Below are 56,777 nucleotides of genomic sequence, written 5' to 3'. Positions count from 1 at the left end.
TGCGGCTTGCTGAGTCGTCCTTAGCGATTGCAGCGCGGGGGGCAAGAGGCTCTGAACTGCCCGTTGGTAGAGGTGCGGCGCTTCATGGATGTGAAGAGGGGTTTACGGGGTTTACACGGTCCAGGGAAATTCGGGCTGGGCCAGTTCCGGGCGCTTCCGGGGGATTCCTGACGCAGTGTTCAGGTTTTGTTCGCATATGTGAAGTGGAGTTTGGGGCGGTGCCCCCCCCGTCAGTCGCCCGGGCGACTGCCACCGCCCCATTTGTCCTTCGGAAGAAAGGGGGGGATCCTTGCGAGAGGTTTCGGGCCGGAAGGCAGGCGAAGAGGGTTGGGCGCTCATATCGTCACCATGCCATTTCGCCGTCGTGTAGGACAGCAAAGAGTGGTCGGCTGTCTCCACTTGCAAAGGCGCCGACCTGTTGTTCGAGGAATGTCCTTGTAGGATTGCAAGGCTCTCCACTATGAAATAGAATTTGCATCCTAATTTCTGGGAGTGGGTCGTGGAATCGCGCAGAACGTTGATAAAGCTTGCCGCAGCAGGTGCCTTGGGATCAATTGCAGGCTTGCCCGGGTCTCGCGCCAGCGCTTCCGCCAAGTCCGCGGGGGCATGTTCCGTTGGCAAATCCAAGCCTGCAGCCACACCCGTATGGCGAACTGGTATCGAAGGCCAGCGCATCGCGGACCTTGGTGACGGGCGCTATCTGAACCCGATCCTTTCAGGTGACTATGCCGATCCGTCCGTGCTCAAGGACGGCGACGACTATTACATGACGCACTCCTCGTTCGATTCTGCGCCCGGGCTGTTGATCTGGCATTCGCGCGATGTGGTGAACTGGCGTCCGGTCGGCCCGGCTCTGGCCAAGCCACTGGGGACGGTGTTCGCGGTCGACATCGCGAAGCATGACGGGCGCTATTTCATCTACATCCCTTTCATGAAAGCGCCATGGTCGCCCGATCTCCCAAGTTTCGCAAACACTTACGTGATTCATGCGCCTTCGATGGCCGGCCCTTGGAGCGATCCGATCGACCTCAAGGTTGGCGGACTGATCGACCCGGGCCACGTCGTCGGCGAGGACGGCCACCGCTACCTATTCTTCAACGATGGCAAGCGCGTTCGCCTCACCGCCGATGGCCTTGCCACGGCCGGCCCGATCGAGACCGTCTACGAGGCCTGGCGATATCCCGATGACTGGATCACCGAGGCGTGGTCTCCTGAAGGCCCGAAGCTGTTCCGCAAGGGCGGCTATTTCTATCTGGTCAATGCGGTCGGCGGCACCAGCGGCCCGGCCACCGGTCACATGATCGTCGCGGCGCGGTCGCGTTCGATCAACGGACCGTGGGAGCATTGCCCGCACAATCCGATCCAGCGCACGCTTTCGAAGGATGAAATGTGGTGGTCACGCGGGCACGCCACGTGCGTCGAAGGGCCGGGCGGCAAGTGGTACATGATCTACCACGGCTATGAGAACGGCTATCACACGCTCGGCCGCCAGACCCTGCTCGAACCGATCGAATGGACTGCCGACGGATGGTTCCGCGCGACGGGCGGGGACCTTTCGAAGCCGCTGCCCAAGCCTGCGGCTGCGGCAGAAGTGCATGGGATGCCGCATTCCGACGCCTTCGAGAGCGACCGTTTCGGCACGCTGTGGAGCCTTTACGGTAGCACGCCTGCCGAGAAAGCCCGCATCGCCGTTGCCGATCGCACACTTTCGCTGAAGGCCAAGGGCACCGGTCCGTCGAACGGCGTGGTCGTCACCCAGCAGGTCGGTGACCGCGCCTACGAGGTGACCGTGGATGTCGAACTTCAAGGCCAGGTCACCGGCGGCCTTCTGCTGTTCTTTGACGACCGGCTTTACCTCGGCATGGGCATCGATGGCACGCGGATGACCAGCTATCGCGGTGGCAAGGCGTCCTATTGGCCGGAGCCTGCACCACCGGCCCGCCGCATGTTCATGCGCATCACCAACCGCGATCAGGTGGTGACATTCTACTATAGTCTCGATGGCAAGAACTGGACCCGCCACGGGGTACGCTCGGAAGTGACCGGTTATAACGCCAACACTGTCGACAACCTGCTGAGCCTGCGGCCTGCGCTTTTCGCTTCGGGCGATGGCCGAGTCCTGTTCCGCAATTTCCAATACCGCGCGTTGGAGTGACGGACGTGCCATCCTGTTGCGAGTTACGGGCTGGCGCGCCCTAGCTGTGCAGGAAATCTTCCGTCTAACAGACGTCGCATGATCCTGCGATAGGCGAAGGATTAGCGGGACGCGACGTGCGGGTGTGTGGTCTTGCGGGTGCCCCTCCACCACCTGCGGTGGTCCCCCTCCCCGGGGCGGGGAGGAATTGAAGCGGGGTTGCCCCTCTACCATCTTCGATGGTCCCTCTTCCTCCCGGCCTCCGCAGGGACAGGCGCACCGGGGAGGAATGGGGTCAGCGCAGTTTGGTGGCGGCGCCCCATTCCATCCACGCGGCCCACTTCGGCATGCCGGGCATGTACTGGTGGCCCGGGTGTTCGAGCTGGAAGCCGGCACCGAGGACCGGGGCGGTGACGGCGCGGGAAAGATGGCAGCCGCCCATCAGGGGTTTCCAGACAGGCTCGATCCGGCGCTGCCATTTCGCCACGTCGGCATCGGGGCTGAGGCCGTGTTCGAGGAACAGCAGGGTGCCGCCGGGCTTAAGGATGCGGCGCAGTTCGGACAGGACCTTGGCCGGATCATCGACCGAACAGAGCGTGTAAGTGCAGACGGCGGTGTCGAAGGTCTCGTCACAGAAGGGAATGTCCTCGCCCACGCCTTTGCGGATGTCGGCCTGCCAGCCCTTGCGGGCGGCGGCCTCGCGCGCATAGTCGAGCAGCTTGCCGGAAGGGTCAATGCCGGCGAACCCGGTGACGCGGGCGGGATCATAGAACTGCTGGTTTAGCCCACCACCGCAGCCGATCTCGAACACGCGGCCCTGCGCGCGGGGCACGACGCCGGCGCGAAGCTCCATGATGTTCGGCGACGCGCAGGCACATTTGATCATGCGCGGAACGACGTGTGCGTCCCAAACGGCTTTCAGTCCCATCCCGTTTCCCCGTCTGTTATCCGGGCAGACTGGCAAAGAGAGCGGCGCGGCGCAATTGGCCGCGCCGTGGGATTTCACTTCGCGGCGCAGCTTTCGGGGCTGAGGCCCATGGCCCAGAGGATGCCCTGATCGAGCAGTTGCAGGCTTTCGGGCTGGCTGTAGTTCTCGGGCCGGTGGCCGATGGCGGTGTAGAAGCTGCGGCCCTTGCCGAGGCAGCGGGTCCACGCGATCGGGTGATCGCCCATCGCCATCTTGCGACCGAAGCCTTCGCCGGGCTTGTAGGTGGTTTCATCGAGCGAAGCGAGGACGCGGGTGCGGGGCAGCGGGCGGACGCTGCGATCGAAGGAGTACCATTCTTCGGTCATGCGCCATTCGCCGGGCAGGCCATGGGTTGCCGGGTGGGCGCGGTCTTCCATCACGACGCGGGCTTCCTGGAACTGCGGGGCCATCGGGTGGCCGATGAAGCGCGCGCCGATCAGGGTATCGGCGTACCAGTTCCAGAAGAACTGCGGATCGCCGCCCGAGCCGTGGATGCCGGCATAGCCGCCGCCGCTTTCGACATATTTGCGGAACGCGGCGCGCTGTGGGATCGTCAGCGCATCGCCGCTGACATTGTTCCACACCACAGCGTCGAACCGGGAAAGGTCCGCTGCGTTGAAGACGCCGCCCCTGTCAGTGAAGACGATGCCCCAGCCATGGCGGGCCGCGATGCCCTTGAGCGCGGTTTCGGCGGCATTGACCGAGGGGCTGTCGCGAAAGCCGGTGATCTTGCCGAAGACGAGGATGGCCGGGCGCGGAAGATCGGCGGGGATCGCGGGGCGGTCATTGTCGTAGGTGCGGCAGCGGATGGCGACGTCGGCATTGGTGAGGCGCACCTTGGCCAAGTCCTTGTCGAGCCGGGCGCTGAGGGCGGGGTCGGTCTTGCCGAGCATGGCGAGGACCGAGCGCGGGGTGACGATGCGATCGAAGCCGGGAGGCAGGGCGCCGCCGCCGAAGGGGTGCATCATGGCATCGGCAAGGCCGGGCGAGGCGGCTTCGACCACCGCCTTGCCGGCGGGAACAGAGAGCACGTCGGCCAGGGGGGATTGGGTGGAGAGCGGCTGGCGGCCGAGGGGGCAATCAAGCACCGGCGCGGCAGGGGCCGTCGCAGCATGGGCCATCGCGCCCAAGCCAAGTCCGAGGGCTGCCGCCGTGGTCAGGAATTCTTTGCGCATGTCCATCTCCCAGATGCTGTTTGCGTTACCATGGCGGGGCCGACAGCGCCGGTCAACCAGAGCAGCATGGGTGCTGAGCGGATAGCAAAAGGCCCCGCCATTGCTGGCGGGGCCTTTCTGTCTGGGGCCGGAGCCTGTGGTCAGGCGCCGAAGGTGCGCTGCCACCAGCCGCGACGGGGTGCAGACTGTTCGCCGGCTTCTGCTTCTGCCGCGACGTCTTCGGCGACCGGCGCTTCTGCGCTGACCGTTTCTGCCGGAGCAGCTTCGGAAGCCACGGCATCGGCCTTCTTGCGGCGCGTGCGCTTGGGCTTTTCCGCCGGGGCTTCAGCTTCGGCCGCAGGAGCTTCTACTGGCGCAGCTTCGACGGGCGCAGCTTCGGTTTCAGGTGCAGGCGCTTCAGGAGCGGCTTCCACCTTCTTCTTGCGGGTGCGCTTGGGCTTGGCCGGCGCAGGCGCAGCTTCCTCGACTGCAGGGGCAGAAACCGGAGCTTCCTCGGCTACAGGGGCAGCCTCGGCTTCACCTGCGACATCAGCCTTCTTCTTGCGCGTCCGCTTGGGCTTGGCCGGTGCTGCTTCTGCAAGAGGAGCGGCTTCGGCCTCGACCGGGGCAGGCGCTTCGGCTGCGACCGGTTCGGCGACGAGCGGTTCGGCGACGACGGGTTCGGTCGGGGCGGGCTCTGCCGAGGCTTCGGCAGGTTCACCCTGCTCGGCACCAACTTCGCCCTGATCGCCTTCAGCGTGTTCGCCAGCGCCTTCGCCGTTCTCACGGCCACCGCGCCGACGACGACCGCGACGGCGGCGCTTGCGCGGACCACGGTCGTTGCCGTCATCGCCTTCGTCGGTGTGAGCGCCTTCGGTGCCTTCGGCTTCGCTGCCTTCAGCTCCTTCGCCTTCGGCCTCGTCACCTTCTTCGGCCGAGCTTTCGGTCTCGCCGTTCTCATCGCGGCGATCACGGTTGCGGCCACGGCGGCGCTTGCGGCGCTTGCGGCGACTCTCGCGGTCACCCTCGTCACCGTCGCGCGAGCGCTGCTGACGGGGCTGCTCTTCGGTTTCTTCCTCGTCGTCGAAGTCCTCTTCGACCAGATCGTCCTCTTCGGGCTCGATGATCGGTTCGAAGCGGGGGACGAATTCAGGCTTGGGCCCGCGCGAGGCGACGCGCATCTTGGCGCCTTCGTTCTCACCTTCGGGGATCACTTCGACGGTGACGCCGTAGCGCTCCTCGATCTCGGCCAGATCGCCGCGCTTGGCGTTGAGGACGTAGATTGCGGCTTCTTGGCTGGCGTAGAGCGTGACGACGTTGCCCTTGCCCTTGGCGGCTTCGTCCTCGATCAGGCGCAGCGCGGACAGGCCGGCCGACGAAGCGGTGCGGACGAGGCCCGAGCCGTCGCAGTGCGGGCAGGCGCGGGTGGTGGCTTCGAGCACGCCGGTGCGCAGGCGCTGGCGGCTCATTTCCATCAGGCCGAAGCCGGAAATGCGACCGACCTGGATGCGGGCGCGATCGTTCTTGAGCGCGTCCTTCATCGCCTTTTCGACCTTACGGATGTTCGATCCGTATTCCATGTCGATGAAGTCGATCACGACGAGGCCGGCCATGTCGCGCAGGCGGAGCTGGCGGGCAATTTCGCGCGCGGCTTCGAGGTTGGTGGCAACCGCGGTCTGCTCGATGCCGTGCTCCTTGGTGGAGCGGCCCGAGTTGATGTCGATCGAGACCAGGGCCTCGGTCGGGTTGATGACGAGGTAGCCGCCAGACTTGAGCTGCACGACCGGGTCGTACATCGCGGTGAGCTGGTCTTCGGCCCCATAGCGCTGGAACAGCGGCACCGGATCGGCATAGGCCTTCACGCGCTTGGCGTGGCTCGGCATCAGGAGCTTCATGAAGTCCTTGGCGGCGCGATAGCCATGCTCGCCCTCGACCACGACTTCCTCGATCTCGCGATTGTAGATGTCGCGGATGGCGCGCTTGATCAGGTCGGAATCCGAATGGATCAGGGCGGGCGCGACCGACTTCATGGTGCGTTCGCGGATCTCGTCCCACAGGCGGGCGAGGTAGTCGAAGTCGCGCTTGATTTCGGGCTTGGTGCGCTGGAGGCCGGCCGTGCGGACGATGCAGGACATCGAGCGCGGCAGTTCCATTTCGGAGATGATCGTCTTCAAGCGCTTGCGATCGGCCGAGGAGCTGATCTTGCGGCTGATGCCACCGCCATGGCTGCTGTTCGGCATGAGCACGCAGTAGCGGCCGGCGAGGCTGAGGTAGGTAGTGAGGGCGGCGCCCTTGTTGCCACGCTCTTCCTTGACGACCTGGACGAGCAGGACCTGGCGGCGCTGGATCACGTCCTGGATCTTGTAGCGACGGCGCAGCGCCATGCGCTTGGCGCGCAGTTCGTCGGCTTCCTTGCCCTGCGAACGACCGCCCTGACGGCGACGGCCCTGACGGCTGCGACGGCGGTTGCTGTCACCGTCTTCGCCTTCGTCCGAAGCTTGCGAGGTTTCTTCGCCTTCGTCGCCCTCTTCACCTTCGTGGTCGAAGCCGTTCTCGACGACGCCGCCTTCGATGGTGGCGACCTGGTCCTTTTCGGACGTGTCGACCTCGGTCACGCCTTCATCAGAATCGTAGCCTTCGCCATCGGCGTAGTCTTCGTCTTCCGCGTCTTCAGCGGCACGCAGGGCGGCTTCTTCTTCGGCGTGTGCGGCTTCTTCCGCCAGCAGGGCCTCGCGATCCTCCTTGGGGATCTGGTAGTAATCAGGGTGGATTTCGCTGAACGCCAGGAAACCGTGGCGATTGCCGCCGAAATCGACGAACGCCGCCTGAAGCGAGGGTTCTACACGGGTTACCTTGGCGAGGTAGATATTGCCTTTGATCTGCTTGTGATCAGCAGATTCAAAGTCGAATTCTTCAATCCGATTGCCCTTCAGCACCGCCACCCGGGTTTCTTCCTGGTGGCGCGCATCGATCAGCATGCGCGTGGTCATTACAAATACTCCAGCCGCGCTGCCGCTGGATTGCCTCTGGGGCTACCAATGCGTTTCTGGCGCGGTTCGTTTGGGATGCACGAACGGCAATTGCACGGATCACTCCGTTGCGAATACCATTCGCGAATGCGGGTTTGCCGGATCGGAGCGTTGCGGCGCGCAGCGTATCGACTGCCTTGCCCTGTCGCTCGCCGCCCGGCGGCGGTTGGTTTGTGTCTGCTGTGAAGACAACTCGCGGCGAAGTGCGCGTGCCGGCAAGCGTCCAAGCCGCGACCGCCCCGGTGGGGCAGCTAGGCAGGAACGAAACGCGGCTCATCATCACGGCATCAACCTTGTGGCGTGGAGGAGGGCGCTTGCGCTTCTTTCTCTCCACGTTGGCGGGATCTTCACCAGCGGGCTTTCCCTCGCCCACCGCGGCGCAAAGATGTGCGCTTTCCGGCGGTTTCGGCGTGGATGCGCCGGTGCTGGCTTGCCCCGGTAGATGGGTGCTAGCACCCCAATTGCAAACCGGCAATTAAAACAATGCCGGGAACGGCCCGTTAACCATGCCAACGTTTTGGGTCTGGACCGGCAGGGGTGGGGCGGGGCATAGACCGGTTCAGATGGAGAACAAGGGGGTCCTGATCGCGGTCTTTGCCGCGCCGGTTGCGGCGTCGGCACTGATGTGGGCGGCATTTTCATCGGGCCTTGCCGAAATCGAACCGCGATCCGTGCTGCGGCTGGAGATGCCGCCAAGCAGTGGGCGTGTCGGGCTTCCGCCGGTCGAAGGGCCGGCCGATGTCAGCCGGCCACTGGTGGTTATCGACGCCGGGCATGGCGGCCACGATCCCGGTGCGAGCGGTTCGGCGGGGGAGCGCGAAAAGGACCTGACCCTGTTGCTGGCGCAATCCCTGCGCGATGCGCTGCTGGCCGATGGCAAGGTGCGGGTGGCGATGACCCGGAACTCGGACCGGTTTCTGGTGCTGGAAGAGCGTGCCGACATTGCGCATCGCCTTGCCGCAGACTTGTTCATATCGGTCCATGCCGACGCTGCGCAGAATGACCTGGCGCAAGGTGCGACGGTCTACACGCTTTCCGACAAGGCGTCGGACGGTGTTGCCGAGGCGCTGGCGGCGCGGGAGAACAAGGCCGACACTGTCAATGGCGTGAACCTTGAAGGGCAGGGGGCGCAAGTGTCCTCGATCCTTGTCGATCTGGCCCGGCGAGAAATGCGGGAACGGTCGTTGCGGTTCGGGCAACTGGTCGTCCGGGAAGGGCAGGAGACGGTACGCTTTCACCAGACGCCCCAGCGCGAAGCGGCTTTTGTTGTTCTGAAGTCGCTCGATCTGCCTTCTGCCCTGATCGAAGCAGGCTATATCAGCAACGTCGACGATGCGCAGAAGATGCGCGATCCGGCGTGGCGGCGCGCGTTTTCCGGATCGGTGGCGCGGGCGATCGAGATTTTCCTTGCCGAGGGGCAGGTTGGCGCTTCGCCGAATAGTGCGATGCCCTGAGTGCATTGGCTGCAGGTTCGCTCTGGCTTGCCACGGCGCGGGCGTGCTAGAGGCCCTGCAACATGGCCGAAGAGACGTCCCAGCAATCCCGGTTCAAGCTCATCCGCGACGAAGGTCGTGCACGGTGGGGTAACCTTTCCCGGTGGTATCGCACAAAGTGGGGCGAGAGCCGCCGCTTCCGCTTCCTGAACTACGCCATTGGCGCGATTCTGGTAGGCTGGTTCGTGCTGTGGGTGGCGGTGATCCGCACGATGCCTTCGGCTGACACGCTGCTCACCTACCAGCCGCCCTTGCCGACGATGGTGCGGGGCAATGATGGCGAAATCGTTTCCAGCTATGCCCGCGAACGCCGCGTGCAGCTGCGTTTCGTCGATTTCCCCGAGCCGATGATCAATGCGTTCCTTTCGGCCGAGGACAAGACCTTCTGGAGCCATGGCGGGATCGACTACCTCGGCTTTGCCGGGGCGGTGGTCGACTATGTGACCAAGTACGGCTCGGGCGAACGTGCGCGCGGCGGTTCGACGATCACCCAGCAGGTGGCCAAGAACATCCTGATCGGCGACGAGTATTCGATCACGCGCAAGCTCAAGGAAATGGTCCTCGCGCGCAGGATCGAGGGCGTGCTGAACAAGCAGCAGATCCTTGAGCTTTATCTCAACGAGATTCCGCTGGGACGGCAGAGCTTCGGCGTGCAGGCTGCAGCGCGGGCCTACTTTGACAAGGACGTGGGCGACCTGCAGCTGCATGAGGCCGCGTTCCTTGCGATCCTGCCCAAGGCACCGGAGCGCTATGGTCGTGCGCAGTATGAAAGCATGGCGATCGAGCGTCGCAACTGGGTGCTCGACCAGATGGTCAAGAACGGCTGGGCGACGCCGCAACAAGCCGCCGCCGCGCAGGCCATGCCGCTGGGGCTCAAGCCGCGTCGCGCCGAGAACTATACGGCCGATGCGGGCTACTTCCTGGAAGAAGTGCGCCGCCAGCTGATCGAGAAATTCGGCGAGAAGGCCGAGGACGGCCCGCACAGCGTCTATGCCGGGGGGCTGTGGGTGCGCACTTCGCTCGATACGCAGTTGCAGACCGCGGCGCAGAATTCGCTGCGGGCGGCTCTGCTGCGCTACTCCGGTGGTCGCGCCTGGCATGGGCCGATCGCACGGCTGGATGTGGATAACGATCGCTGGCAGACCGAGCTGATCACCAGCAACATCTCGATCAACTACCAGAACTGGCGGATCGGCGTGCTGCTTTCGCGCAGCGGCTCTTCGGGCAAGGTGGGTTTTTCGGATGGACAGACTGCCAGTCTGATCGGGCTGCCGGACAGCATCAAGCCGGGTGACGTGACGGCGGTGGCGCCGGTCAATGGCTCGACCTACGCCGTGCGCACGGTACCCGAGGTTTCGGGCGGCATGGTGGTCGAGGACCCGCAGAACGGCCGCGTGCTGGCGATGCAGGGCGGGTTCGACGCGCGGCTGGGCTCGTTCAACCGCGCGACGCAGGCCAACCGCCAGCCGGGCTCGACGATCAAGCCGTTCGTCTATGCCACGGCGCTGGACAACGGGATGACGCCGGCCTCGATGGTCGTCGACGGGACCTTCTGCGTCTATCAGGGCGCGGCACTGGGCGAGAAATGCTTCCGCAACTTCGGCAACGAAGGCGGATCGGGCAGTCACACCATGCGCTGGGGGCTCGAGCAATCGCGCAACCTGATGACGGTGCGGGTGGCCAACGACGTGGGCATGGACAAGGTGGTGCGCACGATCAAGAACGTCGGGATCGGCGAGTACGAGCCTTACCTTTCAATGGCGCTTGGCGCCGGGGACACTACGGTGCTCAAGATGGTCAACGCCTATGCGGCGCTGGCCAACCAGGGGCGTCAGCACAACCCGAGCCTGATCGACTACGTGCAGGACCGCAACGGCAAGGTGATCTGGCGCGCCGACAACCGCCGCTGCGACAACTGCTCCATGGCGCAGTGGGACGGCAAGCCGATGCCGCGCTTCAAGCCGACCGGCAAGCAGGTCCTGGACGCGCGCACGGCCTATCAGGTGGTCCACATGCTTGAAGGCGTGGTGGTGCGCGGCACGGCGGTGACGTTGCGCGATCTCAACCTGCCGCTGTTCGGCAAGACCGGGACGACCTCCGGCCCGACCAACGTGTGGTTCGTGGGGGGCTCGCCGGACATCATCGCGGGCGTCTATATCGGTTACGACCAGCCGCGCAGCCTTGGCGGATACGCACAGGGGGGGCGCATCGCGGCGCCGGTCTTCAAGCAGCTGGTACAGGAGACCCGGGCGCGCTGGAAGGACATTCCCTTCGCAGTTCCCGAGGGCGTGCGAATGGTCAAGATCGACCGCGTTTCAGGCAAGCGCGTGTTCGGTGGGACGCCCGAGAACGACGTGGCGAAGGCGTCGGTCATCTGGGAAGCCTTCAAGCCGGACACCGAACCCCGCCGCACGGCGCGCGAAGGTGAAGTCAGTGCCAAGCAGGCGGTGATTGACGCATTGCGCAGAGCGCGTGCCGCGCGCGGCATTCCGGAAGGCGGCGCCGAGGAAGCGCCTGTGGAGCAGGACTTCCTGGAGGAGCAGGGCGGAATCTACTGATCAGCCGAAGAGCGGAGAGCTGCCCCGAAAGGCATTGGCGATGAGGGGTGAGGTCTGTTAGCGTCCTCGCATGACGATCCGCACCCTTTTTGCTGCCGCCGCAGCCTTCGCCGTTTCCGTTTCCGCTCCGGCCCTTGCCGAGCTGCCGACCGGTGCGAGAGCGCCGGATTTCGCAGCGCAAGGGGCGCTGGCTGGCAAGCCGTTCTCGTTCAAGCTGCATCAGGCGCTGAAGAAGGGACCGGTGGTGCTGTACTTCTACCCCAAGGCGTTCACGCAAGGGTGCACGCTGGAAGCGCACGCCTTTGCCGAAGCGACCGCGCAGTTCAAGGCGGCGGGCGCGACGGTCATCGGCATGTCGAACGACGACGTGGCGACGCTGCAGAAGTTCTCGACCGAGGCCTGCCGCGACAAGTTCGCTGTAGCCAGCGCCAGCCCCGCGCTGATCAAGGCCTATGATGTGGACCTGCGCAAGCCTGATGGTTCCTCGACCGGACTGACCAAGCGCACCAGCTATGTCATCGCCCGCAACGGCAAGATCGTGATGGTTCATTCCGACATGGACTATCGTGACCACGTTAAGATGACGCTTGCTGCGGTGCGCAAGCTCAAGGGCTGACAGCGCGCCCCATTACGCACTCGGCATTTCACGCTTGGGCTTTACATGCCTGCCCGCTTCGCTAAGCGGCGCAGTTCGTTCTTGTTTCGAATTGACCGGAGTTCAGCCCCATGCGTGCCGAAGGGCAGGCCCATATCGACCGCATCAATGCCGCGCTGGCGCTGGTGCGCAAGTTCCTCGACTGGGATCGCGCCGTGCGCCGTCTCGACGAGTTGAACGCCCGCGTCGAGGACCCGAAGCTGTGGGATGATCCCAAGAAGGCCGAAGAGGTGATGCGCGAGCGCAGGCGGCTCGAGGCCTCGATCGGGACGGTGAACGAGATCGGTCAGGAAATGGCCGATGCGATAGAATTCATCGAGCTTGGCGAAATGGAAGGCGACGAGGCCACGGTGAACGAAGGCCTTGCCACGCTGGCCGCGCTGGCCGACCGCGCCGACAACGACAAGGTGCAGGCCCTGCTTGCCGGGGAGGCTGACGCCAACAACTGCTTCCTTGAAGTCCATGCCGGCGCCGGCGGGACAGAAAGCCAGGACTGGGCGGAAATGCTGCAGCGCATGTATACGCGCTGGGCGGAGCGCCATGGCTACAAGGTCGATTTGGTCGATTATCACGCGGGCGAAGCCGCAGGCATCAAGTCTGCCACCCTGCTGATCAAGGGCGAGAACGCCTACGGCTATGCCAAGACCGAGAGCGGCGTGCACCGTCTGGTTCGCATCAGCCCCTATGACAGTTCGGCGCGGCGGCACACCTCGTTCAGCTCGGTCTGGGTCTATCCCGAGATCGACGACAACATCGAGGTCGAGATCAACCCGGCGGACCTCAAGATCGATACCTATCGCGCTTCGGGTGCGGGCGGGCAGCACGTCAACACCACCGATTCGGCGGTGCGCATCACGCACATTCCGACCGGGATCATCGTTGCCAGCCAGAACGACCGCAGCCAGCACAAGAACCGTGCAACCGCGATGGGCATGCTGAAGGCGCGCATCTACGAAGCAGAACTGGCCAAGCGCGAGGCTGCGGCGAGCGGCGAATATGCCGCCAAGACCGAGATCGGCTGGGGGCACCAGATCCGGTCCTACGTGCTGCAGCCTTATCAGCAGGTGAAGGACCTGCGGACCGGGGTGGTCTCCACCAACCCGACCGAAGTTCTCGATGGCGCGCTTGACCCGTTCATGGCTGCCGCACTTTCGCAGAAGGTGACGGGCGAGAAGGTGACCGTGGAGGATGACGACTGATGCGGCGGGCTTCGGCCCATCGTTCAGTCGCACTCGCCGTGTTGGCGTCGCTGGCCATTGCTGCGTGCAAGCCGCAGGTGGACGACAAGCGTCCTGAAACGTCGCGCGAGTTTCCTACCGCTGACCGCCCCGTTTCCGGCGTGGTCAGCAACGCTTTTTCCAACGAGCAGGAACGTGACCGCCTGGGCGAGGCGGACATGGTGATGAACCTGGCCGGGATACAGCCGGGCATGAGCGTTGCCGACATCGGGGCGGGCGAAGGTTACTACACCGTACGCCTTGCCGAGCGGGTCGGCACCAAGGGGCGCGTGCTGGCGCAGGACATCGATGGCGACGCCTTGCGGCGGCTTGGGTCACGTGTCGAACATGACCGGCTGGACAACGTCTCGATCAAGCCAGGCGGCGTGGACGATCCGCGCTTGCCCGAACGCAGCTTCGACCGCGTGCTGATGATCCACATGTATCACGAAGTGACTGAGCCTTATGCGTTCCTGTGGCGAATGTGGCCTTCATTGAAGGCGGGGGGCAAGATCGTGGTGGTCGATCTCGATCGTTCGACCGACCGGCACGGCATTCCTCCGGCGTTGCTGATCTGCGAACTGGAAGCCGTGGGCTTTCGCTTGGATGAATTTCACCGTAAACCAGAGATTGCGGGGTATTATGCCCAGTTCGTCGCGGCGAAGAGCCGTCCCGAACCGGGCGAGATAAAGCCGTGCCGTCTGAAGACGGCCAAGGGTGCGAGCGCGACAAGCGCGTTGAAAGGAAATTGATGTCTGCGTTCAAGGGGTTGAAGCCGATTCTCTATGGCGGCCGCGAGGTTTGGCCGCTGGTCGAGGGCGGCAAGGGTGTTGCGGCGACCAATCACATGAGCTCGGGCGCGTGGGCCGCGGCCGGGGGTATCGGCACGGTGAGCGCGGTCAATGCCGACAGCTACGATGCCGAAGGCAAGATCATTCCACAGGTTTATAATGCCCTCACGCGCAAGGAACGCCACGAGGAACTGATCAAGTACGCCATCGATGGCGCGGTCGAGCAGGTCAGGCGTGCCTATGACATTGCCGGTGGCAAGGGCGCGATCAACATCAACGTGCTGTGGGAAATGGGCGGCGCGCAGGCCGTGCTCGAAGGCGTGCTGGAAAAGACCCGCGGGCTGGTGACGGGCGTGACCTGCGGGGCGGGCATGCCTTACAAGCTTTCCGAGATCGCGGCGCGGTTCAACGTGAACTATCTGCCGATCGTGTCCTCGGGCCGTGCATTTCGTGCACTGTGGAAGCGGGCCTATCACAAGGTCTCGCACCTGCTTGCGGCGGTGGTGTACGAAGATCCGTGGCTGGCGGGCGGGCACAACGGCCTTTCCAACGCGGAAGATCCCAGGAAGCCGGAAGATCCCTATCCCCGCGTCAAGGCACTGCGCGACGTGATGCGCGCCGAGGGTGTCTCGGATGACGTGCCGATCGTTATGGCAGGTGGCGTGTGGTTCCTGCGCGAGTGGAACGACTGGATCGACAATCCGGAACTGGGCGCGATTGCCTTCCAGTTTGGCACGCGCCCGTTGCTGACCGAGGAAAGTCCGATCCCGCAGGGGTGGAAGGATCACTTGCGCACGCTTGAGCCGGGCGACGTGCTGCTGCACCGCTTCTCGCCCACGGGCTTCTATTCCTCGGCCGTGCGCAATCCTTTCCTACGCGCCCTGGAAGCACGTTCCGAGCGGCAGATCCCGTACTCGCGCGTCGAGGCCGGTGAGCATACCGCGCAGCTGGACGTTGGTGTGCGGGGCAAGAACTTCTGGGTGACGCCGAACGATCTGGCCCGGGCGCGCGAATGGCATGGCGCGGGGTTTGTGCACGCGTTGCGCACGCCGGACGACACCATGGTGTTCGTGACGCCGGAAGAGCGTGACGAGATCCAGCAGGATCAGAAGGACTGCATGGGTTGCCTGTCGCACTGCGGGTTCTCTTCATGGAAAGACCATGACGATTACACCACCGGGCGCCTCGCGGACCCGCGCAGCTTCTGCATCCAGAAGACCTTGCAGGACATCGCGCACGGCGGCGACATCGACAAGAACCTGATGTTCGCAGGCCACGCGGCCTATCGCTTCAAGCAGGATCCGTTCTATTCGAACAACTTCACCCCGACGGTGAAGCAACTCGTCGACCGGATCCTGACCGGGGACTGACCTTTGCCGGCCAACGGAGCGTCCCGCGCTTTGCCGGCGCGACGCTCCGTTCAGGCCGGAATGCTGGATCTACGTTCGGCTGGCAGGTGACCCTTGTCTGGCTTGCGGAATTCGAGATCCAGAAAGCGTTCGAGCACGAACATCTTGACCGCAAAGCGGGCTTCCATCGGCGAAAGATCGGGCTTCTTTGCGGCAATGCGCGTGAAATGATGCCGCGCTTCGACTATCGGCATGCCTGCAGGCAGCGTAGCTTTGACCTCGGTGACGAGTTGGCGAGCAGCGGCGATCTTTTCCATGGCCTGTTCCTCGGTCAATTCTCCTGCGCGCGTCCTTTGTTGGACCCTGCAGAAGAATTTTGAACAGACCGATGGGCGCCATTGTTCATAGCGGGCGCAACAGGCGCCATCGAGATAACGGCAGGCAAATACGAAAGTGGGATGGCCTTGCGCGTTGCGCGATGTCGTCAGACCGATGCTTTCGACATCGCGGACTTCGTCTTCGCGGATCTTGGCATCTTCGTAGAGCGTGCCGTCACAACACAGGCCGCATGCCAGGCAAAGCCTGCTTTCCAGCGTGAGATCAGGTGCGGGTGCCGACATCCCGGCTATCATACATTTGACAGCGGCGTGCCGCCATTTGTCGGAAGGCAAGCATGGCGGGGAAATTAGTCACCAAGCCCGGATAACTTTAGGCAAGGCCGCGACCGAGGTTCGCTATGCTGCGCCGGTGTCTTGCCGGGAGGGTGCCGGTTGTGCCGCACTGCGCAGATGAGCACGCTTCGCTCCTCTGAACGCGCTATCGAGGAAGCGTTCCAGCACGAACATCTTGACGACGAAGGTGGCTTCATCGGGCGCGATATCCGGGCGCTTCGCTGCGAGATCCTTGAAGAGCCTGCGCGCCTGCGAGATTGGCACCCCCGGTGGCAGCAAGGCCTTGATTTCCTCAGTCATCTGCCGGGCGCGGGCAATGATGCTGAAAGCTTCATCCTCGGCCAGCTCTTGCTTGCCCACGCGCTTCTGGACCTCGCAGAAGTAATCGCCACAGACCGAGGGCCTCCAATCCCGGTATCGGGTGCAGGCCGCACCATCGAGATAGTGGCAGCCAAGCAGAAATGCCGGCTCGTCATTGGTCGTGCGAATGGTCTGCAGGCCGATCCCTGCCGTGTCCTCGACCTCTTCTTCCTCGATGTGGGCAAAGCCGAACACCGTACCATCGCAGCACAGGCCGCAGGCCAGGCAAAGCCTGCTTGCCGTGGAAAGGTCGTCAGCATCGGGCATGGACGCGATGATACTGACGGCAGCGCAGGCTCGCTACTTATCGAAGGTCATGGAATCACAGAAAATTCTACAGGGTGCCGATCATAACTAAAGGAAGGTGGTGTAGGGTGGCGGGTTACGCGGCCTCCTGTCCGGAAGGCTTATGACGGAACATCGCCTTGCGGGGATCGCGAAAATAGCGGTCCAGAAGGAGGTCGAACGCGGTCAGCTTGAGCACGAAAGCCGTTTCTGATGCGGTGCGCTCGGCGCTGGCGGCGATCTGTCCGCGGCGTTCACGTGCAGCGTTGAGCGTCTCGCCTGCGATCAGGAATGGCTGCAACTGTTCGCGCGCCCTCAACATTTCGTCCACGCGTCGGAACGCCTCGGCACTCTCGATCTCGTCGGCGCGCAAGGCTTTCAGCGTCTTGCAACGGAACTTCCGGCAGGTTTCGGGGCGGATCGTATAGATCTGGCAGCTCTGGCAGACCGAATGCGGACAAGGCTGGAAGAAGATTGCATCGGTTTCGCGCGATTGCATCGCGAAACGATCGCCAAGCGCCTGCTCCTCGTCGCGGCTGACTTCGACGTACGTGAAAATCGTGCCGTCGCAGCAGGCTGCGCAGCCTGTGCACAGATCCTGTTCAAGGAGGGACGGGACTTCGGCCTCGGTTGCGGTCATGGCGACAGACTATGGCCGGGCTTTGGCCGCTGCAAGGCGCGACTTGGGCAAGCCACGCCTTGCCAGCGACCGATCAATCGAATTCCCAGGCGCGTTCGCCATGGCTGGTGATGTCGAGCCCCTCGCGCTCCTCGTCTTCGCTGACGCGCATGGGGATGACCATCGAAACCATGAGCGAACAGACGACGGTTGCTATGCCGCTCCATATCGCCACGATCCCGACGCCGGCAACCTGGGCGACGACCTGACGGCCGAGTGTCATGCCCTCGGCAAAGCCGGTGCCGCCGAAGGAAGGCGAGATGAACACCGCCAGCAGCAGGGACCCGATCATTCCGCCAACGCCGTGCACGGCGAAGACATCGAGCGAATCGTCGATCTCGAGCCGCTGCTTGACCAGCTGGATCATGGGATAGCAGACAGCCGCAGCCACCACGCCGAACAGCATGGACGAACCGGGGGCAATGAACCCGGCGGCAGGCGTCACGGTGGCGAGGCCGGCGATGGCGCCGGTGGCAAAGCCGACAGAGGTGGCCTTGCCGACGCTGAGCTTTTCGATGCCGATCCAGACCAGCGCCGCGACGCAGGCTGCGAGATGCGTGTTGATGATGGCCGAGGCGGCATCGTCATTGGCGGCGAGGGCCGAGCCCCCGTTGAAGCCGAACCAGCCGACCCAGAGGAGGGCGGCCCCCGCCATGGTGAGGGCAGGGCTGTGCGGCAGCATCAGCGTCTTGGGGAACCCGGAGCGCTTGCCCAGCAGCATCGCGACGACCAGCGCCGATACGCCGGCAGTGGTGTGGACCACGATCCCGCCCGCGAAATCGAGCGTGCCGAAGCGGCTTGCCAGCCAGCCGCCGCCCCAGACCCAGTGTGCGACCGGTGCATAGACCAGCAGGCTCCACAGTGCGGAGAAGGCGACGACCCAGCCGAAGCGCGCGCGATCGACCCAGGCACCGACCATCAGCGCGGGCGTGATGAGTGCGAAGCACATCTGGAACAGGGCGAAGGCACTTTCGGGAATGGCCGTATTGGCGCGGACGTTGCCGAGGTTCAGGAGCATCCAGGCGTTGCCAGCGCCGAGCCATCCGCCCGAGACGTCGCCGAAGGCCAGAGTATAGCCGACCATCACCCAAAGCACAGACGCGACGGCCGCGATTGCACCCACTTGCACGAGCACGGCAAGGAAGCCCTTGGCGCGGACGAGACCTCCGTAGAACAGTGTAAGCCCCGGCATCGCCATCATCAGCACGAAGGCCGAGGAAACCAGAATCCAGGCGGTGTCGCCGGTATCGGCAACGTCTTCGACGCTGACAGCGCCTTGGGCATGGGCCAATGCGGGCAGCAGGATTGCTCCTGCAGCGCAGGCCATCGCCAGTAGTTTACGCATGCGTGACTCTCCCCCTCGCGCAGCGGTGCTGCACCAGATCCTCTCCGCGCGGGGCTTTAGAGCAACATTGCGGCAGCGCACAAGCGCGCCAGCAACCGTTTGTTGTGCGAAACGCGACGAACGGTTCCAGTTTCGGACAATTGCCAATCGTCAGACGAGACCCTCGAGCACCTGGTCTGGCGGGCGATGACCATCTGCCCAGAAGCGGATGTTGGCGATGACCTTGTCACCCGAAGCGATGCGGCCCTCGAATGTGGCGCTGCCCATGTGTGGCAGGATTGCGACGTTGTGGTGGGCCAGGAGACGCGCATCGACCTGCGGTTCGTGTTCGAACACGTCCAGGCCGGCACCACCGATGCGGCCATCGACCAACGCTGCGATGAGGGCCTCCTCCTCGATCAGCTGGCCCCTTGCCGTGTTCACGATGTAGGCGTGCGGCTTCATCAGGCTGATGCGTCGCGCGTCGATCATGTGATGCGTTTCGGGCGTTGCCGGGCAGTGCAGCGTCAGAATGTCCGCCTCGGCGACCAGTCTGTCGAGGTCGGGCTCGAAACTTGCGCCGAACATCGTCTCGAGCGCTTCGGGCAGACGGTGGCGGCTGTTGTAGAGGACATTGAGGCCGAAGGCCCGGGCGCGATGCGCCACGGCCTGGCCTATGCGCCCCATGCCGATGATGCCCAGCGTCTTTCCGGCGAGCCGGTGGCCAAGCATGGTGGAAGGAGCCCAGCCTTCCCACTTGCCGGCGCGCAGCGTGCGGCCACCATAGTTCAAGCGGCGGGCGACCGAGATGATCAGGGCGATCGTCATGTCCGCGGTGTCGTCGGTAAATACGCCGGGCGTGTTCGTGACGATGATCTTGCGCGCTCGGGCGGCGGCAAGGTCGATATGTTCGGTGCCCGCACCGAAGTTGGCGATCAGGCCGAGCTGCGGACCCGCTTCGGCGATCATTGCCGCGTCGATGCGATCCGTTACGGTGGGGACGAGGACATGGGCCGATTGCATCGCCGCGACAAGCTGGTGGCGCGACATGGCGCGGTCTTCGGCATTCAGGGATACGTCGAAAAGTTCGTTCATCCGCGCTTCCGTTTCCGGGAGCAGGCGGCGGGTGACGGCGACGCGCGGGGTGCCATCGACGCGGCGGGTCGGGCGATAGTCGGCGGAACTCGGCATGGATGCAAAGCTAGGCCCGGGGTGGGGCAGCGGTCAAGCATGGTGACGGCCCGCCATCGTGGACAGAGCACGCTGTGGTGTTGCTCTTGCCGGTCATTTTTGCGACGGCTGGTACATGATCAATCGCTACAGTCGTGCCCCTGCTGCCGTTATCGCATCAGTCGCCTGCGCCCTGCTTGCGCCGACGGCTCTTGCGCAGGACGCAGAAGACGGCGTGCCGTATTGGGTATCGACCCGCAAGGACACCGCGAACATGCGCGTGGGACCGGGTCGGGAATATCGGATCAACTGGACCTACACGCGCAAGGGCGTCCCCATGAAAGTGCTGCGCGTGATGGGGGGCTGGCGCCTGGTCGAAGATCCCGATGGCGCGCGCGGCTGGATGCTCGCGCAATTCCTGAGCAGGGACCAGACCGGAATCGTCAAGGGCGCCATCACCGGCCTGCGCGAGAACAAGGACGGATCCGGGCGTCTGCTCTGGCGCGTGGCCCCGGGGGTCATGGGCAAGATCGGCGACTGCAAGGCTGGCTGGTGCAGCTTCGACGTTGACGGTCGCAAAGGCTATATCAAGGCGACCGCCGTGTGGGGCGCGGGAAAGCCCTGACGCTGCCTTGTTCCTGATGCGAAAAGACCCCGGCCTTGCGGTCGGGGTCTTTCGTTGTTCTAGGCTGGACCAAAAACCGCCATTTCGGCGTCGGCTCGTCGCGCAATATTCCCGATATTGCGCTTCCTCGCCTCCTTGAACTGGCGGTTTTTGCCTCCAGCCGTGGCGCTGTGGAATTTGTCCACGCCGCCTAGGCTCTTGCCGATCAGACGAGTTCGATGGCCAGGGCCGTTGCCTCACCACCGCCGATGCAGAGGCTGGCGACACCCTTGGTCTTGCCATGCTTCCTGAGGGCGGCGATCAGCGTGGTGACGATGCGGGTGCCCGACGCACCGATGGGATGGCCGAGCGCCGTTGCGCCGCCATGGACGTTGATCTTTTCGTGCGGGATGCCGAGGTCGTGCATCGCGAACATGGCAACGCAGGCGAAGGCTTCGTTGACTTCGAACAGGTCGACATCGGCGATCGACCATCCGGCCTTGTCGAGAACCTTCTGGATCGCACCGACGGGGGCGGTGGTGAAGTCCTTGGGTTCCTGGGCGTGGGCGGCAAGCGCGACGACCTTTGCGACCGGGGCGAGGCCCGCTGCCTTGGCAGTGCTTTCACGGGCCAGCACGACAGCGGCGGCACCGTCTGAAATCGACGAGGACGTGGCTGCGGTGATCGTGCCGTCCTTGGCAAAGGCAGGCTTCAGCGACGGAATCTTGTCCGGGCGGCCCTTGCCGGGTGCCTCGTCGGTGTCGACAGTGACTTCGCCGGCGCGCGTCTTGACGGTGACGGGGGCGATCTCGTCCTTGAAGGTGCCATCGGCAACAGCAGTCTGGGCGCGGCGCAGCGATTCGACGGTGTAGGTGTCCTGCTGTTCGCGGGTCAGCTGATAGGCGTTGGCGGTGTCCTGCGCGAAAGTGCCCATGGCGCGGCCGGCTTCATAGGCATCTTCGAGGCCATCGAGGAACATGTGGTCGTAGGCGGTGTCATGGCCGATGCGCGCGCCCGAGCGGTGCTTCTTGAGCAGGTACGGCGCGTTGGTCATCGATTCCATCCCGCCGGCAACAACGACATCGACACTGCCCGAGGCGAGGGCTTCGGCGCCCATGATGATCGTCTGCATGCCCGAGCCGCAAACCTTGTTGACCGTGGTCGCCTGAACCGACTTGGGCAGGCCAGCCTTGATAGCCGCCTGGCGAGCAGGGGCCTGACCGAGGCCTGCAGGAAGCACGCAGCCCATGTAAATGCGGTCGATGCCATCGGGCGATACGCCTGCGCGCTCGACCGCGGCCTTGACTGCGGTGGCGCCGAGATCTGTGGCAGAAACATCTGCCAAGGCTCCCTGCATCGCGCCCATGGGGGTGCGGGCATAGGACAGGATGACGACGGGATCGGCTGACGAGAACTGTGCCATGTCTTGACTGACCTTTGCATTTGGCCCTTGTGTCTGGGCGCTGATGCGCGGGCTTGTGTGCTCCCGCGTTCATCCGCGTACATAGTGCTGCACTGCAGCGAACGCAAATGGGGCATTGGTCGAACAGATGCTGGGTCCTGCATTTTCGAGCCTGCCTGCAGGCGTTCCGCTGGTCGGTTCGGCCATTCTGGGCGCAATTGTCGGGAGTTTTCTAGGCGCTGCTCTGGAGCGTTTGCCCTCGGGACGTTCGGTCGTGACCGGTCGGTCCGCCTGCGACGGGTGCGGCAAGGCTCTGACGGTGGTCGAACTGGTGCCTGTTCTGTCGTGGATGATGCAAAGGGGGAAGTGCCGCTCCTGCGGTGCGCGCATCGGCGGATGGCAGCTTGCCTGCGAACTGGGCGGCGCCGCCATTGGCGTGGCATCTCTGTTGCTGGCGCGTGAAGGCCTGGCGCTCGCCGCCATGCTGCTGGGGTGGCAGTTGCTGCTGCTGGCGTTGCTCGATCTGCGACACTTGTGGTTGCCGCGGTTGCTTGTGGGCTGGCTGGCCGCAAGCGGGCTGCTTGTGTCAATCGCCCGCGCCAGAGTGATCGATGACACAGGAGTGATCGGTATAGCCGTTGCCGGGGGCGTGGTGGGTTATGCTCTGCTGTGGCTGATCGCGAGGTTCTATCTCAAGGCTCGCGGGCGCGAGGGGATGGGCTCGGGCGATCCTCCGCTGCTCGGCGCGATCGGGCTCTGGCTGGGGCCGCTGGGTGTCGTCGAGACGATGCTTGGTGCAAGCATCATCGGCATTGCAGCGGCTATTGTCATGCTTGTCAGCAAGCGTAAGATCGACGCTGACACGGCACTGCCGCTGGGGACCTGCCTTGCCGCTACGGCATGGCTGCTCTTCCTTTTGCAGGGGCCGGGCTGAAAGCGATTCGGGGAGCGGGGCGACATGTTCAAGGAAACGGCGCGCGACGAAATGATGACTGCGCTAGGCAAGCAGCGCGAGGCCTTTATGGCAGCCCGGCCCGAGCCTCTGGCGACGCGCAACGACCGTCTGGAGCGCTGCGCCAGGATGCTGCTGGCGCATGGCGAGGATTTCGCCAGAGCGATGAGCGCCGACTTCGGCCACCGCAGCCACGAGCAGTCGATGCTGACCGATATCATGCCCTCGATCAGCCTGATCCGCTATTCGCAGAAGCGGATGAAGGCATGGAGCAAGCCGGAGAAGCGCCACGTCAACTTCCCGCTGAACCTGCTCGGGGCGCGGGCCGAGGTGCGGTACGAGCCCAAGGGCGTGATCGGCATCGTCGCGCCGTGGAACTTCCCGGTCGGGTTGACGATGGGGCCGCTGGCGCAGGCCTTTGCGGCAGGGAACCGGGCGATGCTGAAGCCCAGCGAGTTTACCGAGCGGACCTCGGAACTGATGGCCGATCTGTTCCCCAAGTTCTTCGGTGAAGAGGAGGTGGCCGTCATTCTGGGCGGGCCTCAGACGGGCCAGGACTTCTGCTCGCTGCCGTTCGATCACCTCCTGTTCACCGGGGCGACCTCGATCGGCAAACACGTGCTTCACGCGGCGGCGGACAATCTGGTGCCGGTGACGCTGGAACTGGGCGGCAAGTCGCCCACCATTCTCGGACGCAGCGCCGATGTTGCCAAGGCGGCGGAGCGGATCGCGCTGGGCAAGATGATGAACGCAGGCCAGATCTGCCTGGCGCCGGATTACATGCTGGTGCCCGAGGAACTCGAGCACAAGGCCATCGGGGCGGTGCAGGCGAGCGTGGCGCAGATGTATCCGACGCTGCTGGCGAACGACGACTACACTTCTGTGATCAACCGGCGTCACCGTGACCGGCTGGCGGGGCTGGTCGATGATGCCGTGGCAAAGGGCGCCGAGGCGATTGTCGTAAATCCGGGCAACGAGAACTTCGAAGGGTCGAACGGCAACAAGCTGCCCCTGACGATCCTGCGCAACGTCAGTGACGACATGAAGGTCATGCAGGACGAGATCTTCGGGCCGGTCCTGCCGGTGAAGACCTATTCGCGGATCGATGAAGCCATCGATTACGTCAATGCCCACGACCGGCCGCTGGGGCTCTATTACTTTGGCGAGGATCGGGCCGAGCGTGAGTCAGTGCTCAGCCGGACGATCTCGGGCGGGGTGACCGTCAATGATGTTATTTTTCATGTCTCGGCCGACGACTTGCCGTTCGGCGGAGTGGGGCCTTCCGGCATGGGGAGCTATCATGGCGTGGAAGGCTTCCGTTCGTTCAGCCATGCCCGCGCCGTCTTCAGCCAACCGAAGATCGACCTCGCCAGGATCGCGGGCCTCAAGCCGCCATATGGTGCCGCCACGGCGCGCACGCTGAAGATGCAGCTGAAGTAAGCAAGGCATACGAATGGCAGGGCGGCGGCCGTACGTCGCCCAATCACGCTGCACTGGGAAAAGGGCAGGCAATTCCGCCCTTAGTGCAATGCACCCCACTTGCGTACAGGCGCGGTCGGGACTAGGGCGCAGGCGAACCTGCAGCTTCGCGAGTCAGCCCTTTGGTCGATCTGTCTCAATACCTGCCGATCCTGATCTTTCTCGGGATCGCCTTGGCGCTTTCTTCCGCATTCGTGTTCCTGCCAATGGGCGTGTCGCGCCTGACCGGCGCACACAATCCCACCGCGGAAAAGCTCAGCGAGTATGAATGCGGCTTCCCCGCGTTCGAAGACCCGCGCAGCCAGTTCGACGTGCGGTTCTATCTCGTCGCGATCCTGTTCATCATCTTCGATCTCGAAGCCGCGTTCCTGTTTCCCTGGGCGGTCAGCCTGAAGGAAACCGGTTGGGCCGGGTGGACGACCATGATGGTCTTCCTCGGCGAACTGGTGATCGGCTTCATCTATGCCTGGAAGAAGGGCGCGCTGGACTGGGAATGAGCAACATGGCCACTAACCCGCTCGTTACTGCCAATGCCGGTGCCGTTACGGCGCCGGACCAGGCGTTTTTCGACAGCCTCAATGCCGAGGTGAACGACAAGGGCTTCCTCGTCACCAGCACCGAAGAATTGTTCCAGTGGGCCCGCACCGGCTCGCTGTGGTGGATGACCTTCGGCCTTGCCTGCTGCGCGGTCGAGATGATCCACGTCAACATGCCCCGCTATGACATGGAACGCTTTGGCGTTGCCCCGCGCGCCTCGCCGCGCCAGTCGGACGTGATGATCGTGGCCGGCACGCTGTGCAACAAGATGGCCCCGGCACTGCGCAAGGTCTACGACCAGATGTCGGACCCCAAGTACGTGATCTCGATGGGTTCGTGCGCCAATGGCGGTGGTTACTATCACTACAGCTATTCGGTGGTACGCGGCTGTGATCGCATCGTGCCCGTGGACATCTACGTACCCGGCTGCCCGCCGACTGCCGAGGCGCTGCTCTATGGCGTGATGCAGTTGCAGCGGAAGATCCGCCGCGCCGGCACGATCGAGCGCTGAGGAGCAAGGAACAATGACCGTTCTCCACTCCGCGCCGCGCTGGTCCTCGAACGAGGGCGTGAAGGATACGCTGGTGGCCGCGCTCGGCGCGATGCTGGTTTCGGCAGACGAGGAGCATGGCGAAATCCTGCTCACCGTCGCGCGTGACAGCGTCGAGGATGCCCTGCGCCGCTTGCGTGACGATCACGAATACCAGCAGCTGATGGACATCGCGGGCGTCGACTATCCGCAGCGGGCCGAGCGCTTCGACGTCTGCTACTGCCTGCTCTCGGTGACGAAGAACCATCGCGTGATCGTCAAGGTCTCGACCGACGAGGCGACGCCGGTGCCGACCGTGACGACGCTGTGGCCGAACGCCGGCTGGTACGAGCGCGAAGTCTACGACATGTTCGGCGTGCTGTTCTCAGGCAATTCGGACCTGCGCCGCATCCTGACAGACTATGGCTTCCAGGGGCACCCGTTCCGCAAGGACTTCCCGCTGACCGGCTACGTCGAGCTGCGCTATTCGGAAGAAGACAAGCGCGTGGTCTATGAGCCGGTGCAGCTGGCACAGGACCTGCGCCAGTTCGATTTCATGAGCCCGTGGGAAGGTGCCGACTACGTGCTGCCGGGCGATGAGAAGGCGGCAACGCCGCCGCCGGCGCCCGCTCCGGTGGCGACCAAGCCCGACACCAAGGGTGATCCCAAGGCCGACGTGCCCAAGACGACTGACAGCAAGGCCGATACCGGTGCTGGCGAGAAGGCCAATGCCGAAGCGGCCAAGCCGGTTTCGAACTCCAAGGCCACTGGCGGCACTGTCGCCGGGCAGGGGCAGGGTGAGCCGGTTGCGGTGAAGACCGAAATCGACGCTCCCGATGCGCCAGAGCCGACCGAGGCTCGCCCGGCGAAGAAGCCGAGCGCCAAGAAGACCGCCGACACCGAGGGCGCGACCGAAGCGGCTGACAAGCCCAAGCGGACGCGCGCGAAGAAGACCGATGGAGAAGGCGCATGAGCCTGAGCCTCGAACAGTCGCCGACCACCGGCGACGAGGTCATTTCCAACTACACGATCAACTTCGGGCCGCAGCACCCGGCGGCGCACGGCGTTCTGCGCATGGTGATGGAGCTTGACGGCGAGATCATCGAGCGGATCGATCCGCACGTCGGCCTGCTGCATCGCGGCACCGAGAAGCTGATCGAGCACAAGACCTACCTGCAGGCGCTGCCCTACTTCGACCGGCTCGACTACTGTTCGCCGCTCGGCATGGAGCACTCCTATGTGCTCGCGGTTGAGAAGCTGCTGAACATCGAGGTGCCGCTGCGGGCGCAGTACCTGCGCGTGCTGTTTGCCGAGCTGACCCGCATCTGCAACCACATGCTCAACCTCGGCAGCCACGTCATGGACGTCGGCGCGATGACGCCGAACCTGTGGCTGTTCGAAATCCGCGAGGACTGTCTCAACTTCTTCGAACGGGCTTCCGGCGCACGCATGCACTCGGCATGGTTCCGCCCCGGCGGCGTCCATCAGGACGTGCCGCTCAAGCTGCTGACCGACATGGCGGACTGGATCGACGAGCGCCTGTTCCCGCTGTTCGAGGACGCGATGAGCCTCGTCGTCGACAACCGCATCTTCAAGCAGCGCAACGTCGACATTGCCGTTGTCTCCAAGGAAGACGCGCTGCGGTGGGGCTTCTCCGGCCCGATGATCCGTGGTTCGGGCATTCCGTGGGACCTGCGCAAGAGCCAGCCCTACGACGTCTATGACCGCATGGAGTTTGACATCCCCGTCGGCACCAGCGGTGACTGCTATGACCGCTTCATGGTCCGCGTCGAGGAAGTGCGCCAGTCGGCCCGCATCATGCGTCAGTGCATCGCACAGATGCCGGAAGGCCCGATTGCCAGCACCGACCGCAAGGTGGTGCCACCCAAGCGCGCCGAGATGAAGCAGTCGATGGAAGCGCTGATCCATCACTTCAAGCTCTACACCGAAGGCTTCCACGTCCCGGCGGGCGAAGTCTACGTGGCGACCGAAAGCCCCAAGGGCGAATTCGGCGTCTATCTGGTCTCGGACGGCTCGAACAAGCCCTACCGCTGCAAGATCCGCCCGACGGCGTTCAGCCACCTCCAGGCAATGGACTTCATGTGCAAGGGCCACATGCTGCCCGACGCCACTGCCATTCTCGGCGCGATCGACGTGGTGTTCGGGGAGTGTGACCGGTGAGCAATCTCGAGACAGCCAAGGCGATGATCGCCGCCTACAACGCGCAGGACGTGGATACCTACGTCTCGTACATGACCGACGATGCCTGCGAGGCGAACTATCGCGGGGATGTGGTGCGTGAGGGCAAGGAGGGCACGCGCTCCGGCCTTGCCGCCGCGTTTGCGCGCTGGCCGCAGAACCATGCCGAAATCGTCGAGGCCCAAGCCATCGGCAACTACGTGCTGATGCGCGAGCATGTGACGCGCGGGCCCGCCACCGATGGTTCGGCACTGGTCGAGCCGTTCGACGTGATCGCAGTCTATTCTTTCGAGGGCGACAAGTGCTCTCGGGTGGAGTTTATCCGGTGAAGTCCACGTTTGACCTCATGCGCCTCTGGGCCATGCTGACGGGCCTCGCGCTCGCCGCGTGGTACTTCGGCGAATTGTACCTCGGCGCACAGGCGACCGAGACGCTGCCGATGCTGATCGCCGCGATCGGCGGGTTCGAGCTGTTCCACTATGCGCAGGACATCCTGATCAAGCGGGGGCGGAGCAATGGCTGATCGCTATATCGAACCGGACAGCCCCGAACTGCGCGCCCGCTGGGGCGACTTCGCGTGGACTTCCGAGAATGCCGAGAAGGCCAAGCAGATCGTCGCGCGCTATCCGGCGGGGCGCCAGCGCTCGGCGGTGATGCCGCTGCTCGATCTGGCACAGCGCCAGGTGGGAGCGGAGCTGAACACGCAAGGCTGGCTGCCGATCCCGGTGATGGAATACGTGGCCAAGTATCTCGACATGCCGGTGATCCGCGTGGTCGAGGTGGCGACGTTCTACACCATGTACAACATCGCCCCGATCGGGCGTTTCCACGTGCAGGTCTGCGGCACCACGCCCTGCATGCTGCGCGGGTCGGACGATGTTATGGCCGCCTGCAAGGGCAAGGGCCTGAAGAAGGGCCACACCACCTCAGACGGCATGTTCACGCTGACCGAAGTCGAGTGCATGGGCAACTGCGCGTCGGCTCCGATGGTCCAGATCAACGACGACAACTACGAAGACCTGACCGCCGCCGACATGGAGCGCATCCTTGACGAGCTGGCCGCGGGCAAGCAGCCGAAGACCGGCACGCAGCTGCCGGGCCGTCATACGGTGGAACCGGCAGGTGCCTTGAGCAACCTGACGGCGATGGTCGATGCCAACCACGACTATCGAGGGGAGTGGTAAGATGGCCCTTCAGGACAAGGACCGCATCTTCACCAACGTCTACGGTTTCCAGCCGTGGAACCTTGCCGCTGCGAGGGCGCGCGGGGACTGGGACAATACCAAGGCCCTGATGGAGCGCGGGCAGGACGCGATCATCGAGGAAATCAAGGCCTCGGGCCTGCGCGGTCGTGGCGGTGCGGGCTTCCCGACCGGCATGAAGTGGTCGTTCATGCCCAAGGAGAGCAAGGACGGCCGTCCGAGCTTCCTGGTTATCAACGCCGACGAGTCCGAGCCGGGTTCGTGCAAGGACCGCGAGATCATCCGCCACGATCCGCACAAACTGATCGAAGGCGCGCTGATCGCGGGCTATGCGATGCGTGCGCGCGCCGCCTACATCTACATTCGCGGCGAATATATCCGCGAGGCCGAGACGCTGTTCGCCGCCGTGCAGGAGGCTTATGACGCCGGCCTGATCGGCAAGAACGCCAGTGGTTCGGGCTACGATTTCGACGTCTTCGTCCATCGCGGTGCGGGCGCCTACATCTGCGGCGAAGAAACCGCGATGATCGAGAGCCTCGAAGGCAAGAAGGGCCAGCCCCGCCTCAAGCCGCCGTTCCCGGCAGGCGCGGGCCTTTATGGCTGCCCGACCACGGTCAACAACGTGGAATCGATCGCGGTTGCGCCGACGATCTTGCGTCGCGGCGCTTCGTGGTTCTCCTCGTTCGGGCGCGAGAACAACAAGGGCACCAAGCTCTTCCAGATCAGCGGCCACGTGAACCGGCCCTGCGTGGTCGAGGAAGAGATGAGCATCCCGTTCAGCGAGCTGATCGAGAAGCACTGCGGCGGCATCCGTGGCGGCAAGGACAACCTCCTCGCCGTGATCCCCGGCGGCTCATCGGTTCCGCTGGTTCCGGCGGCCGAAATCTGGGACGCGCCGATGGACTTTGATGGTCTGCGCGCGCTGGGTTCGGGCCTTGGCACCGCCGCCGTCATCGTCATGGACAAGTCCACCGACATCGTCCGCGCGATCAGCCGCCTGTCGTACTTTTACAAGCACGAAAGCTGCGGCCAGTGCACACCCTGCCGCGAAGGAACGGGGTGGATGTGGCGCGTGATGGAACGCCTGCGCACCGGCGATGCGGATGTCGAGGAAATCGACATGCTGTTCAACGTGACCAAGCAGGTCGAAGGCCACACCATCTGCGCCCTGGGTGACGCGGCCGCCTGGCCGATCCAGGGCCTGATCCGCCACTTCCGCCCTGAGATCGAGCGCCGGATTGCCGAGAACGCTCGGCCAGAACTGTCAGAGGCAGCAGAATAATGCCTAAAGTCAAAGTCGACGGCGTAGAGCTCGAAGTCCCGGCAGGCGCTACTGTCCTGCAGGCGTGCGAGCTGGCCGGCAAGGAAATCCCGCGCTTCTGCTATCACGAGCGGCTGAGCATTGCCGGCAATTGCCGCATGTGCCTGGTCGAAGTGAAGCCCGGACCGCCAAAGCCGCAGGCGTCCTGCGCGCTGCCCGCCACGGAAGGCCAAGAAATCCGCACGGATTCCGAGATGGTCAAGAAGGCGCGGGAAGGGGTGATGGAATTTCTCCTGATCAACCACCCGCTCGATTGCCCGATCTGCGATCAGGGTGGCGAGTGCGATCTGCAGGACCAGTCGGTCGCCTATGGTCGTGGTGCCTCGCGCTATCACGAGAACAAGCGCGCGGTGACCGAGAAGTACATGGGCCCGCTCATCAAGACGACGATGACGCGCTGCATCCACTGCACCCGCTGCGTGCGCTTCAGTGAAGAAGTGGCGGGCGTGGACGAGATCGGCGCGCTCTATCGCGGCGAGACGATGCAGATTTCCACCTATCTGGAAAAGGCTGCGGCGCACGAGCTTTCCGCCAACGTGATCGACCTCTGTCCGGTCGGTGCTCTGACGAGCCGCCCCTATGCGTTCGAAGCGCGTCCCTGGGAGCTGAAGAAGACGCTGTCCATCGACGTTTCGGACGCGCTGGGCTCTAACATCCGGCTCGACAGCCGTGGCCGCGAAGTGCTGCGCATCCTGCCGCGCGTCAACGACGACGTGAATGAGGAATGGCTGTCCGACCGTGGCCGCTACATGGTCGACGGACTGACCCGCCGCCGTCTCGACAAGCCATGGCTGCGCCGTGATGGCAAGCTGGTCGCGGCGACCTGGGCAGAAGCGTTCGAGGCTGTTGCAAAGATCAATCCGGGCTCGTCGGTGGCGGTGATCGCGGGCGATCTGGTTGATTGCGAGACGATGTTTGCGGCCAAGAAGTTGGCAGGGGCCTTGGGTTCCACGCTGCTTGAAGGCCGTCAGACCGGCCTTGCCTATGACACGTCGAACCTTGCGGCAGTGAACTTCAACTCAGGCCTCGCTGGCATCGAGGATGCGGACGCGGTGCTGATCGTGGGTTCGATGATCCGCGACGAGGCGCCGCTGCTCAACACCCGCCTGCGCAAGGCGGTGAAGAAGGGCGCGAAGGTGTTCGTGGTCGGTCCGCAGTGGGACCCGACCTATCCGGCGACGTTCCTGGGTGATGATCTGGCGGTGCTGGGCAACCTGCCAGCCGAAGTCAGCGATGCCTTCGGTGCCGCGCAGAAGCCCGCGATCATCATTGGCGGCGCGGCTCTGGGCAAGGGCGCGCTTGGTGCTGGTCTGGCATTTGCCGAACAGTTCAATCTGGTGCGTGAGGGCTGGAACGGCTTCAACGTCGTGCACATGGCAGCAAGCCGCATGGGTGGCTTGATGCTCGGCTACGCGCAGACGGGCGGCCTTGCCGATCTGGTTGCGGCCAAGCCGAAGATGGTCATCTCGCTGGGTGCGGATGAGGTGGACTTTACAAAGTTTGCCGACAGCATGATCGTGCATATCGGCCATCATGGTGACAAGGCGGCGCACGCTGCCGATGTGATCCTGCCTGCCGCCGCGTTCAGCGAGAAGGACGGCACTTACGTCAACACCGAAGGCCGTGTGCAGTATGCCGAAAAGGCCGTGTTCGCGCCGGGCGATGCCCGCGAGGACTGGACGATCCTGCGGGCCATGGCCGACGCGCTTGGCGTTTCGGTAGGCTTCGACAGCTTCGAGCAGCTTCGCGCCGCGATGGTGGCCGAAGTTCCGGCGCTGGGCTTGGAAGGTCTGGCTGATTACGGTGCTCTGCCCTCGGCTCCCGCTGGTGCCAGGGCTGAGGGTGTGATCGCGGGTTACCCGATCAAGGATCGCTACCTGACCAACGCCATCGCCCGTTCCAGCCCGACGCTGCAGCGCTGTTCGGCGGAACTGCTCCACGGGACAAGCTTCGCGGAGGCCGCGGAATGACCGAGTTCTTCATGGGTCTTGGCCTCTCGTACGAGTGGGCCTGGGGCATTGCCACCATCTGCGGGATCCTGCTGATCGCGTTTCCGCTGATGCTCGGCGTTGCCATGATCATCTATGCCGACCGCAAGATCTGGGCGGCGATGGCGCTGCGCAAGGGGCCGAACGTGGTCGGGCCGCTCGGCCTGCTGCAGTCGTTCGCCGACGGCCTGAAGGTGTTCCTGCAGGAAACCATCATTCCTTCGGCGGCGAACAAGGGCCTGTTCCTGATCGCGCCGATCATCACCTTCACCGTCGCGCTGATGGCTTGGGCTGTGATCCCCTTCAATTCTGGCGCGGTGCTGGCCAACATCAACGTCGGCCTGCTCTACGTGCTCGCGATTTCGTCGCTGGGCGTTTACGGCGTAGTGATCGCGGGCTGGTCGTCGAATTCTAAGTACCCGTTCTTCTCGGCGATGCGCGCCTCGGCGCAGATGATCTCCTACGAAGTCTCGATCGGCTTCATCCTGATCTGCGTGGTGCTGTGGGCGGGGACGTTCAACCTGAACGACATCGTCAAGGCGCAGCAAAGCCACGTGTGGATCATCAACGGCTTCGTCGCGAACCCGCTGCTGTTCCCGATGTGGGTGATGTTCCTGATCTCGGGCATGGCCGAAACCGCACGCGCGCCGTTCGACCTGACCGAGGCGGAATCGGAACTCGTCGCCGGTTACCAGACCGAATACTCGTCGATGGCCTTCGCGCTCTACTGGCTCGGCGAATATGCCAACGTGCTGCTGATGTGCGCGCTGAACGCCGTGCTGTTCTGGGGCGGATACCTGCCGCCCCTCGACATTCCGGTGCTTTACCTCGTGCCCGGCTTTGTGTGGCTCCTGCTCAAGATCCTGTTCTTCTTCTTCATCTTCAGCTGGGTGAAGGCGACCGTCCCGCGCTATCGCTATGACCAGCTGATGCGCCTGGGCTGGAAGATCTTCCTGCCCGTATCGCTGCTGTTCGTGTTCCTCGTCAGCGGCTACCTCATGGCTACCGGACACTTCGCATGACCGTCGGACAGCTCATCAAGAGCTTCACCCTTTGGGAGTTCGTGAAGGCGCACTGGCTGACCTTGAAGTATTTCTTCAAGCCCAAGGCGACGATCAACTACCCGTTCGAGAAGAACCCGCTTTCCCCGCGCTTCCGTGGTGAACATGCCCTGCGCCGTTATCCCAACGGCGAGGAGCGCTGCATCGCGTGCAAGCTGTGCGAGGCGGTGTGCCCGGCGCAGGCGATCACGATCGAAGCCGAACCGCGCGAGGACGGCAGCCGCCGCACCACGCGTTACGACATCGACATGACGAAGTGCATCTTCTGCGGCTTCTGCCAGGAAGCCTGCCCGGTCGATGCCATCGTCGAGGGGCCGAACTTCGAATACGCGACGGAAACGCGCGAGGAGCTGCTCTACGACAAGGCCAAGCTGCTCGCGAACGGGGACAAGTGGGAGCGGGCGATAGCCGCGAACCTTGAAGCCGATGCGCCGTATCGCTAGGGGGCCGCGCTGATGATCCAGGTATTCGCCTTCTATCTCTTCGCCACGCTCTGCATCTTCAGCGGTGCGGTGACGATTCTTGCGCGCAATCCGGTGCATTCGGTGCTCTGGCTGATCCTCGCGTTCTTCAATGCCGCCGGCCTGATGGTGCTGGTGGGCGCCGAGTTCATCGCGATGCTGCTGGTCATCGTCTATGTCGGTGCGGTTGCGGTGCTGTTCCTGTTCGTCGTGATGATGCTCGACATCGACTTTGCCGAACTGCGCGCCGGATTCATCAAGAACTTCCCGCTCGGGCTGGCGCTGGCCGTCGTGCTTTTCGTCGAGCTGTTCGTCGGCCTCATCGTGCGCGGTGCAGGGTCGGTTGCGCTGGGCAAGGCCGATGGCTCGGCCGCGCCGCTGGCCGAAGCCTCGAACATCGAGGCCATCGGTGCACTGCTCTACAGCCGTTACCTGTTCCTGTTCGAAGCGGCGGGTATCGTCCTGCTGGTTGCGATGATCGGCGCGATCGTGCTGACGCATCGCCAGCGCACCGACACGCGTGGCCAGAACGTCTCGAAGCAGAACGCACGTCGCCCGGAAGAGGCGACCGTCAATCTCCAGCCGGAAGTGGGCAAGGGGGTCCAGATCTGATGATCGGCATCGAACACTACCTCGTCGTCAGCTCGATCCTGTTCGTGCTGGGCGTGCTTGGCATCTTCCTCAACCGGAAGAATGTCATCATCATCCTGATGGCGATCGAACTGATCCTGCTTTCGGTGAACCTCAACCTCGTCGCGTTCAGCGCGTTCCTGCACGACCTTGTCGGCCAGGTCTTCGCGATGTTCGTGCTGACGGTGGCCGCGGGCGAGGCAGCAATCGGGCTTGCCATTCTCGTCATCTACTTCCGTGGCCGCGGCACCATTGCCGTCGACGATGTCAACCGGATGAAGGGCTGAACCAATGTCTTCCATCCTGATCATTGTATTCCTGCCGCTTCTGGCAGCAATCGTCGCCGGCCTCGGCAACAAGAAGCTGGGCGCAGTTCCGGCCAAGGTGGTGACCACTGGCGCGCTGTTCATCTCGTGCGCGCTGTCCTGGCCGATCTTTATCTCTTTCCTGGGTGGAACGGCCGAGGCAAGCGTCACGCCGGTGCTGCACTGGGTCAAGTCGGGCGCGCTCGACTTCGCATGGGCGCTCCGGGTCGACACGCTTACGGCAGTCATGCTGGTGGTCATCACCAGCGTCTCGGCGCTCGTCCACCTGTACTCGTGGGGCTACATGAGCGAGGAGCCGGATCAGCCGCGCTTCTTCGCCTACCTGTCGCTGTTCACCTTCGCCATGCTCATGCTGGTGACGGCGGACAACCTCGTGCAGATGTTCTTCGGTTGGGAAGGCGTGGGCCTCGCCTCCTACCTTCTGATCGGCTTCTGGTTCCGCAAGCCTTCCGCCAACGCTGCCGCTATGAAGGCCTTCGTGGTCAACCGCGTCGGCGACCTCGGCTTCATGATGGGCATCTTCGGGACGTTCCTGGTGTTCGGCACAGTGTCGATCCCGGCGATCCTCGAAGCCGCGCCCGGCATGGCCGGCTCGACCATCGGTTTCCTTGGCTACCGCTTCGACACGATGACCGTGCTGTGCCTGCTGCTGTTCATCGGCGCGATGGGCAAGTCGGCGCAGCTTGGTCTGCACACGTGGTTGCCTGACGCGATGGAAGGCCCGACTCCGGTATCGGCGCTGATCCACGCTGCCACCATGGTGACAGCGGGCGTGTTCATGGTCTGCCGTCTGTCGCCGATGTTCGAAGTCAGCCCAACGGCGCTGTCGTTCGTGACCTTCATCGGTGCGATGACGTGCATCTTTGCGGCAACCGTCGGCACGACGCAGACCGACATCAAGCGCGTGATCGCCTATTCGACCTGCTCGCAGCTGGGCTACATGTTCTTTGCGGCAGGTGTCTCGGCCTATGGCGCGGCGATGTTCCACCTGTTCACCCACGCCTTCTTCAAGGCGTTGCTGTTCCTGGGTGCCGGTTCGGTGATCCACGCGATGCACCACGAGCAGGACATGCGGTACTATGGCGGCCTGCGTAAGAGCATTCCGCTTACCTACTGGGCGATGATGATGGGCACGCTGGCGATCACCGGCGTCGGCATTGTCGATGTGTTCGGTTTTGCAGGTTTTTACTCGAAGGACGCGATCCTTGAGGCGGCCTATGCCAAGGGCACCGAACTGGGGCACTTTGCCTTCTTCATCGGTATCTTTGCAGCGCTGCTGACCAGCTTCTATTCGTGGCGTCTGGTGTTCCTGACCTTCTTCGGCAAGCCGCGCTGGGAGCAATCCGAGCATATCCAGCACGCGGTACACGATGCTCATGGGCATGACGATCATGCTCACGGGCACGATGACCACGCTCATGCGCATCATCATGACGAGTACAGTGACGGCACGGCAGGCTATCACCCGCATGAAAGCCCGCTGAACATGCTTGTGCCGCTCGGCGTCCTGGCGCTTGGCGCGGTGCTGGCAGGCTTTGTTTTCCATCACAGCTTCGTGAGCGAAGGCACCGGACATTTCTGGAAGGGCTCGCTCGTGTTCGCGGAACACACGATCCATGCAATGCACGCAGTGCCGACATGGGTTAAGTGGGCGCCGTTTGCGGTCATGGCCACCGGCCTGCTGATCGCCTGGTATGCTTACATCAAGAACACGAAGTTCCCGGCCGCGTTCGTCGAACAGTTCGGGTTCCTCTACAAGTTCCTGCTCAACAAGTGGTACTTCGACGAGCTTTACCACTACGTTTTCGTCGTTCCGGCGATGTGGCTTGGCCGCGTGTTCTGGAAGGTTGTCGACCAGGGCGTGATCGATCGCTTCGGCCCGAACGGTGCCGCTTGGGTCGTCGCTCAAGGCAGCCGCGCCGCCGCCAAGCTCCAGTCGGGGTATCTCTATAGCTATGCGCTGGTCATGCTCGTCGGCCTTGTCGGCGCGATCAGCTGGGTGATCGCACAATGACCGGTTTTCCGATCCTCTCGCTGATGCTGCTGGTGCCGCTGGTTGCGGCAGTGGCCTGCCTTGTCGTTCCTCGTGAACAGGCGCGTTCCGTTGCGCTTGTCGCCACTTTGATCGACTTCGTTCTGGGGGTGATCCTCTGGGCACAGTTCGACATCGGCGGCGCGCAGTGGCAATTCACGGAAAGCGCCGCGATCTTCTCGGGCTTCTCGTGGAAGCTCGGCATCGATGGCATCGCGCTGCTGCTGATCGCGCTGACCGTGTTCCTGATGCCGATCTGCATCGGCGCCAGCTGGACCTCGATCGACAAGCGCCAGGGCGAGTATTACGCGGCGTTCCTGCTCATGGAAACGCTGATGATCGGCGTGTTCGCGGCGCAGGACCTGTTTCTGTTCTACATCATGTTCGAGGCCGGCCTGATCCCGATGTACCTGATCATCGGCGTGTGGGGCGGGGCGGAGCGCATCTACGCCAGCTACAAGTTCTTCCTCTACACGCTGCTCGGCTCGGTGCTGATGCTGATCGCGATGTTCTGGATGGTGAACGAAGCCGGCACGACCGACATCCCGACGCTGATGGCCTACAACTTCCCGGTGCAGGCGCAGACCTGGCTGTGGCTGGCCTTCTTCGCGAGCTTTGCCGTGAAGATGCCGATGTGGCCGGTCCACACCTGGCTGCCTGACGCGCACGTGCAGGCGCCCACCGGCGGTTCGGTGATCCTTGCGGGTGTCCTGCTGAAGATGGGTGGCTATGGCTTCATCCGCTTTTCGCTGCCGATGTTCCCCGAAGCCTCGGCGCAGTTCGCGCCGCTGATCTTCGGCATGTCGATGGCGGCCGTGGTCATCACCTCGCTGATCGCGTTGGTGCAGCACGACATGAAGAAGCTGATCGCCTATTCCTCGGTCGCGCACATGGCGATCGTGACGATTGGCCTGTTTGCCTTCAATCAACAGGGTCTCGAAGGTTCGATGCTGATCATGCTGAGCCACGGCCTGGTTGCAGGCGCGCTCTTCCTCAGCGTGGGCGTGATCTATGACCGTCTGCACACGCGCGAAATTGCGCGCTATGGCGGCTTGTCGATCAACATGCCGTATTACGCGGTGTTCCTGCTGCTGTTCACGATGGCCTCGATCGGGCTTCCGGGTACGAGCGGTTTCGTTGGCGAGTTCCTGTCGCTGATGGGCGTCTACCAGATCTCGAGCTGGGTTGCCCTGATTTGCACCACCGGGATCATCCTTGGTGCGGCATACATGCTCTACCTTTATCGTCGCATTGCCTATGGCGAGCAGAAGAACGCCGATGCCGCCGCGATGCTCGATCTCGACAAGCGCGAGTGGGCGATGATGGTTCCGCTTGCTGCCGTGGTGCTGTGGATGGGCGTGTACCCTGAAAGCTTCATCGCGCCGATGCGCAAGGATATTGCCGCGCTTGATGCGCGCCTCGCGCAAGCCAAGCCCAAGGGCGATGCGCAAGTAACTGCTGGAAAGCCGATGGCTGCTGCCCATTCTGAACATGAAGCCGCGCACGGGGAGGCACACTGATGGACTTCGCCCGTTCGCTCGCTCTCACCTCACCCGAAATCCTCCTTTCGGTTTCGGGTCTGGTGCTGCTGCTGATCGCCGCCTGGGGCGGTGACAAGGCCTCGCGCCTGATCTCGATCCTTGCCGTTGCTGTCCTGACGGTTTGCGCCATTCTTACTGCGCCTGCACTGTGGGGGCAGGCAATGGGGCCGGACGTGACCGCGTTCGGTGGCCAGCATCGCGCCGATGCCTTCGCCGCGTTCGCCAAGTTGCTGATCTACGCCAGTGCTGGCGTGACGCTGATCGTTGCGCAGTCGTTCTTCGACAAGGCTCGCGCAATGCGCGCAGAATTCCCGCTGCTGGTGCTGTTCGCCTCGCTCGGCATGGGCATGATGGTGTCTGCAGGTGATCTGCTGGCGCTTTACATCGGCCTCGAGCTGAACAGCCTTGCGTCCTATGTGTTGGCTTCGTTCCTGCGCACCGACGAGCGGTCGGCGGAATCCGGCCTCAAATACTTCGTGCTTGGCTCGCTGGCTTCAGGTATACTGCTGTTCGGCATGAGCCTGACCTACGGCTTCACCGGCACGACCAGCTTTGGCGGGATCAATGCTGCGCTTGCGGGCGGCCTGTCGACCGGAGCGACGTTCGGCCTCATTTTTGTGCTCGCAGGTCTTGCCTTCAAGATCAGCGCGGCGCCGTTCCACATGTGGACGCCCGACGTTTACGAAGGCGCGCCGACGCCGGTAACGACGTTCTTCGCCACTGCGTCGAAGGTCTCGGCGCTGGGCCTGCTGGTGCGCGTCAGCTTCGAGGCTTTCGGTAGCCAGCCGCATGCCTGGCAGCAGGTCGTGATCTTCGCCTCGCTGCTGTCGATCGTTATCGGCGCGCTGGGTGCGATCGGCCAGAACAACATCAAGCGCCTGATGGCCTATTCGTCGATCAACAATGTCGGCTTCATCCTGATCGGGCTTGCGACGGCAACGCGCGCCGGTGCTTCGGCGATGCTTGTCTACATTGCGATCTACGTAGCAATGTCGGTGGCAGGCTTTGTTGCGGTGCTGCTGCTGCGCGACGAGAACGGTGAACAGGTCGAAGCGATCTCCGACCTGGCTGGCCTTTCGAAAACGCGCCCCTGGATTGCCCTTGCGATGGCGTCGGTGATGTTCAGCCTTGCCGGTATTCCGCCGCTGTTCGGCTTCTGGGGCAAGTTCGTGGTGTTCCAGGCCGCAGTGCAAGCCGACATGATCGTGCTCGCCGCGATCGGCATCGCTGCATCGGTGATCGGTGCGTTCTACTACCTCAAGGTTGTCAAGGTCATGTACTTCGACGAACCGGCGGATGTGGTGAAGGGCGCTGGCGAGACTTCGCATACCGTGCTGCTGGTGCTGTCGAGCCTTGCGATCTCGCCGCTCGGCTACCTTGGCACCAAGTGCCTCGATACACTCGCGGGATACGCTGCCGCAGCGCTGTTCCCGGTCGGCTGATCACTTGATCGAAACCGTCGCCGAAATTCCCTCGACCAATGGTGCGCTGCTCGCGCGCCTTGGCGGGGGAGAGGCGTTGGCCGAAGGTGACTGGCTGGTTGCTGACCGGCAAAGCGCTGGGCGCGGGCGCGCAGGGCGGGCGTGGAGCGACGGCTTCGGGAACTTCATGGGTTCGACGGTCGTCAACCTTCGTGGTTCCGATCCGTTGCCCCAGACGCTGGCTCTGGTTGCCGGGCTGGCTGTGCACGAGACGGTGAGCGCCATCGCTCCGACACTGGCTGATCTCTGGCTGAAGTGGCCGAACGACCTGCTTGTTGGTGATGCAAAGCTGGCGGGCATTTTGCTCGAGCGGCAGCGTGATGCGGTGGTCATCGGAATTGGCGTAAACCTCGCGCAAGCACCCCAAGTACCTGACCGGTCGACGGCGTCGCTGAGCGATTGCGGCATCGACATTTCCCGCGACCGGTTCGCCAGCGATCTGGCTGCGCGGCTTGGCGATGCAGTTGACCGGTGGCACTACGGCGAATGGCCGCTGCTGCGCCAGCAGTGGATTTCCCGCGCCTTGCCCACAGGGACGCTTGTTTCGGTCAAGGATAGCGACCACGGCACCATCATGGGTGCGCTTGCCGGCATCGATGATGACGGCGTTGCCCTTCTTCGCTTGGCGGACGGGGCGGTCCGTGCCATCCACGCTGGCGACATAGATATGGTGGGAACTCATGCTTCTGGCGGTTGACGTCGGCAATACCAACATCGTCTTCGCACTGTTCGAAGGTCGCGAGATCAAGTCACGCTGGCGTGTTGCGACTGATCCACGCCGCACGGCTGACGAGTACGCAGTGTGGCTGTTGCAACTCATGCAATTGCAGGGTTTTGACCGAAAAGCCGTGAGCAAGATCATCATCTCGACAGTTGTGCCGCGCGCGCAGCACAACCTCGAGGTGCTCTCGCAAAAGTACTTCGGGCTCGATCCGCTGATCGCAGGGCAGGCTCCCGTGGAATGGGGCTTCGAGGCAGATGTCGACGAGCCGCGCTCACTTGGCGCAGACCGTGCCGTCAATACCGTGGCGGCCCACGCCAAGTATGCTGGTGACCTGATCGTCGTCGATTTCGGCACAGCCACGACATTCGACGTGGTAGACTTCAATGGTGCCTACAAGGGCGGGATCATCGCACCCGGGATCAACCTGTCGCTCGATGCGTTGGTGACGGCAGCCGCAAAGCTGCCGCGCATTGCAATCGCGCCGCCGCGAGGCAACGACCGCCGGGTCATTGGTCGCAACACCGAAGACCAGATGCAGATCGGTGTGTTCTGGGGCTATGTCGCAATGATGGAAGGCCTGATCGCGCGGCTGCGTTCAGAGATTGGTCGCCCGGCCAAGATCATTGCTACGGGCGGCCTGGCCGTGCTGTTTGACGAACATACCGAGATTTTCGATCACGTGGATACCGATCTTACCCTCGACGGCCTCGCGATCCTTGCTGAAAGAGTGTCTGATTCGTGAAGCCTGCCAAGGAACTCCTCTTCCTCGCCCTTGGTGGCTCGGGCGAGATCGGGATGAACGTCAACCTTTATGGGTGTGACGGCAAGTGGCTGATGGTCGACCTCGGCATGACCTTCGCCGACCCGTATTACCCCGGGATCGACCTGGTTTTTGCAGACCTCGATTTCATTGAGCAGCGTCTCGATGACCTTGTCGGTATCGTCCTGACGCACGCGCACGAAGACCATATCGGTGCCGTGCCATACTTCGCGCAGGACCTTGGCGTACCGCTTTATGCGACGCCTTTCACGGCCAAGCTGGTGCATGAGAAGCTGGTCGAAGCGGGGATCGAGGAAGAGGTCGAGCTCAACGTCATCGACCACCTTGATCGCTTCGAACTGGGGCCGTTCGGCATTCGCTACGTGCCGCTGGCGCACTCGATTGCGGAAGGCAATGCGCTGCTCATCGACACCCCGCATGGTCGCATCTTCCATACCGGCGACTGGAAGCTGGACGACGAACCGCGCATCGGCACCCCGGCGACCGAGGAGGAATTGACCGCAATCGGTGACGAGGGCGTGCTGGCGCTGGTCTGCGATTCCACGAACGTGTTCAATCCCAAGCCATCGGGTTCGGAAGGCGAAGTGCGGGCGGGGTTGCTCGAGGCGGTTGGAGCGCAGAAGGGGCGTCGCGTCGTCGTCACCACATTCGCTTCCAACGTGGCGCGCCTCCAGACGCTCGGTGAGGTGGCCGAGGCTACCAATAGGAAGTTGTGCGTTGCGGGCCGCTCGCTCGACCGTATCATCCGCGTTGCGCAATCGTGCGGCTATCTCAAGAACTTCCCTGATCTGGTCCATGTCGACGATGCAATGGACGTGCCGCGCGGCGAACTGCTCGTGCTGGCGACAGGCGGGCAGGGTGAGCCGCGCGCGGCACTGGCACGCATTGCCGGCGATCAGCACCCGGTGCGGCTTGAGAAGGGCGACGTGGTCCTGTTCTCCAGCCGCCAGATCCCGGGAAATGAACTTGCCATCGGGCGCATCCAGAATGCGCTGGTAGAGAAGGGCGTGCGGATCGTGACTGACAGACAGTCAATGATCCATGTCTCGGGTCACCCCGGTCGCCCTGAACTGGTGGCGCTGTATGACTGGATCCGGCCGGAGATCCTCGTGCCCGTCCACGGCGAAATTCGTCACATGGCCGAGCAGGCGCAACTGGGCCTGGACGAAGGCATTCCCAAGGCGATCCTGCAGAAGAACGGCGATTTGATCCGGCTTGCACCCGATGGCCCGAAGAAGCTTTCGGAAGAACGCGCTGGACGTCTGGTGCTCGACGGCGACATCATAGCCCCCGCCGATGGCGAGGGCGTCGTGGCGCGGCGCAAGCTTTCGCAGAACGGCCTGATCACGGCGGCGCTTGCGGTGCGGCACGATGGGCAACTGCTTTCTGACGTGGAGATCGCCTCGATCGGCATTCCGTTGGACGAAGACATGGAGGCCTTCGTGGCCGAGGCCAAGGTCGAGGCATCGCAGGCCGTGCGGAACCTGAAGGGTGATCGCAAGCGGGATCGCGTGGCCGTGGCAGAAGCCGTCAGGCTGGCGGTCCGTCGCACCGGACAACGCTGGTCGGGCAAGAAGCCGGTCGTGCAAGTGCTGCTGCGGGAAAGCTGAACCCATGAAGATCACGTCGATCATTGCGATTTACGGGCTGTTCTGGGTGATGGCGGCGTTCGTCGTCCTCCCGTTCGGTGTGCGCACGCATGACGAGCTCGGGCAGGAGAAGGTGCTCGGGCAGGCCGACAGTGCGCCTGGCAACTTCAATCCGCGCAAGATCGCGATCCGTGCGACGATCCTTTCGGCCGCGATGTTTGCGTTCTTCTATGCGAACTATTTCAATGGCTGGATCACCGTGGCCGACCTCGATTTGACGACCTACTTCCCGCACTGACTGTGGCTGGGGGGGCTGGAACGAGTGGGGAGACAAGACAGCGTCGGATAGACCCGGCGCTGGCATGGCTGCTGGTCCTCGCGCTTTTCTTCCGAATTCCGATCTCGCTGTTCACCGTCTATCACCACGCGGACGAGATATGGCAGTATATCGAGCCGGCCTACGGCTTGATAACTGGCGACTGGATCCGCACCTGGGATATCCGCCTCGGCATTCGCAGCTGGTTGATCCCGCTGGTCATGGTCGGGCCGGTCTGGCTTGGGCATGCGCTCGATCCCGCTGGCGAGTTGCACCTGGTCCTGCCGCGCCTGTGCATGGCGGTGGCATCGTTGGGGACGGTCTGGGCCGGGTGGTCGCTTGGCGCGCGGATCAGCCGGACACATGCGATAACGGCCGGGTTCGTTGCCGCGGTCTGGGTGGACTTTGCCTACTTCGCCTCGCGCACTTCGAGCGATACTTTCTCGGTCCTCGCCATTCTGCCGGGATTGGCGCTGCTGGTTCGGTTTCGGGACCAAGGCAATCGCCGCGACGCGCTGATCGGCGGGTTCCTCCTGGGTCTTGGCTTCATCATGCGGTTTCCGCTCGGCCCGGCCCTGGCAATCCCGTTTCTGTGGGCCGGACGGTTTGAACTGCGTCGCGCATGGCTGCCGCTGCTGGTCGGCGCAACCGGCGGTGTGCTGTGCGACGTGCTGGCCAACCTTGCCATGGGCGAGATGCCGCTGGTCTGGATCTACAACAATGTCTTTGCCAATGTCGTCGCCAACCGCAGCCATGCCTATGGGGTCGAGGCACCGGAATGGTATCTGCAGGTACTGATCTGGCAGTGGCAGTGGATCGCAGTAGCGCTGGTGCCTGCCCTCCTGTTCGGGGCGAGGCGCTATCCCATGCTGGTGGCAACGGCAGCGGCAGTGATCGCCATCCATTCGGCAATCGGCCACAAGGAGTATCGCTTCATACTGCTTGCAGTGCTGCTGCTGATACAGGTGGCCGCCATCGGTTCGGTCGATCTTGCGCAGCGCCTGGCCGCCAGGCGCAAGCGGGAGCTGGGCCGGATGGGCCTTGTTCTCGTCCTTGGCCTGTGGCTGGCGGCATCGGTGCAAGTGGCGGCGACAGAGCCTTTCGTGATCAACTGGGGTGTTGGCAAGGCGCCGCTGCGGGCTATGCGGACCGTGCGCAGCCAGCCGAACTTCTGCGGACTGGCAACCTATCGCATCCGTGACGTGCCGTTCGTCTCGCGCGCGGTGCTCAACCGCAAGGGGCAGACGCTGTTGATCGAGGGGCGGCAGGCTCCCCGTATCGCGGCGCAGGCGCAGGCGCGCTACAACGTTGCCGTGGCACCGGCCGAACACATGGGGGAGTTGCCGCCAGCCTATCGCTTCGTCGGCTGCATGTCGCCGAAAAAGCCGCTGTTCGAGCAGCAGTACTGCGTATTCCGGCGGGAAGGGCCGTGCACCGAACCGGGTGGTGATCTCGATTACAACGCGGTGCTGGTCCGCATCGACAAGTAGCGGTCAAACGCCCTCCAGAGCATAGCCAGCCGAGCGTACTGTCCGTACGGGATCGGCCGCACCGGGGATGGCAATGGCCTGACGCAGGCGGCGGATGTGGACGTCGACCGTGCGCAGCTCGATGTCGCTGCCGCTTCCCCAAACCGCGTCGAGCAACTGTCCGCGCGAGAATACGCGACCGGGATGTTCCATGAAGTGCTTGAGCAGGCGAAACTCGGTCGGACCGACCTTCATCGGTGTGCCGCGACGCATGACGCGGTGTGCTGTCGGGTCGAGCGACAGATCGCCGACCGTGATCGTCTCACCAGCCAGGGCCGGGCGCACCCGGCGCAGGACTGCGCCCACGCGGGCGATCAGCTCGCGCGGGGAGAAGGGCTTGGTGACGTAATCGTCCGCGCCGATCTCAAGCCCGCGGATGCGATCGTCTTCGTCAGAGCGGGCAGTGAGCATGATGATCGGAACGTGCGCCGTCTCCTTGTTGCGACGCAGCCGGCGGCATACTTCAATACCGCTGGTGCCACCGATCATCCAGTCGAGCAGGACGAGGTCGGGGGCATCCTCGGCGGCGAGAAGCAGGGCCTCGTCACCGTCGTCGGTGGTGCGCACGTCGTAGCCTTCGCCGCGAAACCGGTATTCGACCAGTTCGGCCAGGGCGGTGTCATCTTCAACCAGCAGCAACTTCGGAGCAGGCACGCAAACCTCCTTGACGGTCAGTTTGCCAAGACACGACCAATGTTACCGCCTTGTGACGAAACCCCAAAAAGGGCCTCATGCTGGCGGCAGCACTTCCTCGCGATCCGGCAGGTTCATGCCCGTGGCGGCATAGTAGACCATTTCGGCGATGTTGGTGGCATGGTCGCCAATGCGCTCGATATTGCGTGCGACGAACAGGAGCTGGGCAGCGCTGCTGATCGTGGCGGGGTTTTCGACCATGAACGACACGAGGTTGCGGAAGATCGAATCGTAGAACGCATCGACCTTGGCATCGCGCTGGACGATCTCGGCCGCGGCAACAGGATCGCGCGCTGCGAAAGCTGTCAGCACGTCGTGAACCATCTCTGCGGCGAGGTCGTTCATCGCTGGAATCAGGGTCAGCGGTTCGAAGCGCTTGCGCCCTTCGATGATGCCGACGCGCTTGGCGATGTTCTTGGCGTAATCGCCGATCCGCTCGATCACGCCAGCGATCTTTAGTGCGGCGATGACTTCGCGCAGGTCGTCAGCCATGGGCGCGCGCAGGGCAAGGACGCGGATGGCGAGCTTGTCGACTTCGGCTTCGAGCTGGTCGATCCGCTTGTCGCGCGCGATTACGCCGGCGGCGAGGTCATGGTCGCCACGCAGCAGCGCATCCATCGCCTCGGACACGGACAGTTCAGCAAGGCCGCCCATTTCCGCGACAAGGCCGCGCAGCCGGGTGATGTCCTCGTCGAAAGCCTTGACGGTATGTTCGGCCACCATGTCTTCCCCTTACCCGTAACGTCCGGTGATGTAGTCCTTCGTCCGTTCCTCGCGCGGATTGGTGAAGATATCGGAAGTCTTGCCGTATTCGACGATCTTGCCAAGGTGGAAGAACGCCGTCCGCTGCGATACGCGCGCAGCCTGCTGCATTGAATGGGTGACGATGACGATGGCATAGCGGCCACGCAACTCGTCGATCAGCTCCTCGATCCGCGCAGTGGCGATGGGGTCCAGTGCCGAGCAAGGCTCGTCCATGAGGATGACTTCGGGATCGACGGCGATGGCGCGGGCGATGCACAGGCGCTGCTGCTGCCCCCCGGAGAGCGCGGTGCCGCTGTCGTTCAGGCGATCCTTCACCTCGTCCCACAGGCCGGCCCGGCGCAGCGACTGCTCGACGATCTCGTCAAGCTCGGCCTTGCTGCCGGTGATGCCGTGGATCTTGGGGCCGTAGGCGATGTTTTCGTAGATCGACTTGGGGAAGGGGTTCGGCTTCTGGAATACCATGCCAACGCGGGCGCGTAGCTGCACCACGTCCATGCCGGACTTGTAGATGTCCTCGCCGTCGAGCAGGATATCGCCTTCGACCCGAGCGCTGGCAATCGTGTCGTTCATGCGGTTGAGCGTGCGCAGGAACGTGGACTTGCCGCAGCCCGACGGGCCGATGAACGCGGTGACATAGCGCTGCGGAATCTCGATGGACACGTCGTCAATCGCCCGCTTCTCGCCGTAGAACACCGAGACGTTCTTCGCGCTCATCTTCGACGGCGCATCGAAGTAGGGCTTGTCGTCCTGCTTCACTGCAGTCTGGATCGCTTCAGCGTTCATTTTACCACCGCTTTTCGAAACGGTTGCGCAGGTAGATCGCAAGACCGTTCATCAGGAGAAGGAAGACGAGCAGGACGACGATCGCCGCGCTGGTGCGCTCGACGAAGCCGCGGTCGATCTCGTCGGACCACAGGAAGATCTGTACCGGCAGCACCGAGGAAGGCGCGGTGAAGCCGGAAGGCGGGCTGGCCACGAAGGCGCGCATGCCGATCATCAGCAGTGGCGCAGTTTCGCCCAGCGCACGGGCCATGCCAATGATCGTGCCGGTGAGGATCCCCGGCAGAGCGAGAGGCAGCACGTGGTTGAACACCACCTGCACCTTGCTGGCCCCAATGGCGAGCGCGGCATCCCGGATCGACGGAGGCACTGCCTTGATCGCATTGCGGCCGGAGATCACGATGACCGGCATGGTCATCAGCGCCAGCGTCATGCCGCCGATCAGCGGGGCAGAGCGATAGTGCGGGAAGATGGCCAGGAACACGGCAAGGCCAAGCAGGCCGAAGATGATCGATGGCACTGCCGCCAGGTTGTTGATCGAAATCTCGATCCATTCGGTCCAGCGGTTCTTCGGCGCATATTCTTCGAGGTAAAGAGCCGACAGCACGCCCACCGGGAAGGCCAGGACCAGCGTGATGAACATCGTCAGGATCGAGCCCTTGAGGGCGCCCCAGATGCCTACTGACTGCGGGCTGGTGGCATCCGACCGGCTCAGGAAGCCCTTGTCGAACACGCGGACCAGCTTGCCTTCGCTTGCCAGTTTCCCGGCAAGCTGCTGCATTTCCGGTTCACCTTCGCCGCGCTGTGCAGAAGCAAGGTCGTCGCTCGCAGGGAGCGAGGCGCTGTAGGTGCTGCCCAACAGCGAGGGATCCGCGATAATGGCAGTTGCGACCTCACGCCAGGCACCCTGGCCGACAAGGTCGTCGGCTTCGGGGCCGAGCGCGGTCTTCGCAGCATTGCCGACGACCTTCTCCAGCCCTGCAAGTTCCAGCCCGCCCATGGGATCGGGCTGGGCAAGGCGCTTGGCGTCGATCTGCATCGAGCCCGCCAGCGGAATGTCGAATCGCACTTCGCTGCGCTGGAAACCGGCAATGCCCGCCGAGCTCATGTTGATCAGCAGGAATGCCAGCATCAGCGCCGAAAAGGCGACAGCGACAAAACCGAGCCAGCGAAAGCGCCTGTCGGCGGCGCGGCGCTTCGCCAGCCCCTTGTCCATCAGCGCCCGCCTGCGCGCCTGCACGTCTGAAGTGGTCTCGGTCATCGCAGGCTCACTCATAAGCTTCGCGGTAGCGCTTCACCACGCGCAGGGCGATGAAGTTCAGCGTGAGGGTGACAAGGAACAGGACCATGCCGAGCGCAAACGCAGAAAGTGTTGCGGGATGGTCGAAGCTGCCTTCGCCGGTCAGCATGGCGACGATCTGGAACGTCACGGTGGTCATGCTTTCAAACGGGTTGGCGGTAAGGTTGGCTGAAGCGCCTGCAGCCATGACGACGATCATGGTTTCGCCGATGGCGCGGCTGACCGCGAGCATCACGCCGGCGACGATGCCGGGCAGGGCAGCGGGGATCAGCACCTTGCGGATCGTTTCCGAAGTGGTCGCACCCATCGCAAGACTGCCGTCGCGCATGGCCTGCGGCACGGCGGCGATGGAATCGTCGGCCATCGAGGAGACGAACGGGATGATCATCACGCCCATGACAAGGCCCGCAGCCACGGCGCTTTCGGTCGATGCGCTGGATATGCCGATGGCCTGCGCTGCGTCGCGCACCATCGGGGCAACGGTGAGAGCCGCGAAATAGCCGTAGACCACCGTGGGCACGCCAGCGAGGATTTCGAGCAGCGGCTTCAGCACCTTGCGCACGCCGCTGCTGGCATACTGCGTGAGGAAGATCGCGCTCATCAGGCCCAGCGGGATGGCGACGATCATGGCGATGATCGCGCCGATGTAGATCGTGCCCCAGAACAGCGGAATCGCGCCATAATCGGCTCCATCTGGCGTGCCTGAACTCATCGGGTCTGGCGACCAGTGCGTGCCGAACAGGAAGTCCAGCGGCGATACCATGCCGAAGAAGCGCACAGTCTCGAACACCAGACTGACGATGATCCCGATCGTTGTCAGGATCGCCACCAGCGAGGCGATCAGCAGCAGCGCCATGACCGCGCGTTCGACGCGGGTACGGGCGGTAAAATCGGGCTTGAGGCGCAGGAATGCAAATGCGCCACCGGCAAAGGCGACGAGGATCGTCACGACAAGACCGATGGAGTCATAAAGCGTGATCGCCGCGCGGAACGGAGCGACAAGCCCCTGCGCTTCCTCGTTGAACACTCCGAAAGCGCGGCCTTCGGCAACGGCCCTGGCTTCTGCCAGCATCGTCTCGCGCTCGAAGCCGAACCCGGGCAGCAACGAGGCGGCCGGGTCGGCCAGGACCTGCCCGGTGATCAGCGTCGGGCTGATCGCGTTCCACAGCACGGCAAAGAGCAGGGCTGGTACGCCGATCCACAGGGCGACGTACCAGCCGTGGAAGTTCGGCAGCGAGTGGAGGCGCACCCCGGGCGCCGCCTTGCGGAAAGCCCAGGCGCGCGAGCGTGCCGCCAGCCAACCGAACAGGCTCAACCCGAAGGCGAGCAAAAGCAGGATGGATGACGACATGGCCCCCGACTTACTCCAATTCTTACTTCAGCTGCGAACCATCAAGGACCGGCAGGTCGGCAACAGCCTTCGCGCTCCCCGCTAGCACATCGTCAGGTGCAACCACCATGCCGAGCTTGGCAAGCGCGCCATCCTTGCCCCACAGCTTTGACCATTCGGTGACAAAGCCCTGCAGGCCGGGAATTGCCTTGAGGTGCGCCTTCTTTACATAGATGTAGAGCGGGCGGGCACCGGGATAGGAAAAGTCCGAGATCGTTGCGTAGGTCGGCTCGACGCCCTTCATCGTCAGGCCCTTGATACGGCCCTTGTTCTCTTCGAGGTAGGAATAGCCGAAGATGCCGATGGCCTTCGGGTTAGCCTCGATCTTCTGGACGATCAGGTTGTCGTTTTCACCAGCGTCGACGTAGGCGCCATCATCGCGCACTTCGCTGCAGACTTTGTCGTGCTTGTCCTTGTCGCTGTCCTTGAGCGCCTTCATCTCGGCGTTCTCGTCGCAACCCTTTGTCAGGATCAGTTCCTTGAGGGCATCGCGCGTGCCCGAAGTCGACGGCGGGCCGTAGACGAGGATCGGCTCGTTCGGCAGCGAAGGATTGACGTCCTTCCAGGTCTTGGCGGTGTTGGGCTTGCCATAGGGGTTCTTGGCGAGCGCCTTGTAAACGTCTTCCGGGCTCAGCGCGATGCCCGGGCCGCCTTGCGCTTCGGCAAAGGCAACGCCGTCGAGACCAACCTGGATTTCGACAATGTCCTTCACGCCGTTCTTCTGGCAGTCCTCGAATTCGGACTTCTTCATGCGGCGCGACGCATTCTCGATATCGGGGTGCTGTGCGCCGACACCTGCGCAAAACAGCTTCATGCCGGCGCCTGTGCCCGTCGATTCGATGATCGGCGATTTCAGCGAAGGATCGGACTTGGCCAGCGATTCGGCAACGGCCTTCGCGAAGGGATAGACGGTGGAAGAGCCGACGGCGCGAACCTGATCGCGGGTAGCGGCTTGCTGGCCTCCGCAGCCGGCCAAGGCAAGCGCGCCAAGGGCAGCAGCGGAAAGCGAAATCGTGCGAATCTTCGACATGGGTCTTTGGCCTTCATCCGTGTTGGCAAGGGCCCAATGCGACGGTTCCATGACAGGTTTATGACAAGGCTGGAAATGCGCAGTCAATCTGCGGAAACATTCGCCGCCGGCGCCAGCGGGATTCGCACCGTGACGGTTGTGCCAACTCCCAAGGTCGAAGCGATATCCAGCTTGCCGCGATGGCGTTCCACGATGTGCTTGACGATGGCGAGACCAAGGCCCGTGCCGCCAGCGGCACGGCTGCGTCCGGGATCGGTGCGATAGAAACGGCGGGTCAGGTAGGGCAGGTGATCTGGGTGGATGCCTTCGCCCTTGTCGGTCACGACAAGTTCGGCCTCGCTCCCATGGACGGCGAGGTCGACACTGACTGGCTGTGTCGGGTCACCATATTTCAAGGCGTTGTCGATCAGGTTGCGGACAAGCTGATCCAGTTGCTGACGATCGCCAAGCACCACACCTTCGTCGGCGCGCACCACGACCCGGCCTTCGCCGACGGTCATGGCAGTTTCGCTGGCGATGCTGCCCACCATCTGGCCCAGATCGATGCGATCGCGCGGAAGCTCGTGCTTCTCTGCCTCGATCCGCGAGAGCGACATGAGATCTTCGACCAGGCTCTGCAGCCGACGAGCTTCGCGCAGCACTGTTGCGTGGAATTTGGCGGTCGTTGCCTCGTCGACCCTGGCATCGGGATCTGCAAGCGTTTCGATATAGCCGATGATCGAGGCGAGCGGCGTGCGCAGCTCATGACTGGCGTTGGCGACGAAATCGGTATGCGAGCGGCTGATGTCGGCTTCGGCGGTGCGGTTGACCATTTCGATCAGCGAGAACCGCTCGTCGATCGGCACGCGGCTTACCTGCCAGATGGAGCGTGCGCCCGTCAGCCCTCGTACGAGTGCGCGGCCCTGCGGCTTCTTGAGCAGGTTGATGGCTTCTGGATGGCGCAATGCCACGCGGGCATCCTGCCCGACGATATGCGCGCCCAGTTCCTCTCGCGCAGCGGCATTGGCCGCGGCGATGCGCTGGCCATCAAGCATGAGAACAGGAAGGCCGAACGGCTCGACCAGTTCGATCATCGCCTGACGCGACACGCTACCATCGTCGCGATCGAGCGTCTCGACCACCGGTTCGGGGCGCGCCAGCCACAGTGTTGCCAGCCAGACGACGAGCACAGCGAGCGACATCCAGAATCCGGTGCCGCCCAAAAACATCACGACGGCTGCGCAGAGCGCAACGAATATGCTGGGGAGTGGCAGCGACAAACCCTTCATCGAATCATGCCGTGTGGATTGTTGTTGCCCGCGAATCGCCGATCCATGTGTCGGCTTCGTTGCAGCGCGGATAGGCGAGAGCAGGTGGGGCGCGCAAGCGCGCGGCGTGCAATGTCACATTTGGTCTTTGCGACGCGTGTGCCGATGAATTTGAAATTCCCACCACGAACGGTGGTGACCCCTACGGGAATCGAACCCGTGTTTCAGCCGTGAGAGGGCCGCGTCCTGACCGCTAGACGAAGGGGCCATTCCGCTGGAAGGCCTTGGCGTTGCGCTGCCGCTTCACCTCCCGAAGGAGGGAAGCAAGTGGTGACCCCTACGGGAATCGAACCCGTGTTTCAGCCGTGAAAGGGCCGCGTCCTGACCGCTAGACGAAGGGGCCACTGGGCTTGCGCCGCTGGGCAGGTCCGCGCCTCTAAGGGGAGGATGGCGGGGCGTCAAGCGGCGAATTGCAGAAAAATTTCAGTCGGCGAATGCAGCGTCCTCCACATGGAGTTCTGCGGCGGGGCGGCTGCCCCAGTCATCGATCTTTGCACGCCCCGCCAGCCAGAACTGTCGGCCTCGCGAACCGTGCAGCAGCGTCTGGCCCATTTCGCTTTGCGCCGCGCGGAAGGCGATCGCCTTGAAGGAGTGGCCGTCGGCGCCTGCGGCCACCATGCGCACGTGATCGGCGCCGACGAGATCGCATTTCACCAGTCTTACCGGACCAACTGCTACACGCGGGCCGGGCCAGCCTATTCCGAAGGGGCCGGCCGCCTCTAGGGTTTCGACCAGCGAGGGGCGCAGGCCGCCGGGCGCCAGCGACAGATCCAGCAGTAGCGATTGAGCGCCTCGTGCCCCGGTTACATCGCGCGCGAGTCGCTCGTCCAGCCAGTCTGCCAGAGTATTGAGCCGCGACGGATCGATCGTCAGGCCGCAAGCCATGGCATGCCCGCCCCCTGCCACGAGCAGTCCGGCCTCGCGCGCGGCTATGATTGCAGCGCCCAGGTCCACCCCGGCGATGGATCGGCCCGAGCCTTTGCCCATGCCTGCTTCGTCAGCATCAAGCGCGATCACCAGCGAGGGCTTGCCGGTCTTTTCCTTGATTCGCCCGGCCACGATGCCGATCACGCCGGGGTGCCAGCCGCGCCCGGCCAGAACCATGACCGCACGGTTATGCTGCGCGGCGATCTGTGCTTCGGCCGCTTCCTGCACTTCCTGCTCGATCGCGCGCCGTTCCTCATTGAGCCGAGACAGCTGCGCCGCAATTTCCCGAGCCTCATCCGGGTCCTGCGTTGTCAGCAGGCGCACTCCGAGCGTTGCTTCACCCACGCGGCCGCCTGCGTTGATTCGCGGGCCCAGTGCAAAGCCGAGGTCACTGCATGTGGGCGCGCGCGACAGGCGACTGGCGTCAATCAGCGCCGACAGGCCAATATTCTCGCGTCGCGCCATGATCTTCAGGCCCTGAGCTACCAGCGCGCGGTTGAGGCCCTTTAGCTGGGCCACGTCGGCTACGGTGCCGAGTGCAACGAGATCGAGCAGGCCCATGAGGTCTGGCGCCTTGCGGCCTTCGAAATATCCGCGCCCCCGCAGTTCGCGGACGATGGCAACGGCCAGGAGGAAGGCAACGCCCACTGCGGCAAGATGGCCGTGCGCGGCGGCCTCGTCACATTCGTCGAGCCGGTTCGGATTAACCAGGGCGACTGTCCGGGGCAGTTCGGGCGGGCATTTGTGATGGTCGACAACGATCACGTCGACCCCGGCCTGCGCTGCCGCCTCAAGCGCCTCGTGCGCCATCGCTCCGCAATCGACGGTGACTATCAGGTCGCTACCTTGCTGGGCCAGACGGACGAGCGCTTCGCCTGAAGGGCCGTAGCCTTCGAGCAGGCGGTCGGGGATATAGTGGCCTGCGCTCACGCCGAGACCTCGCAGCAGCAGGATCAGCAGCGCTGCGCTGGTCGCGCCGTCGACGTCGTAGTCCCCGTAAATCGTGATCTGCTCGTTGCGCTGGATGGCATCGGCGATGCGGCGGGCTGCTTCGTCCATGTCCCGGAACAGCGAAGGATCGGGCAGGAAATCGCGCAAAGTCGGGCGGCGATGGCGTTCGAGATCATCGGGCGAGACGCCACGCGAAAGCAGCAATTGGGTAACAATGGCCTCCTCGCCGTCTCGGGCACTGCCGCTTTGCCCTAAGTCCATGTTGCCTCCGCGCCAGCGCCAGGCCTGGCCCGAAAGAGATCGTGTTATCGCAGTGACCGGAATCATGCTCTTGCGCTATACCATGGGGCTCCCTGCGGAAAGGGGAAGGGAGTGTGCGGTGGCGCACCGGCCAGCAAGAGCCCCCGACGCATAAGGTCGCATCGAATCCGTCGCGGCGGTTGTCTGCCGCAAGTCCTTGAGGAGGATGCAGGAATGCGTGTGATGACCGGTTACGTGATTGCAAGCGGACTGACGCTTGGCGGTATTGCTGCTGGAGTCGTGGCGCAACAGGCGACCGCTCCCGTTGCCAGATACGAGATGCGTGCCGAGACGATGTCGGGGTTTGGCGGCATGGGCGCTGGCAGTGGCGGTGCTGGCGCGGCCCTGGCGATGGCCATGGGAGGGACGCCAAAGGCCCAGCACATGCTGTGGCTCGATCTCGGAACGTCCCGTGCGGCAGCGGACGGCAAGCCGAAAGCCGAACACTTCATGCCGGCTGGCGCCAAGCTCGGGAAATCGGTGCTGCTCAAGACACCTGTCAGCAAGCCCGCCGAACCGGGAACGACGGAGTTCCAGCGACCCAAGGGCCGAATGCTGATCTTCTGGGGCTGCGGCGAACACGCGCCGAAGGGTCAGCCGGTAGTCATCGATTTCAGCAAGCTTGCCGCGGGGCAGATCCCCCCGGGCCTATGGACCACGGCCGTCCCGATCGACCGCTGGGTCTCGCCTTCGTCGGCGAGGACCTACGGCACATGGCCAAGCGATGACGGCAAGTCCGCCAAGCCGGATTCATCCCTCATCGGCGCTCACCGTGTCCTTTCGAACTACTCGCCGGAACTGGCGTTCAACCTGGCCAAGGACTTCATGGCCCCACTCAACACCTCGAATAGCGCAATGGGCACTGGCGCCACCTTGCTGCGTTGGGGTGCAGTTCCCGACGCCACAGGCTACTATGCGATGATCATCGGCGGGAAGCAGGCGCCCAAGGGTCAGGACATGGTGGACATCGTATGGTGGTCGTCGAGCGCCACGCGTCAATTCGGCGGAGGATTGTCGGATTGGCTGGCACCGTCGACGGTTGCGAAACTGGTGGCCGAAAAGACGGTCATGTCTCCGCAGACAACAACGTGCACTGTCCCTGCAGAAGTCAAGGCGGCGGCGCCTGACTACATGTTCGGAACGCTCCATGCTTATGGGCCGGAAGAATCCTTCGCCTATCCTCCTCGTCCGGCAGATCCGAAGGCCAAATGGGTGCCGGAATGGACGGCGCGTATCCGCCATCGGTCCAGCACAGGCTTCCTTGTCGGAGTAGAAGGCTTTGGAGGGGCCGCCGCGAGCCAGCAGGATGCGCCCAAGCCGCAATGCAAGCCGAAGAAAAAAGGGCTGGGCGGCTTGCTGGGAGGCGCGATCGGCGGCGCCATCGGTGTGCCCGGCACTGGCGGGGATGGCTGCTAAGCGATGACAGGTGGCCTCGCGATCATCTGGCACAGCCGCACCGGCACTGCACGGGCAATGGCCGAGGCTGCCGCCAGCGGGGCCGAAACCGAAGGTGCCTGCCGACTGATCGAGGCTGCGTCCGCCGTACCCGAGGACCTGCTCGGTGCGGCGGGCTATCTGTTCTGTTGCCCCGAGAACCTGGGTTCGATGACCGGGGAGATGAAGGCATTCTTCGATCGGTGCTATTACCCTTTGCTCGGCAGGATCGAGGGCCGGGCCTATGCGGCCATGATTGCAGCCGGCACGGACGGAAGCGGCGCGGAACGTCAGCTTGATCGTATTGTGACCGGGTGGCGGCTCAGGCGGGCGGCAGAATCTCTGATCGTTAAAACAGGCGCACAGACGCCCGAAGAGATCCTTGGCCCTAAGCGCGTGCCTGAGGCACTATTGCACGATTGCCGCAATCTTGGACGGGCTTTGGCGGCGGGTCTCGCATTGGGAGTTTTCTAAAGCTTTCGAGCTTATGGACCAAAACCAAGCTTTCCCGGATGCACCGTGACTCGACGCATCCGGAGGACTGTGCAAATTGGGGCCGTGGCTGAAAGGTGGGCAAGTGGACGCGAGTGACCGGTCTGCAGTTTGCGCACCCATTGCAGCCCTTCTTTACAGGGCCGAAATGCTGCCAGCCCTCGCCGATATTCTGGCTGGCCCGGAGCGTGGCTTCGGATATTCGACATCCCACGTGCCCGATGCCTCGGAAGGCTGGGTGGAACTGCTCGCCAGCGGACTGACCTTCGATCTGCACGGCTTGAAGGACGGGCCACCTGCAGCGGCACCACCCATCGCTACTGCCCTTGGTCTTGCCCAACCGGATCTTGGCGAGCTGCGATGGCTGACGCTTGCACCTGGGCCACACCTCGCAGGTGCCGGCGGCCTCTTGCCGGTCATCCGAGTCGCGGCGATGCTTCTGACTGAGCTTGCGCAATTGAGCCAGGCGGAAGGGATTTCGTGGATTCCCGCCCATCTGGTTCTAAAACCGGGATTATTCAGGCAAGCCGTGTTGCCATGGCTGGAGGGCGGACCTTTCCCGGCTCCAGCCTTTGTCGCAATGCATCGCCTGGACGATGGCTCGATGGCGTCTCGCGGGCTTAATCTGTTGATGGGGCAGGAATTTATCCTGAAAGCAGGCAATTCTGCAGATCCGTCGCTGCTGGCTCGCACCGCTGTTCGGCTGGTTGATTGGCTGGTCGCCCATGGCCCCGTTTTGCAGCCGACACGGGCAATTCTTGCCGGAACGGGGGCAGTCAGTCTTGAGGCGGAGTCCGGCAGTCCTATCCTTGCCCGGTGCGACTGAAACGGAACCAATTTCAACCTGAAAGGGCCTCTCTGCCGTTCGGCAGCGTGAATATCCCTGGC

At 63.6% G+C, this 56,777-nt stretch carries 52 protein-coding genes and 2 tRNA genes (1 of these 54 running past the window's edge); 35 read left to right on the top strand and 19 right to left on the bottom strand.

Going from position 1 to position 56,777, the window contains the following annotated elements; genetic code table 11:
• Positions 1-553 precede the first annotated feature (553 nt).
• The gene (locus tag AC1Q5P_RS09685; protein ID WP_492518843.1) at positions 554-2,155 is read left to right on the top strand and encodes a family 43 glycosylhydrolase; all 1,602 of its coding nucleotides are present in this window, start codon (positions 554-556) and stop codon (positions 2,153-2,155) included.
• Between the two features lie 274 nt (positions 2,156-2,429).
• On the opposite strand, the gene AC1Q5P_RS09680 is transcribed toward AC1Q5P_RS09685, so the two are convergent.
• From AC1Q5P_RS09680 to AC1Q5P_RS09670, 3 genes are all read right to left on the bottom strand, one after another.
• On the bottom strand, positions 2,430-3,062 hold the full coding sequence (locus tag AC1Q5P_RS09680; RefSeq protein ID WP_039331393.1) for a class I SAM-dependent methyltransferase: 633 nt from the start codon (positions 3,060-3,062) through the stop codon (positions 2,430-2,432).
• Between the two features lie 74 nt (positions 3,063-3,136).
• Entirely contained in the window at positions 3,137-4,276 is a 1,140-nt protein-coding gene (locus tag AC1Q5P_RS09675) for a ThuA domain-containing protein (protein WP_492518804.1), read from the bottom strand.
• A 140-nt stretch (positions 4,277-4,416) separates the two neighbouring features.
• Entirely contained in the window at positions 4,417-7,245 is a 2,829-nt protein-coding gene (locus tag AC1Q5P_RS09670; RefSeq protein WP_492518803.1) for an Rne/Rng family ribonuclease, read from the bottom strand.
• 602 nt (positions 7,246-7,847) lie between these two features.
• Between AC1Q5P_RS09670 and AC1Q5P_RS09665 the strand changes: the two genes are divergently transcribed.
• The 6 genes from AC1Q5P_RS09665 to AC1Q5P_RS09640 all read left to right on the top strand — a co-directional run bounded on the left by AC1Q5P_RS09665 (position 7,848) and on the right by AC1Q5P_RS09640 (position 15,368).
• The gene (locus tag AC1Q5P_RS09665) at positions 7,848-8,738 is read left to right on the top strand and encodes an N-acetylmuramoyl-L-alanine amidase family protein (RefSeq protein ID WP_492518802.1); all 891 of its coding nucleotides are present in this window, start codon (positions 7,848-7,850) and stop codon (positions 8,736-8,738) included.
• Between the two features lie 62 nt (positions 8,739-8,800).
• The gene (locus tag AC1Q5P_RS09660; protein ID WP_039331385.1) at positions 8,801-11,335 is read left to right on the top strand and encodes a penicillin-binding protein 1A; all 2,535 of its coding nucleotides are present in this window, start codon (positions 8,801-8,803) and stop codon (positions 11,333-11,335) included.
• Between the two features lie 70 nt (positions 11,336-11,405).
• A complete protein-coding gene (locus AC1Q5P_RS09655) occupies positions 11,406-11,951 on the top strand; it encodes a peroxiredoxin (RefSeq protein WP_062342086.1) in 546 nt (181 codons plus the stop codon).
• Positions 11,952-12,061: 110 nt separating this feature from the next.
• A complete protein-coding gene (prfB, locus tag AC1Q5P_RS09650; protein ID WP_039331382.1) occupies positions 12,062-13,189 on the top strand; it encodes a peptide chain release factor 2 in 1,128 nt (375 codons plus the stop codon).
• Positions 13,189-13,959 carry a class I SAM-dependent methyltransferase gene (locus tag AC1Q5P_RS09645; RefSeq protein ID WP_492476476.1) on the top strand — a complete coding sequence of 257 codons (771 nt, stop codon included), beginning with the start codon at positions 13,189-13,191 and terminating at the stop codon, positions 13,957-13,959. Before prfB ends, AC1Q5P_RS09645 begins: the two co-directional genes overlap by 1 nt.
• Positions 13,959-15,368 carry an NAD(P)H-dependent flavin oxidoreductase gene (locus tag AC1Q5P_RS09640; RefSeq protein WP_039331378.1) on the top strand — a complete coding sequence of 470 codons (1,410 nt, stop codon included), beginning with the start codon at positions 13,959-13,961 and terminating at the stop codon, positions 15,366-15,368. The genes AC1Q5P_RS09645 and AC1Q5P_RS09640 overlap by 1 nt, the downstream gene beginning before the upstream one ends.
• A gap of 50 nt (positions 15,369-15,418) precedes the next feature.
• Here AC1Q5P_RS09640 and AC1Q5P_RS09635 read toward each other — a convergent pair whose 3' ends face one another.
• The 5 genes from AC1Q5P_RS09635 to AC1Q5P_RS09615 all read right to left on the bottom strand — a co-directional run bounded on the left by AC1Q5P_RS09635 (position 15,419) and on the right by AC1Q5P_RS09615 (position 19,857).
• The gene (locus tag AC1Q5P_RS09635) at positions 15,419-15,967 is read right to left on the bottom strand and encodes a YkgJ family cysteine cluster protein (RefSeq protein WP_039331376.1); all 549 of its coding nucleotides are present in this window, start codon (positions 15,965-15,967) and stop codon (positions 15,419-15,421) included.
• A 114-nt stretch (positions 15,968-16,081) separates the two neighbouring features.
• Positions 16,082-16,645: a YkgJ family cysteine cluster protein gene (locus AC1Q5P_RS09630; RefSeq protein ID WP_039331374.1), complete on the bottom strand. Its 564-nt coding sequence runs from the start codon at positions 16,643-16,645 to the stop codon at positions 16,082-16,084.
• Positions 16,646-16,760: 115 nt separating this feature from the next.
• Complete coding sequence (locus AC1Q5P_RS09625; RefSeq protein WP_492518801.1) at positions 16,761-17,303, bottom strand: YkgJ family cysteine cluster protein; 543 nt, start codon at positions 17,301-17,303, stop codon at positions 16,761-16,763.
• A 73-nt stretch (positions 17,304-17,376) separates the two neighbouring features.
• The gene (locus AC1Q5P_RS09620; protein WP_039331372.1) at positions 17,377-18,687 is read right to left on the bottom strand and encodes an ammonium transporter; all 1,311 of its coding nucleotides are present in this window, start codon (positions 18,685-18,687) and stop codon (positions 17,377-17,379) included.
• 150 nt (positions 18,688-18,837) lie between these two features.
• On the bottom strand, positions 18,838-19,857 hold the full coding sequence (locus tag AC1Q5P_RS09615; protein WP_062342093.1) for a 2-hydroxyacid dehydrogenase: 1,020 nt from the start codon (positions 19,855-19,857) through the stop codon (positions 18,838-18,840).
• Positions 19,858-19,972: 115 nt separating this feature from the next.
• Between AC1Q5P_RS09615 and AC1Q5P_RS09610 the strand changes: the two genes are divergently transcribed.
• Positions 19,973-20,461: an SH3 domain-containing protein gene (locus AC1Q5P_RS09610; protein WP_039331370.1), complete on the top strand. Its 489-nt coding sequence runs from the start codon at positions 19,973-19,975 to the stop codon at positions 20,459-20,461.
• Positions 20,462-20,666: 205 nt separating this feature from the next.
• On the opposite strand, the gene AC1Q5P_RS09605 is transcribed toward AC1Q5P_RS09610, so the two are convergent.
• Positions 20,667-21,863 (bottom strand): acetyl-CoA C-acyltransferase, encoded by a 1,197-nt coding sequence (locus AC1Q5P_RS09605; protein ID WP_193828077.1) that lies wholly within the window; start codon positions 21,861-21,863, stop codon positions 20,667-20,669.
• 127 nt (positions 21,864-21,990) lie between these two features.
• Between AC1Q5P_RS09605 and AC1Q5P_RS09600 the strand changes: the two genes are divergently transcribed.
• The 23 genes from AC1Q5P_RS09600 (at position 21,991) to AC1Q5P_RS09490 (ending at position 44,481) form a co-directional block, all read left to right on the top strand.
• Positions 21,991-22,776 (top strand): prepilin peptidase, encoded by a 786-nt coding sequence (locus AC1Q5P_RS09600; RefSeq protein WP_492518800.1) that lies wholly within the window; start codon positions 21,991-21,993, stop codon positions 22,774-22,776.
• A gap of 24 nt (positions 22,777-22,800) precedes the next feature.
• Positions 22,801-24,234: a coniferyl aldehyde dehydrogenase gene (locus AC1Q5P_RS09595; protein WP_492518799.1), complete on the top strand. Its 1,434-nt coding sequence runs from the start codon at positions 22,801-22,803 to the stop codon at positions 24,232-24,234.
• 161 nt (positions 24,235-24,395) lie between these two features.
• Complete coding sequence (locus AC1Q5P_RS09590) at positions 24,396-24,770, top strand: NADH-quinone oxidoreductase subunit A (RefSeq protein ID WP_039331365.1); 375 nt, start codon at positions 24,396-24,398, stop codon at positions 24,768-24,770.
• Positions 24,767-25,321, top strand: a complete 555-nt coding sequence (locus AC1Q5P_RS09585; protein WP_039331362.1) for a NuoB/complex I 20 kDa subunit family protein — start codon at positions 24,767-24,769, stop codon at positions 25,319-25,321. Before AC1Q5P_RS09590 ends, AC1Q5P_RS09585 begins: the two co-directional genes overlap by 4 nt.
• A 13-nt stretch (positions 25,322-25,334) precedes the next feature.
• On the top strand, positions 25,335-26,312 hold the full coding sequence (locus AC1Q5P_RS09580) for an NADH-quinone oxidoreductase subunit C (protein WP_492518798.1): 978 nt from the start codon (positions 25,335-25,337) through the stop codon (positions 26,310-26,312).
• Positions 26,309-27,520: an NADH-quinone oxidoreductase subunit D gene (locus AC1Q5P_RS09575; RefSeq protein ID WP_492518797.1), complete on the top strand. Its 1,212-nt coding sequence runs from the start codon at positions 26,309-26,311 to the stop codon at positions 27,518-27,520. The genes AC1Q5P_RS09580 and AC1Q5P_RS09575 overlap by 4 nt, the downstream gene beginning before the upstream one ends.
• Positions 27,517-27,867, top strand: a complete 351-nt coding sequence (locus AC1Q5P_RS09570) for a nuclear transport factor 2 family protein (RefSeq protein ID WP_196274640.1) — start codon at positions 27,517-27,519, stop codon at positions 27,865-27,867. The genes AC1Q5P_RS09575 and AC1Q5P_RS09570 overlap by 4 nt, the downstream gene beginning before the upstream one ends.
• Positions 27,864-28,061 carry a hypothetical protein gene (locus AC1Q5P_RS09565; RefSeq protein ID WP_062342107.1) on the top strand — a complete coding sequence of 66 codons (198 nt, stop codon included), beginning with the start codon at positions 27,864-27,866 and terminating at the stop codon, positions 28,059-28,061. Before AC1Q5P_RS09570 ends, AC1Q5P_RS09565 begins: the two co-directional genes overlap by 4 nt.
• Positions 28,054-28,722 (top strand): complex I 24 kDa subunit family protein, encoded by a 669-nt coding sequence (locus tag AC1Q5P_RS09560; protein ID WP_492518796.1) that lies wholly within the window; start codon positions 28,054-28,056, stop codon positions 28,720-28,722. Before AC1Q5P_RS09565 ends, AC1Q5P_RS09560 begins: the two co-directional genes overlap by 8 nt.
• A 1-nt stretch (position 28,723) precedes the next feature.
• Positions 28,724-30,022 carry an NADH-quinone oxidoreductase subunit NuoF gene (gene nuoF / locus AC1Q5P_RS09555; RefSeq protein ID WP_492518795.1) on the top strand — a complete coding sequence of 433 codons (1,299 nt, stop codon included), beginning with the start codon at positions 28,724-28,726 and terminating at the stop codon, positions 30,020-30,022.
• Complete coding sequence (nuoG, locus tag AC1Q5P_RS09550; RefSeq protein WP_492476466.1) at positions 30,022-32,031, top strand: NADH-quinone oxidoreductase subunit NuoG; 2,010 nt, start codon at positions 30,022-30,024, stop codon at positions 32,029-32,031. The genes nuoF and nuoG overlap by 1 nt, the downstream gene beginning before the upstream one ends.
• Positions 32,028-33,071 (top strand): NADH-quinone oxidoreductase subunit NuoH, encoded by a 1,044-nt coding sequence (gene nuoH, locus AC1Q5P_RS09545; RefSeq protein ID WP_039331349.1) that lies wholly within the window; start codon positions 32,028-32,030, stop codon positions 33,069-33,071. Before nuoG ends, nuoH begins: the two co-directional genes overlap by 4 nt.
• Positions 33,068-33,553 carry an NADH-quinone oxidoreductase subunit NuoI gene (nuoI, locus tag AC1Q5P_RS09540; RefSeq protein ID WP_039331348.1) on the top strand — a complete coding sequence of 162 codons (486 nt, stop codon included), beginning with the start codon at positions 33,068-33,070 and terminating at the stop codon, positions 33,551-33,553. The genes nuoH and nuoI overlap by 4 nt, the downstream gene beginning before the upstream one ends.
• Positions 33,554-33,565: 12 nt before the next feature.
• Positions 33,566-34,183, top strand: a complete 618-nt coding sequence (locus tag AC1Q5P_RS09535) for an NADH-quinone oxidoreductase subunit J (RefSeq protein WP_039331347.1) — start codon at positions 33,566-33,568, stop codon at positions 34,181-34,183.
• On the top strand, positions 34,183-34,488 hold the full coding sequence (gene nuoK / locus AC1Q5P_RS09530) for an NADH-quinone oxidoreductase subunit NuoK (RefSeq protein ID WP_011445933.1): 306 nt from the start codon (positions 34,183-34,185) through the stop codon (positions 34,486-34,488). The genes AC1Q5P_RS09535 and nuoK overlap by 1 nt, the downstream gene beginning before the upstream one ends.
• 4 nt (positions 34,489-34,492) lie before the next feature.
• The gene (gene nuoL / locus AC1Q5P_RS09525) at positions 34,493-36,541 is read left to right on the top strand and encodes an NADH-quinone oxidoreductase subunit L (protein WP_492518794.1); all 2,049 of its coding nucleotides are present in this window, start codon (positions 34,493-34,495) and stop codon (positions 36,539-36,541) included.
• Positions 36,538-38,079: an NADH-quinone oxidoreductase subunit M gene (locus tag AC1Q5P_RS09520; RefSeq protein WP_193828087.1), complete on the top strand. Its 1,542-nt coding sequence runs from the start codon at positions 36,538-36,540 to the stop codon at positions 38,077-38,079. Before nuoL ends, AC1Q5P_RS09520 begins: the two co-directional genes overlap by 4 nt.
• Positions 38,079-39,542, top strand: coding sequence for an NADH-quinone oxidoreductase subunit NuoN (gene nuoN / locus AC1Q5P_RS09515; RefSeq protein ID WP_492518793.1), 1,464 nt, complete (start codon positions 38,079-38,081; stop codon positions 39,540-39,542). Before AC1Q5P_RS09520 ends, nuoN begins: the two co-directional genes overlap by 1 nt.
• A 4-nt stretch (positions 39,543-39,546) precedes the next feature.
• On the top strand, positions 39,547-40,278 hold the full coding sequence (locus AC1Q5P_RS09510) for a biotin--[acetyl-CoA-carboxylase] ligase (RefSeq protein ID WP_492518792.1): 732 nt from the start codon (positions 39,547-39,549) through the stop codon (positions 40,276-40,278).
• Complete coding sequence (locus AC1Q5P_RS09505) at positions 40,262-41,047, top strand: type III pantothenate kinase (RefSeq protein ID WP_039331337.1); 786 nt, start codon at positions 40,262-40,264, stop codon at positions 41,045-41,047. Before AC1Q5P_RS09510 ends, AC1Q5P_RS09505 begins: the two co-directional genes overlap by 17 nt.
• Positions 41,044-42,696, top strand: a complete 1,653-nt coding sequence (locus AC1Q5P_RS09500; RefSeq protein WP_492518791.1) for a ribonuclease J — start codon at positions 41,044-41,046, stop codon at positions 42,694-42,696. The genes AC1Q5P_RS09505 and AC1Q5P_RS09500 overlap by 4 nt, the downstream gene beginning before the upstream one ends.
• Positions 42,697-42,700: 4 nt before the next feature.
• Positions 42,701-42,973, top strand: coding sequence for a DUF1467 family protein (locus AC1Q5P_RS09495; protein WP_492518790.1), 273 nt, complete (start codon positions 42,701-42,703; stop codon positions 42,971-42,973).
• A 2-nt stretch (positions 42,974-42,975) separates the two neighbouring features.
• Entirely contained in the window at positions 42,976-44,481 is a 1,506-nt protein-coding gene (locus AC1Q5P_RS09490) for a glycosyltransferase family protein (RefSeq protein ID WP_427465107.1), read from the top strand.
• 3 nt (positions 44,482-44,484) lie between these two features.
• On the opposite strand, the gene phoB is transcribed toward AC1Q5P_RS09490, so the two are convergent.
• From phoB to recJ, 10 genes are all read right to left on the bottom strand, one after another.
• Positions 44,485-45,174 (bottom strand): phosphate regulon transcriptional regulator PhoB, encoded by a 690-nt coding sequence (gene phoB, locus AC1Q5P_RS09485; RefSeq protein ID WP_039331331.1) that lies wholly within the window; start codon positions 45,172-45,174, stop codon positions 44,485-44,487.
• A 75-nt stretch (positions 45,175-45,249) separates the two neighbouring features.
• Complete coding sequence (gene phoU, locus AC1Q5P_RS09480) at positions 45,250-45,936, bottom strand: phosphate signaling complex protein PhoU (RefSeq protein ID WP_039331329.1); 687 nt, start codon at positions 45,934-45,936, stop codon at positions 45,250-45,252.
• 9 nt (positions 45,937-45,945) lie between these two features.
• A complete protein-coding gene (gene pstB, locus AC1Q5P_RS09475) occupies positions 45,946-46,761 on the bottom strand; it encodes a phosphate ABC transporter ATP-binding protein PstB (RefSeq protein ID WP_062342130.1) in 816 nt (271 codons plus the stop codon).
• A gap of 1 nt (position 46,762) precedes the next feature.
• Positions 46,763-48,019, bottom strand: coding sequence for a phosphate ABC transporter permease PstA (gene pstA, locus AC1Q5P_RS09470; protein WP_492476461.1), 1,257 nt, complete (start codon positions 48,017-48,019; stop codon positions 46,763-46,765).
• Positions 48,020-48,026: 7 nt separating this feature from the next.
• On the bottom strand, positions 48,027-49,409 hold the full coding sequence (gene pstC / locus AC1Q5P_RS09465; protein WP_427465102.1) for a phosphate ABC transporter permease subunit PstC: 1,383 nt from the start codon (positions 49,407-49,409) through the stop codon (positions 48,027-48,029).
• Positions 49,410-49,431: 22 nt separating this feature from the next.
• Entirely contained in the window at positions 49,432-50,478 is a 1,047-nt protein-coding gene (locus tag AC1Q5P_RS09460; protein WP_082734345.1) for a substrate-binding domain-containing protein, read from the bottom strand.
• Positions 50,479-50,561: 83 nt separating this feature from the next.
• On the bottom strand, positions 50,562-51,686 hold the full coding sequence (locus AC1Q5P_RS09455; protein ID WP_492518842.1) for a sensor histidine kinase: 1,125 nt from the start codon (positions 51,684-51,686) through the stop codon (positions 50,562-50,564).
• A 232-nt stretch (positions 51,687-51,918) separates the two neighbouring features.
• Positions 51,919-51,993: transfer RNA gene (locus AC1Q5P_RS09450), tRNA-Glu, on the bottom strand.
• Between the two features lie 60 nt (positions 51,994-52,053).
• Positions 52,054-52,128: transfer RNA gene (locus tag AC1Q5P_RS09445), tRNA-Glu, on the bottom strand.
• 80 nt (positions 52,129-52,208) lie between these two features.
• Positions 52,209-53,924 carry a single-stranded-DNA-specific exonuclease RecJ gene (gene recJ, locus AC1Q5P_RS09440; protein WP_492518789.1) on the bottom strand — a complete coding sequence of 572 codons (1,716 nt, stop codon included), beginning with the start codon at positions 53,922-53,924 and terminating at the stop codon, positions 52,209-52,211.
• 213 nt (positions 53,925-54,137) lie between these two features.
• Here recJ and AC1Q5P_RS09435 point away from each other — a divergent pair, with 213 nt between their 5' ends.
• From AC1Q5P_RS09435 to AC1Q5P_RS09420, 4 genes are all read left to right on the top strand, one after another.
• Positions 54,138-55,379, top strand: a complete 1,242-nt coding sequence (locus AC1Q5P_RS09435; protein ID WP_492518788.1) for a hypothetical protein — start codon at positions 54,138-54,140, stop codon at positions 55,377-55,379.
• A gap of 3 nt (positions 55,380-55,382) precedes the next feature.
• Positions 55,383-55,871, top strand: coding sequence for a flavodoxin family protein (locus AC1Q5P_RS09430; RefSeq protein WP_492518787.1), 489 nt, complete (start codon positions 55,383-55,385; stop codon positions 55,869-55,871).
• Positions 55,872-56,127: 256 nt separating this feature from the next.
• Entirely contained in the window at positions 56,128-56,715 is a 588-nt protein-coding gene (locus AC1Q5P_RS09425) for a hypothetical protein (RefSeq protein ID WP_492518786.1), read from the top strand.
• A protein-coding gene (locus AC1Q5P_RS09420) for an AHH domain-containing protein (RefSeq protein WP_330217034.1) crosses the window boundary here: on the top strand, positions 56,706-56,777 show its beginning. 471 nt of this gene lie beyond the right edge of the window; the window shows 72 of its 543 coding nt (coding positions 1-72); its start codon is at positions 56,706-56,708; its stop codon lies off the right edge, out of view. The genes AC1Q5P_RS09425 and AC1Q5P_RS09420 overlap by 10 nt, the downstream gene beginning before the upstream one ends.

Source organism: Novosphingobium sp. GW835-FHT14H07, from assembly GCF_058793515.1.
The sequence above is the reverse complement of the archived record's forward strand: the minus strand, read 5'-3'. Positions and strand labels throughout refer to the sequence as shown.

Bases quoted from the DNA above. Each gene is read 5' to 3' on its own strand.
- AC1Q5P_RS09680 (WP_039331393.1), bottom strand. From the start codon at position 3,062: ATGGGACTGAAAGCCGTTTGGGACGCACACGTCGTTCCGCGCATGATC.
- AC1Q5P_RS09675 (WP_492518804.1), bottom strand. From the start codon at position 4,276: ATGCGCAAAGAATTCCTGACCACGGCGGCAGCCCTCGGACTTGGCTTG.
- AC1Q5P_RS09670 (WP_492518803.1), bottom strand. From the start codon at position 7,245: ATGACCACGCGCATGCTGATCGATGCGCGCCACCAGGAAGAAACCCGG.
- AC1Q5P_RS09665 (WP_492518802.1), top strand. From the start codon at position 7,848: ATGGAGAACAAGGGGGTCCTGATCGCGGTCTTTGCCGCGCCGGTTGCG.
- AC1Q5P_RS09660 (WP_039331385.1), top strand. From the start codon at position 8,801: ATGGCCGAAGAGACGTCCCAGCAATCCCGGTTCAAGCTCATCCGCGAC.
- AC1Q5P_RS09655 (WP_062342086.1), top strand. From the start codon at position 11,406: ATGACGATCCGCACCCTTTTTGCTGCCGCCGCAGCCTTCGCCGTTTCC.
- prfB (WP_039331382.1), top strand. From the start codon at position 12,062: ATGCGTGCCGAAGGGCAGGCCCATATCGACCGCATCAATGCCGCGCTG.
- AC1Q5P_RS09645 (WP_492476476.1), top strand. From the start codon at position 13,189: ATGCGGCGGGCTTCGGCCCATCGTTCAGTCGCACTCGCCGTGTTGGCG.
- AC1Q5P_RS09640 (WP_039331378.1), top strand. From the start codon at position 13,959: ATGTCTGCGTTCAAGGGGTTGAAGCCGATTCTCTATGGCGGCCGCGAG.
- AC1Q5P_RS09635 (WP_039331376.1), bottom strand. From the start codon at position 15,967: ATGTCGGCACCCGCACCTGATCTCACGCTGGAAAGCAGGCTTTGCCTG.
- AC1Q5P_RS09630 (WP_039331374.1), bottom strand. From the start codon at position 16,645: ATGCCCGATGCTGACGACCTTTCCACGGCAAGCAGGCTTTGCCTGGCC.
- AC1Q5P_RS09625 (WP_492518801.1), bottom strand. From the start codon at position 17,303: ATGACCGCAACCGAGGCCGAAGTCCCGTCCCTCCTTGAACAGGATCTG.
- AC1Q5P_RS09620 (WP_039331372.1), bottom strand. From the start codon at position 18,687: ATGCGTAAACTACTGGCGATGGCCTGCGCTGCAGGAGCAATCCTGCTG.
- AC1Q5P_RS09615 (WP_062342093.1), bottom strand. From the start codon at position 19,857: ATGCCGAGTTCCGCCGACTATCGCCCGACCCGCCGCGTCGATGGCACC.
- AC1Q5P_RS09610 (WP_039331370.1), top strand. From the start codon at position 19,973: ATGATCAATCGCTACAGTCGTGCCCCTGCTGCCGTTATCGCATCAGTC.
- AC1Q5P_RS09605 (WP_193828077.1), bottom strand. From the start codon at position 21,863: ATGGCACAGTTCTCGTCAGCCGATCCCGTCGTCATCCTGTCCTATGCC.
- AC1Q5P_RS09600 (WP_492518800.1), top strand. From the start codon at position 21,991: ATGCTGGGTCCTGCATTTTCGAGCCTGCCTGCAGGCGTTCCGCTGGTC.
- AC1Q5P_RS09595 (WP_492518799.1), top strand. From the start codon at position 22,801: ATGTTCAAGGAAACGGCGCGCGACGAAATGATGACTGCGCTAGGCAAG.
- AC1Q5P_RS09585 (WP_039331362.1), top strand. From the start codon at position 24,767: ATGAGCAACATGGCCACTAACCCGCTCGTTACTGCCAATGCCGGTGCC.
- AC1Q5P_RS09580 (WP_492518798.1), top strand. From the start codon at position 25,335: ATGACCGTTCTCCACTCCGCGCCGCGCTGGTCCTCGAACGAGGGCGTG.
- AC1Q5P_RS09575 (WP_492518797.1), top strand. From the start codon at position 26,309: ATGAGCCTGAGCCTCGAACAGTCGCCGACCACCGGCGACGAGGTCATT.
- AC1Q5P_RS09560 (WP_492518796.1), top strand. From the start codon at position 28,054: ATGGCTGATCGCTATATCGAACCGGACAGCCCCGAACTGCGCGCCCGC.
- nuoF (WP_492518795.1), top strand. From the start codon at position 28,724: ATGGCCCTTCAGGACAAGGACCGCATCTTCACCAACGTCTACGGTTTC.
- nuoG (WP_492476466.1), top strand. From the start codon at position 30,022: ATGCCTAAAGTCAAAGTCGACGGCGTAGAGCTCGAAGTCCCGGCAGGC.
- nuoH (WP_039331349.1), top strand. From the start codon at position 32,028: ATGACCGAGTTCTTCATGGGTCTTGGCCTCTCGTACGAGTGGGCCTGG.
- nuoI (WP_039331348.1), top strand. From the start codon at position 33,068: ATGACCGTCGGACAGCTCATCAAGAGCTTCACCCTTTGGGAGTTCGTG.
- AC1Q5P_RS09535 (WP_039331347.1), top strand. From the start codon at position 33,566: ATGATCCAGGTATTCGCCTTCTATCTCTTCGCCACGCTCTGCATCTTC.
- nuoK (WP_011445933.1), top strand. From the start codon at position 34,183: ATGATCGGCATCGAACACTACCTCGTCGTCAGCTCGATCCTGTTCGTG.
- nuoL (WP_492518794.1), top strand. From the start codon at position 34,493: ATGTCTTCCATCCTGATCATTGTATTCCTGCCGCTTCTGGCAGCAATC.
- AC1Q5P_RS09520 (WP_193828087.1), top strand. From the start codon at position 36,538: ATGACCGGTTTTCCGATCCTCTCGCTGATGCTGCTGGTGCCGCTGGTT.
- nuoN (WP_492518793.1), top strand. From the start codon at position 38,079: ATGGACTTCGCCCGTTCGCTCGCTCTCACCTCACCCGAAATCCTCCTT.
- AC1Q5P_RS09505 (WP_039331337.1), top strand. From the start codon at position 40,262: ATGCTTCTGGCGGTTGACGTCGGCAATACCAACATCGTCTTCGCACTG.
- AC1Q5P_RS09495 (WP_492518790.1), top strand. From the start codon at position 42,701: ATGAAGATCACGTCGATCATTGCGATTTACGGGCTGTTCTGGGTGATG.
- phoU (WP_039331329.1), bottom strand. From the start codon at position 45,936: ATGGTGGCCGAACATACCGTCAAGGCTTTCGACGAGGACATCACCCGG.
- pstB (WP_062342130.1), bottom strand. From the start codon at position 46,761: ATGAACGCTGAAGCGATCCAGACTGCAGTGAAGCAGGACGACAAGCCC.
- pstA (WP_492476461.1), bottom strand. From the start codon at position 48,019: ATGACCGAGACCACTTCAGACGTGCAGGCGCGCAGGCGGGCGCTGATG.
- pstC (WP_427465102.1), bottom strand. From the start codon at position 49,409: ATGTCGTCATCCATCCTGCTTTTGCTCGCCTTCGGGTTGAGCCTGTTC.
- AC1Q5P_RS09460 (WP_082734345.1), bottom strand. From the start codon at position 50,478: ATGTCGAAGATTCGCACGATTTCGCTTTCCGCTGCTGCCCTTGGCGCG.
- AC1Q5P_RS09455 (WP_492518842.1), bottom strand. From the start codon at position 51,686: ATGTTTTTGGGCGGCACCGGATTCTGGATGTCGCTCGCTGTGCTCGTC.
- recJ (WP_492518789.1), bottom strand. From the start codon at position 53,924: ATGGACTTAGGGCAAAGCGGCAGTGCCCGAGACGGCGAGGAGGCCATT.
- AC1Q5P_RS09435 (WP_492518788.1), top strand. From the start codon at position 54,138: ATGCGTGTGATGACCGGTTACGTGATTGCAAGCGGACTGACGCTTGGC.
- AC1Q5P_RS09430 (WP_492518787.1), top strand. From the start codon at position 55,383: ATGACAGGTGGCCTCGCGATCATCTGGCACAGCCGCACCGGCACTGCA.